Raw genomic sequence first — 46,079 nt, 5'->3', positions numbered from 1 at the left:
GCGAGGCGGATGGCGAGGTTGTTGAGTGCCATGGCGAGGTCGGGGAGGTGGGCGGCGGGGTTGGTGTGGGCGAGTTGGGTGTAGTGGCGCACGGCTTGGTGGGCGGGTTCGAGGGCGCCTTGGCGGTCTCCGGTCTCGGCGAGTGTTGCGGCGAGGTTGTTGAGTGATCCGGCGAGGTCGGGGAGGTAGGCGGCGGGGTTGGTGTGGGCGAGTTGGCGTCGGATGCGTACGGCTTGGTGGGCGGGTTCGAGGGCGCCTTGGCGGTCTCCGGTCTCGGCCAGGTGGTTGGCGAGGTTGTTGAGTGATGTGGCGAGGTCGGGGAGGTAGGCGGCGGGGTTGGTGTGGGCGAGTTGGCGTCGGATGCGTACGGCTTGGTGGGCGTGTTCGAGGGCGCCTTGGCGGTCTCCGGTCTCGGCCAGGTGGTTGGCGAGGTTGTTGAGTGCCATGGCGAGGTCGGGGAGGTGGGCGGCGGGGTTGGTGTGGGCGAGTTGGGTGTAGTGGCGTACGGCTTGGTGGGCGGGTTCGAGGGCGCCTTGGCGGTCTCCGGTCTCGGCCAGGCGGTTGGCGAGGTTGTTGAGTGATCCGGCGAGGTTGGGGAGGTAGGCGGCGGGGTTGGTGTGGGCGAGTTGGCGTCGGATGCGTACGGCTTGGTGGGCGTGTTCGAGGGCGCCTTGGCGGTCTCCGGTGTCGGCCAGGCGGTTGGCGAGGTTGTTGAGTGATCCGGCGAGGTCGGGGAGGCAACCCGAGTCTCTGTCAGCCAGGTCCCTGTAGATGTCGTTTGCCTCGCGAGCGAATTCCACGGCAGCCCTGTGATCCGCGTTTCCCGACAAGACGACGGAGATCTCAAGCAGAGCCTCCGCCAGATGCGGCAGGGCGTTCTCCCGGTCCCACACCACAAGGTCACGCAGCACGTCGATGCCCGGCCCCGGGACGCTGGCCCACGCCGCGTGGCGGGCCAACCAGGTCCGTACATATGGATCGACCCGCTCCCAGCTGCCGACCTCGGCCTGCCGCTTGAGGAGGTCCACCACTGCCCGCAGCACGACCACCTCGGCGGACGCCCCCTCGGGCGCCTCGCGTCTCCTCAGATGTGAGACGAACTCCCGGTGATACAGCCGGTACACGGCCTGTGCGCCCGCGCCGTCCTCGACGATGTAGCGGCCGTAGGCGGACAGGACCCAGTCGAGGTCCCCCTCGGTGTACACAACACCCTGACCACCGAGCGCCGAGGCCACCGCCTCCCAGACTCCGCCCGCGGGCATACCCCGGCCTGCGGCCCACGCGAGCGCCGTGAGGAGGTCCCGCGCCGCCGAGGGGAGTTCGGTGCCGTCGTCGCGTACCCGCCGTTGGCCGGAGCGCAGGTCCTCCTCGAACGCGGCCTCCACGGAGTCGGGCAGCCCGGCGAGCAGGTCCTCGGTGTCCCGGCGGCTCTCGGGCTCTCGAAGCCGTGCGACAAGGAAGCCGGTGATCAGCCGGGCGAAGAGGAACCCCCCGTCCTGCGCCGTAGCGCGGTCCGCCACGGCCTCGGCGACCTCGGCCCCGTCGACCTCGGCGGCCTCGCAACGCCGCCGTACGTACTCGGCGATGTCCTGCCGGGTGTCCGGCTCGGCCTCCAGATCCACCGTCGTGACGCTGTCGCCGATGTGGCGAACCAGGGCGTCCGGAAGCGTCTCGCCCTCCTTCAGCCTGCCCCGGAAGGGCCGCTCCCGGGAGCCGACCAGCACCGGCAGCATCCGGCTCAGCGGAAAGACCAGCTCCTCGATCACGCCCTGGGTGTGCTCGGGCGGCACCTCGTCGAGACCGTCGAGGACCAGGACGGGAAGCGTCGGAAGCTCGCGCAGCTCGGCTCTCAGGGCGTCCGCGTTCCTCGGCTCGCGCAACCCCAGCCGGGCGGCGAGTTCCGCCGCTGCCTGGGTCGCGTCCAGGCCCCGCAGATGCACGGCCGCGAAGGTCCGGGCGTCCCGCACACCCGGGTCCGGGTCACCCTCCCGGAGCGCGCCCTGCCGCTCGGCCTCCCGGCGCTGCTCGGGGTCCGCGAGCGTCGCGATACGCCCGAGCACCGCCGACTTGCCGCACCCGGCGGGCCCGGTGACCAGGAAGAGACCGGGAGCCTCGGTCTCCATCCAACCGATGATCTTCCGGAGCACCTGCCGCCGTCCGCTGAAGAACCAGCCCTCCTCCCGGTGCCCCACGCCACGCGCGGCGAGCACCAGGTGCTCCACGAGGGTCGGCGCGGTCCCCGGCCGGGCGAGGGGGTTGGGAAACGCCGGGCGTTCGTCGCCCACGGCGGCGCGCGCGGGCCGCTGGCCCTCCGCCTCCCATCTGGTCGGCAGTGCTCCCAGCAGCTCGACCCCACTGACCAGCTCGTTATGCGCGCTCCACGCACTCAGGTACTCGTCCGTCCGTGGCCCTTCCCGCAGCACCGCAGCCAGTGCCCGCAGCAGCGGGCCGTCGCCGTCCGAGGTCTCGTTGCGCTGGCAGCTCGCCATGCTGCCGAGCCACTTGGTCCGGCCGGGCGGAAGGGAGATCTCGGACCAGTGCTTCAGGGCGGTCCGAACGCCGTCCCCGACGCCGTCGCCCGCATAGCAGGTGTCGACGAGCACCAGGATCTGATCGGCCTCCGAAGCGACCGCGTATCCGATCAGCTCTTCGGTGGAGACACCCTGCTTGCGTATCCGGACCTTTCGCGTCCCCACATGGTCGCCGGGCTTCAGATCGCTGAGGACGAGCCGGAGTTCGTCGTCGGCGAGGACACCGTGCCCTGACCAGAGGATCAACGCGGGCCTGCGGCCCCCCGAGCGCCGCCAGCCCTCGCTCCACTCCTCGACCTCCCGGTCGAAGGCAGCCCGGTCCGGGTCGCCCCCGCCTACCAGCCGCACATCGAAGCCCAGCCCTTCGAGGAGGCCGGCGATCTCCTCCATCTGGGCCCTGGCACCCACCAGTTGGGGGAAGGTCCGAGAGTCGTCGTACGACTCGCACACCACGCACAGCGCGGTGGCCCTGAACTCCGGAGCCTCACTCATCCTCGGTGCCCTCTTCCCCCTCGTGCTCCATCACCAGCGTCAACGCCGTCACCGAGGCCTCCGGGGCGTGCCGTGCGCCGACCCTCAGCCGGTGCGCTCCGGGTGCGAGACCGGTGAGCGGAGCGGTGTAGCGCCCGTCGCCCCGGTTCCGCAGCGTGCGTCCGGGGCCGTCGTCCACGCTCAGGGCGAGCGCCAGCTCGTCGTGCCCGGGGACGTCGCTGGGGACCGACACCTCGACCTCCGCCGCCTCGCCTGCCGCCAGCACCTCCGGCGCCCGCACCCCGAGCGGCCTCGCCGTCGCCGCCTCCTCCGGACCCCGGTGCACCGGCAGCTCAGGCGTGAGCCACTCCCACAGCGCCCAGCGGACGGCGGTGTTGTTCTGCAGCGAACCGTGCTGTTCCCACGGGGTGTACGCGGGTCGCCGTACGCCCGTGAGGTGGGCGCTGGACAGACGGGGAACCCGCCCGTCGCCGCCCTCGTCCGCGCCGCCGATGGTGAGCAGCGGCGAGAGCCGGCCGTCGTCCCCCGCCCGGGCCGTGGTCGGAGTGGGCTGCAGAACCCCGCTCACCGGCAGGTACTCCACCCCGTACGCGGCTCCCGTCCGGGACTCGCGCACCGCCTCATGGAACAGCGCGGCGTCCTTGAGCAGGGCTTCGTCGACCCCCGGCAGCCCGGTCACGTCACGCGCGTACCGGAGGTCTGCCGCGTCCGTGCCGCCACCCAGTAGACACGCGTAGTCCGGGGCCAGCTGGTGCAGGGACGGCAGGCTGCGCGCGAACCGCGCCAGATTCAGCCGAAGCGGGCCGACCCCCGGCCGCAGCCCGTTCACCAGGTACAGCAGGGCGTCCAACGAGCCCCGGTACGGCGTCCCGAGCGTGATCACTCGCCGGGCGACCTCCGCGCCGCCGCCCAGCTCGACGTACTGCCGGGTCACCAGCCCGCCCATCGAGTGGCACACGAACACGACCCTGGCCTCGGCCCGCCCGGAGGCGGAGGCCCGCCAGCGGCCGAGTTCCTCCTCTACCCGTTCGCGGAGCCGTTCGGCGTTGTACCGGCAGGAGAGGCGCCAGTCGTACGAGAAGTCCACCAGGTTCACCGGTGTGCCAGGGGCGTCGCCCGGCTGCCGCCGTCGCAGGGTGAAGTGCTGCTCCAGCCAGTCCAGTAGTCCGCTGTAACCGTCGACGAGCGGCCCGACCCCAGGAAGGGCGTGCAGATCGGACATCGGTCCGGCGGGCCGCACGCCGTCACCGGGGTGGCCGTCTCCCAGGTCGGACGGGAGGACCAGCCGGGTCACGGACCTTCCGAAGGTCCTGATCCCTCGTAACAGGGCCTTTCCCGAGAGCCCCCACAACTCGTTCCCGTCCGCGTCCGTCAGCCGGCTGCCCATGATTCCCGGAACCACGACCACGAGATCGTCGACCCGGGCGCGCTGCGTCGTCATGCCGCCCCCGTATGTGCACGTCGTGCTGTGAGGGGTCAGCGTAATGACGGCGGAGTCGGCCGGACACGAGGAATGCGGAACTGTCCGCACGAAACATGAAATGCGCTCTGGCCTGCGTCCTGCGTGGAGAAGGGGGACGCCGGCCACAGCCGACGCCCCCCTTCATACCCCGCTACGGGCTACGGCAGCGCCAGCATCCGCTCCAGCGCCAGCTTCGCGAACGCCTCCGTCTCCTTGTCCACCTCGATGCGGTTGACGAGGTTGCCCTCGGCCAGGGACTCCAGGGCCCAGACCAGGTGGGGGAGGTCGATGCGGTTCATCGTCGAGCAGAAGCAGACCGTCTTGTCGAGGAAGACGATCTCCTTGCCCTCCGGTGCGAAACGGTTCGCCAGGCGGCGGACCAGGTTCAGCTCCGTGCCGATGGCCCACTTGGAGCCGGACGGGGCGGCCTCCAGGGCCTTGATGATGTACTCCGTCGAGCCGACGTAGTCCGCCGCGGCGACGACCTCGTGCTTGCACTCGGGGTGCACCAGGACGTTCACGCCGGGGATGCGCTCGCGCACGTCGTTCACCGAGTCGAGGCTGAAGCGGCCGTGCACCGAGCAGTGGCCGCGCCACAGGATCATCTTCGCGGCGCGCAGTTCCTCGGTCGTCAGCCCGCCGTTCGGCTTGTGCGGGTTGTAGAGGACGCAGTCCTCGAGGGACATGCCCATGTCCCGCACCGCGGTGTTGCGGCCCAGGTGCTGGTCCGGCAGGAAGAGGACCTTCTCGCCCTGCTCGAAGGCCCAGTCCAGGGCGCGCTTGGCGTTGGACGAAGTGCAGATCGTGCCGCCGTGCTTGCCCGTGAACGCCTTGATGTCGGCGGACGAGTTCATGTACGAGACGGGCACGACCTGCTCGGCTATGCCGGCCTCGGTCAGCACGTCCCAGCACTCGGCGACCTGCTCGGCCGTCGCCATGTCGGCCATCGAGCAGCCGGCGGCCAGGTCGGGGAGGACCACCTTCTGGTCGTCGGACGTCAGGATGTCCGCCGACTCCGCCATGAAGTGCACGCCGCAGAACACGATGTACTCGGCCTCCGGGCGGGCGGCCGCGTCCCGGGCCAGCTTGAACGAGTCACCGGTCACGTCGGCGAACTGGATGACCTCGTCGCGCTGGTAGTGGTGGCCGAGCACGAAGACCTTGTCCCCGAGCTTCTCCTTCGCCTTGCGGGCGCGCTCCACCAGGTCCGGGTCGGACGGCGAGGGCAGGTCGCCGGGACACTCCACGCCGCGCTCGCTCCTGGGGTCGGCCTCGCGGCCGAGGAGCAGCAGGGCGAGGGGCGTCGGCTGTACGTCGAGCTCCTGGGTCTGGGCGGTGGTCACGACACGCACCCTTTCTGTTTCTGCGACTTTTCGTCGATTTGACGCTATCTATCATAACCGCTTCACGTCACTTTGACGATGGCCATAGCGTCTGTGTGACGTGAATCCCGGTGAGCCGCCGTTCATTCCCGGGAACACCGGGAAAGAGACGTTTTCCGGTTCCCGGCGCGTGTGCGAGCATGAAACGGAGCCGTAAATCGAGCGCCCGGCCCGGAATGAATCCGCGGCCCCGCCGGTTGGACCCGTCGGCAAGCAGTCTCCGTACAACCCGGGAGAGATGTAGATGTCCGTATCGGACGAGACCACCACCGTCAGCGACGGCATCATCCTGACCGACGCCGCCGCGGACAAGGTCAAGACCCTGCTCGACCAGGAAGGCCGCGACGACCTCGCGCTGCGCGTCGCCGTCCAGCCCGGCGGCTGCTCCGGCCTGCGCTACCAGCTGTTCTTCGACGAGCGTTCCCTCGACGGTGACGTCGAGAAGGACTTCGGCGGTGTGAAGGTCGTCACCGACCGCATGAGCGCCCCGTACCTGGGCGGTGCCACGATCGACTTCGTGGACACGATCGAGAAGCAGGGCTTCACGATCGACAACCCGAACGCGACCGGCTCCTGCGCCTGCGGCGACTCCTTCAGCTGAGCCTGCCGGGCCGCTACGGGCGGCAGCGGACATGACGAAGGCGGCGGCCCCCTCCGACGGGGCCGCCGCCTTCGCGCTCGCTACCGCCCGGTGCCTACCGCTCCCGCGTCGGGGGAGCCGGCAGCCGCGCGCCCTCCCTGGCCAGCGGGACGCCCTTGCCGTCCGAGCCCACGACCGCACGGTCGCCGAGCGGCTCGTCCAGCCGCACGGTCTTCTGGAACTGCTTCGCGATCATGATGCAGACCTTGTCCGGCCAGGCGGTCGAGGTCACCGTGACCGTCACCTCGTCGCCCTGCTCGCTCGCCTTCACGTCGTAGTCGGCGCACACCCCGCCCGTGAAGGTCACGGTCAGCTCCGACCCCTCGGCCCGGTAGCCGTCCACCTCGACGTTGCTCGGCTCGGGCGCCGACGTCGGCTTGTCACTCGGCTCGCTCGGCGTGGCGGAAGTCAGGTACTTCGGGTCGACGGCCGGGTACGTCACCGTGAACGGGTCCTTCGCACCCGGCGCCGTCACCTCGAACAGCCAGGACGGCACCAGCGCCTGCCGCCCGTCCACGAAGTGCGAGGCCAGTCCGAACACCGCGTTCTCGACCGTGACCGAGTCCTGCTGCTCCTGCCCGGGAGAGCCGCTCGCCGCCGATCCGCAGGGCTGCTCCAGCCGGTCCTTCAACGGCACGGGGCTCGCGCAGCCGCCGATGCCCATCCGGTGGTCGCCCGTCGGCCGCTTCTCCATCAGCTCCAGCGCCTTCTTGGCACTGACCACGGGGTAGGTGTCCCCCTCGACCGGCGCCTTCAGCTGACCGCTGCCGCCGACGACCACGCCCTCGGAGCCGACCGTGACCCCGGTGTTCCAGCCGTGCGTCGGCAGCCCGCCGATCTCGGGAGTGGCGTTCACCACCCGCTGGGCGCCCATGACCTGGCTCGCGTCGAGCTTCGCTTCGTCCTGACCCAGCGCCTTCAGCACGGGCGCCGCGGCCTTCTCGGCCTCCGCCTCACTCACCGGGGTGCCGCCGGACTGCGGAGCCGTGCACGTGTCGGTGCCCTTGCAGTCGTCGGTGCCCGGGGCGTAGCGGTTGAACGTCCAGGCTCCCGGCGCCTGCTTGTTCACCTGGAGGTTCGGTCCCGAACCGTCCTGGCCGGCCCCGACCTTCCAGGCCTCGCCCTGTGCCACCGGCGTCCCCTCGACCCCGAGGGCCTTGGCCAGCCGGGCCACGTCCTCCTCGGTGACCTCGCCCCGAGCCCGGTACACCGGCGCCTCGCCGGGGCCGTCCGGCAGCGTGCCGCCGAGCTTGTAGGTGGCGCCGTAGGGGTTGGGCTCACCGGGTGCGATGCCGTTGCCCTCGCCGGAGGTCGATTCCGAGTACCCGTCGAGCGGGAGCGGCGGGGGAGTGTCGTCCCCGCCGGGGGCGCCTGACGTCTGTCCGCCGCCCGACCCGTCGGCCACGTTGGTGGCGAGCCAGGCCCCGCCCCCGCCGATCAGCAGCACGGCGGCGGCGACGGAGGCGATGATCGCGGGCGTCCGGGGGCGCCCGTCGCCCGGGTGGACCAGTTCCTCCTCGTTGCGGGGCAGGTCGCTGGCCGGTGCGCCGGAGTCACGGGGCAGGTCGCTGTCCGGCGTCGCGGCGGCTTCTGCTGCGGCTTCCGCGGTGGTGTCCGTTGCTGTTTCTTCCCCTTCCCCTTCCCCTTCCCCTTCCGCTTCCCCTTCCGCGGCCGGGTCCGGGGCCGAGCCGGCGTCCGCCGTGTCGTCCTCTCGCGCCTCGGAGCCCTCGGACCCCTCCGGGCCCTCGGACTCCTCGGATACCTCAGGTGCCTCGGATGCTTGATCGGCGTCGCGGCCCTGCTCCGTCTCAGCGACCCCGGGCGTGTCGACCTCACGGGACTCGGCGGCCTCGGTCACGTCCTCGGCGTCCGCCGAACCCCGTTCACCGTCGGAGACGCCCCCGATGTCCCGGGCAGGGTCGGCGGCGGCTCCGGCGCCGCCCGCTTCCCTGGCGTCGTCGTTGTCGGGTCGCTCGGTGTTCACCGCATCGCTCCTTCGGCTGCACAGCTGTCCCATGGGACCCGGACCGGTCACACACGGGGCGCTGGTGGGTCGTATCCCGCATCCCCTTTACGGGGGACAGCGATGGGACGCAGCGGGGGAGCACACGGTTCCCGCAGGGGCCCGCTCAGTCCCCGTAGTCCGACATGGCGTCGAGCAGCCGGGCCGACGCCGGGGGTACGGTCACACCGTGGATCAGGGCCGGGGAGACGGGCCGGGAGGCGATCCGGTCGGGTGTCGCCCAGTGGGGGGCCATCCGCGCCCCGTCACCCGGCAAGTACGCCAGATCGCCTTCGAGGTCGACCGGAACGGGTGCCTGGACCTTGAGGTTCGTCATAGCGGCACCGTAGGCACGCTCGAGCTCGCGGAGAAAGATCTACTATCGGGTAGTTTCGATGCCTTCAGAGCTGCCCCGCACACCCGATAGCGTGAAGTGTCAAGGTCCGCCTCCCTCAGGAGAGTCCACGCCGTGCGCATCGCAGTCACCGGCTCCATCGCCACCGACCACCTCATGACCTTCCCCGGCCGCTTCGCCGACCAGTTCGTAGCGGACCAGCTGCACACGGTCTCGCTGTCGTTCCTGGTCGACAAGCTCGACGTCCGCCGCGGCGGCGTCGCCGCGAACATCGCGTTCGGCATGGGACAGCTCGGCACTCGTCCGATCCTGGTCGGCGCCGCGGGCGCGGACTTCGACGAGTACCGCGCCTGGCTCGAGCGGCACGGCGTCGACACCGAGTCCGTCCGCATCTCCGACACGCTGCACACCGCCCGCTTCGTGTGCACGACCGACGCCGACCACAACCAGATCGGCTCCTTCTATACGGGCGCCATGAGCGAGGCCCGCCTCATCGAGCTGAAGACCGTAGCCGACCGGGTCGGCGGACTCGATCTGGTCTCCATCGGCGCGGACGACCCGGAGGCGATGCTCCGCCACACCGAGGAGTGCCGCTCCCGGTCCATTCCGTTCGCCGCCGACTTCTCCCAGCAGATCGCCCGGATGGACGGCGAGGAGATCCGCATCCTGCTGGACGGGGCGACGTACCTCTTCTCCAACGAGTACGAGAAGGGCCTGATCGAGACCAAGACCGGCTGGAGCGACGCGGAGATCCTGTCCCGGGTGGGGCACCGTGTGACCACCCTCGGCGCGCGCGGCGTCCGCATCGAGCGGGTCGGCGAGGACCCGATCGAGGTCGGCACGCCGGACGAGGAGCGCAAGGCCGACCCCACGGGCGTCGGCGACGCGTTCCGCGCGGGCTTCATGTCGGGCCTCGCCTGGGGCGTCTCCCTGGAGCGGGCCGCGCAGGTCGGCTGCATGCTGGCGACTCTCGTCATCGAGACGGTGGGTACGCAGGAGTACCAGCTGCGCCGTGGGCACTTCATGGAGCGGTTCACCAAGGCGTACGGGGATGAGGCGGCGACCGAGGTGCAGGGGCATCTGGCCTGACCGCTGCCGTCTGCGGGTGCGTGGGGGCTGGTCGCGCAGTTCCCCGCGCCCCCAGGGGTGTCAGCTCACCCGGCGGACAGAGTACGCCGTTCCTCTGTCCGCCGGTTCTTCCCCCACGTACTCCTGGTTCCTCATCTCGCACCAGGCCGGGATGTCCAGGCGGGCCGCCTCGTCGTCCGACAGCACCCGGACCAGGCCGCCCACCGGCACGTCATCGATGACCTTGGCGAGCTCGATGACCGGGATCGGGCACCTCTTGCCCAAGGAGTCCACGACGAGCACGTCCTCCCGCACCACCGTCTCCAAAACCGGCGCCCCCAGCTTCTCCCGCACCGCCGCCACAGCCCGGGGAAGCACCTCCAGGAACCGCTCCACATCCTCCTCCGCCACCCCCAGCGGCAGCGACACCCGCACATTCCCCTCGCTCAGCACACCCATCGCCCGCAGCACATGGCTCGGCGTCAGCGTGCTGCTCGTGCAGGACGATCCGGACGAGACCGAGAAGCCCTCCCGGTCCAGCTCGTGCAGCAGCGCCTCTCCGTCGACATAGAGACAGGAGAAGGTGACGACCCCCGGCAGCCGGCGCACCGGATCCCCGACCACCTCGACGTCGGGCACCAGCCCCGGCACCCGGGCCCGGATCCGCTCTGTCAGCTCCCGCAGCCGCGCGGCCTCCCCGGCCGCCTCCGCCCGTACGGCCCGCAGCGAAGCCGCAGCGGCCACGATCGCCGGGATGTTCTCGAAACCGGGCGCCCGCCCCGACTCCCGCTCGTCCACCGGCCCTTGCGTCGAGAAGCGCACGCCCTTGCGCACCACGAGCAGCCCGACCCCCGACGGCCCGCCCCACTTGTGCGCACTGGCCGCGAGCAACGACCAGTCACCTTCCACCGGCCCCCACCCGAGCGACTGAGCGGCGTCCACCAGCAACGGCACCCCGGCCTCCCGGCACCGCTCGGCCACTGCCGCGACGGGCTGCTCCGTCCCCACCTCGTGATTGGCCGACTGGAGACAGGCCAGCGCCGTGTCCCCGCGCAGGGCAGCGCCGTACTCCGCCGGATCCACCGCCCCGCCCCGGTCGACCGGCACCTGGGTGACGGAACCGCCGTCCGCCTCGTGCACCTCGGCCGAATGGAGTACCGAAGAATGTTCGACCGCCGACACGATCAGGTGGCGCCCGGCCCGCCGCCGCCCGGCCAGCGCCCCCGCGATCCCCGTATGCACGGCACGCGTTCCGGACGAGGTGAACACCAGCTCGTCCGCCCGGCACCCCACCGCCTCGGCAGCGGCCTCCCGAGCGGCGTCCACCAGCATCCGGGCCCGCCGCCCTTCCCTGTACAGCCGCGCGGGATCCGCCCACCCCTCATCGAGGGAGGCCAGCAGAGCCTGCCGGGCGATCGGATGAAGCGGAGCAGCGGAAGCAGCATCGAAGTAACCCACGCAGCAACGCTAGAACGTCCAGCACAGCAACGCCCCAAAAGGGGCGCGGGGAACTGCGCGACAAGCCACAGCCAACGCCGCACCCGCCAATCAAGCGAACACCCCACCCCACTAGGCACCCCTCCTAGAGAACCCCCGGAAGGCGTCGGCTAGGGTTTGGTCCGCATAAACATCCAAACCCCTGCCCGACGCAGGGCGGCGACCGACCAGCGAGAAGGCCAGGCCGCAGCCGATCCGCGCGGGCGAGACTCTCGGGAAGGCGCTACGTGAGTCCCAACGGCTCCGACCGCTCGCCGCGGCGCCCGATGCGGCGGAAGCTGCTGCAGGCACTGACCGCGGGCCTGGTCTTGGCGACAGCCACCGGTTGCTCGTACAACTGGGAAGACTTCCCCCGCCTTGGTATGCCCACCCCGACCACGGAAGAGGCTCCGCGGATCCTCTCCCTGTGGCAGGGGTCCTGGGCGGCTGCGCTCGCCGTTGGCGTGCTGGTGTGGGGTCTGATCCTGTGGAGTGCTTTCTTCCACCGGCGCAGCCGCACCAAGGTCGAAGTTCCCCCACAGACCCGGTACAACATGCCCATCGAGGCGCTGTACACCGTGGTCCCGCTCATCATCGTCTCGGTGCTGTTCTACTTCACCGCCCGTGACGAGTCCGAGCTGCTCAGCCTCAAGAAGAAGCCGGACGTCACGGTCAACGTGGTCGGCTTCCAGTGGAGCTGGTGCTTCAACTACATCGAGCCCGTCGCGGGTTCCACCGGTGACGCCAAGACCTCCAAGGACCTGGACGCGATCCCGGACCGGTTCAAGGAAGACTTCCCGGCCAACGCCGGCGGCGCCTACGACTGCGGTACCCCCGGTACGCGGAACCCGCAGACCAACAACCCCGGTCCGACGCTCTGGCTGCCCAAGGGCAAGACGGTCCGCTTCGTGCTGACCTCGCGTGACGTCATCCACTCCTTCTGGGTGGTGCCGTTCCTGATGAAGCAGGACGTCATCCCGGGCCACACCAACGCCTTCGAGGTGACCCCCAACAAGGAGGGCACCTTCCTGGGCAAGTGCGCCGAGCTCTGCGGCGTCGACCACTCTCGGATGCTGTTCAACGTGAAGGTCGTCTCCCCCGAGCGCTACGAGCAGCACCTCAAGGACCTCGTGGACAAGCAGCAGAACGGTTACGTTCCTGCCGGCATCGCGCAGACGAGCCACGAGAAGAACCGGGAGACGAACAACCTGTGAGCATCCTCAACGAACCCCAGGGTGCCGCGGCAGCAGGGTCCCACTACCAGGACGAGCTGCCGGTCAGGCGCCAGAACCGCGGCAGTGTCGTGGTCAAGTGGCTGACGACGACGGACCACAAGACGATCGGCACGCTGTACCTGGCGACGTCGTTCGCGTTCTTCGTCATCGGTGGCGTGATGGCGCTGTTCATGCGCGCCGAGCTGGCCCGTCCGGGTCTGCAGATCATGTCGAACGAGCAGTTCAACCAGGCGTTCACGATGCACGGCACGATCATGCTGCTGATGTTCGCGACGCCGCTGTTCGCCGGTTTCGCGAACTGGATCATGCCGCTGCAGATCGGCGCGCCCGACGTGGCGTTCCCGCGGCTGAACATGTTCGCCTACTGGCTGTACCTGTTCGGCTCGCTCATCGCGGTGGGCGGCTTCCTCACCCCGCAGGGCGCGGCCGACTTCGGCTGGTTCGCCTACAGCCCGCTCTCGGACGCCGTCCGCAGCCCGGGCATCGGCGCCGACATGTGGATCATGGGTCTGGCCTTCTCCGGCTTCGGCACCATCCTCGGCTCGGTCAACTTCATCACCACGATCATCTGCATGCGCGCCCCCGGCATGACGATGTTCCGCATGCCGATCTTCACCTGGAACGTGCTGCTGACCGGTGTGCTGGTCCTGCTCGCCTTCCCGGTCCTCGCGGCCGCGCTGTTCGCCCTGGAGGCGGACCGCAAGTTCGGCGCCCACATCTTCGACTCCGCCAACGGCGGCGCGTTGCTGTGGCAACACCTCTTCTGGTTCTTCGGCCATCCAGAGGTGTACATCATCGCCCTGCCGTTCTTCGGCATCATCTCCGAGGTCATCCCGGTCTTCTCCCGTAAGCCGATGTTCGGTTACACGGGTCTGATCGGCGCGACGATCGCGATCGCGGGTCTGTCCGTGACGGTGTGGGCCCACCACATGTACGTCACCGGCGGTGTGCTGCTGCCGTTCTTCTCCTTCATGACCTTCCTGATCGCGGTCCCGACCGGTGTGAAGTTCTTCAACTGGATCGGCACCATGTGGAAGGGCTCGTTGTCCTTCGAGACACCGATGCTCTGGGCGACGGGCTTCCTGATCACCTTCACCTTCGGTGGTCTGACCGGTGTCATCCTGGCCTCGCCGCCGATGGACTTCCACGTCTCGGACTCGTACTTCGTGGTGGCCCACTTCCACTACGTCGTCTTCGGCACCGTGGTGTTCGCGATGTTCTCCGGCTTCCACTTCTGGTGGCCGAAGTGGACCGGCAAGATGCTGGACGAGCGCCTCGGCAAGATCACCTTCTGGACGCTGTTCATCGGCTTCCACGGCACGTTCCTGGTCCAGCACTGGCTGGGCGCCGAGGGCATGCCGCGCCGGTACGCCGACTACCTGGCGGCCGACGGCTTCACCGCGCTGAACACGATCTCGACGATCAGCTCGTTCCTGCTCGGCATGTCGATCCTGCCGTTCTTCTACAACGTGTGGAAGACGGCCAAGTACGGCAAGCCGGTCGAGGTCGACGACCCGTGGGGCTACGGCCGTTCCCTGGAGTGGGCGACCTCCTGCCCGCCGCCGCGGCACAACTTCATCACCATGCCGCGGATCCGCAGCGAATCCCCGGCGTTCGACCTGCACCACCCGGAGATCGCCGCTCTCGACCAGCTCGAGAACGTCGGTCACGGCGAGAAGTCCCTCGCTGGCGGCAAGGAGGCCGGCAAGTGAAGATCCAGGGCAAGATGTTCATGTGGCTGAGCGTCTTCGTGCTCGTCATGGCGGTCGTCTATGGCGTGTGGTCGAAGGAGCCGGCCGGCACCACGGCCCTCTTCCTGGCCTTCGGCCTGTGCATCATGATCGGCTTCTACCTCGGCTTCACGGCCAAGCGGGTCGACGTGGGCGCACAGGACAACAAGGAGGCGGACGTCGCCGACGACGCCGGCGAGGTCGGGTTCTTCAGCCCGCACAGCTGGCAGCCGCTCTCCCTCGGCATCGGTGGCGCCCTCGCCTTCCTGTCGGTCGCCATCGGCTGGTGGCTGATGTACTTCTCGCTGCCGATCATCCTGATCGGCGTCTGGGGCTGGGTCTTCGAGTACTACCGCGGTGAGAACCGCACCCAGTAACACGCGCCGAGCGCCTCAGGGGCCCGGACACTCCGAGAGGAGCGTCCGGGCCCCTGCTTCTTGCCGCACTATGTGTCACTCGTACGAGTCTCTCGGCGTGCCGGTGTTGACGGGGCTTCCTAGCGTGAGGTCATGAGCCACACAGCGATAGTCAGGCCCCGCACCGTCGTCAGTTGCACGCTGCTGGTGATAGCCCTCAGCGCGGGCGTCATCACCGCCTGCGGCTCGGACGGCAACCCGCTCTCCCACCGCCCCTACGACGCGGCGGACCAGATCTCCTTCAACGGCCCCCCAGAGGGCCGTGAGAAGGCCGACCCGGACAAGCCCCTGGAAGTGGTCGCCGAGGACTCCGACGGGCGCATCACGGACGTCACGGCCTACGACACCGCCGGACGCTATCTTGCGGGCGAACTCGCCGCCGACGGCAGCCGCTGGCACAGCACCGCGCCGCTCGCCGCCAACGCCGGCTACACGGTCCGTGTGAGCACCGAGGACGAGGACGGGGCGCCCGGCCGCAAGGTCGTCACCTTCGACACCGGCAAACCCACCACCAAGAAGCGCCTGGACGTCACCTTCGGCCCCAAGGCGGGCACCTACGGCGTCGGCCAGCCCGTCACCGCCGAGCTGAGCCGGCCCGTCAAGGACAGGGCCCAGCGGGCCGTCGTCGAACGCGCGCTCAAGGTCTCCTCCATACCCGCGGTGGACGGCGCCTGGCACTGGGTGGACGACAAGAAGCTCCACTACCGCCCGAAGGACTACTGGCCCGCGCAGGCCACCGTCCAGGTCCGCAGCAACCTGGAGGGCATCAAGATCGGCGACCGCCTGTGGGGCGGCGGCAAGGCCAAGCCGCTGACGTTCAGCACCGCCGACAAGCTCATAGCCGTCACGGACGCGTCGGCCCACCAGATGACGGTCTACAAGAACGACGAGATCGTCCGCCAGATACCGGTGACGACGGGTATGCCCGGTTATGACACCCGCAACGGCGTCAAGGTCGTCCTGGCCAAGGAAGGCACCGTCCGCATGACCAGCGCCAGCATCGGCGCCTCGGACTTCTACGACCTGATCGTCCACCACTCCGTCCGGGTCACCAACAGCGGCGAGTACGTCCACGCCGCCCCCTGGTCGGTCGGCTCCCAGGGAGCCGCCAACGTCAGCCACGGCTGCACCGGCATGAGCACCGAGAACGCCGCGTGGTTCTACGACACCGTCCGCGAGGGCGACATCGTCAAGGTCATCAACTCCGGAGGCGACACGATGGCCCCCTTCGGCAACGGCTTCGGCGACTGGAACCTCGACTGGCAGAAGTGGCGCACAGGCAGCGCCCTCCTGGGCGGCACCCCGGACGGCCCCACAGCGGCCGACAGAGCCCGCCTGCGCCCACAGAGCGTCTAGACGCCCTCAGGGGCTCATGCCTCAGGGGCGCGGGGCTGTGTCCATATGCGGCTCCGCCGCGTGGGCGCGAACAACCCCCACGCACCCGCACTCGCCACACAACCGGTCGAACCGAGCTCCTAGGCGTTCAGAGCCTTCTTCTCCCGCAGCAAAGAGGCCAGGGCGGCCGCGAACTCCACCGGCTCCACCGGCAACGTCACAGCCGACTCGGCGCGACTCCAGGTCGCCAGCCACGCGTCCTGCGGCCGCCCGATCAGCAGCAGTACCGGCGGGCAGTCGAACACCTCGTCCTTGATCTGCCGGCAGACCCCCATGCCCCCCATCGGCACGGCCTCACCGTCCAGCACGCAGACGTCGATCCCACCCCGGTCCAGCTCCTTGAGCACCGCGTCCGGAGTCGCACACTCCAGGAACTCCACCACAGGGACGTCCGGAGCCGGCCGCCGCCCCGTGGCGAGCCGCACCTGTTCGCGGGTGTTGGAGTCGTCGCTGTAGACCAGCACCGTGGCGGTCGGCTGCATTGTTCCTCCGTGACGTCAGCGTCGTAAGGACAGGCCCGATGGGCGGGATGCTACTCCCTTGAACACCACGTCAACACCGGTACGACCGGCTTAGACACTCCGAACGGCACCCCCCGGAGTGAGGGCGGGATAAGCGACCGACATAATGTCGGTCGTGGCGACAGCAACGACAGCAGAAACCGGGCACGCGCACCCGTCGGTCAACCGGCCGAACCTCACCAGCGTCGGAACCATCATCTGGTTGAGTTCCGAGCTGATGTTCTTCGCGGCCCTCTTCGCGATGTACTTCACCCTGCGATCGGTGACGGGTCCCGATCACTGGAAGGAGATGGCTGCCCATCTCAACTTCCCGTTCTCGGCGACGAACACCACCATCCTGGTGCTCTCCTCACTCACCTGCCAGCTCGGCGTCTTCGCCGCCGAGCGCGGTGATGTGAAGAAGCTCCGGATGTGGTTCATCGTCACCTTCGTGATGGGTGCGATCTTCATCGGCGGTCAGGTCTTCGAGTACACGGAGCTGGTCAAGGACGCGGGCCTGTCCCTGTCCTCCGACCCCTACGGCTCGGTGTTCTACCTGACCACCGGCTTCCACGGCCTGCACGTGACAGGCGGTCTCATCGCCTTCCTGCTGGTCCTCGGCCGGACCTACGCGGCCAGCAGGTTCACCCATGAGCAGGCGACCGCCGCGATCGTCGTGTCCTACTACTGGCACTTCGTCGATGTCGTCTGGATCGGCCTCTTCGCCACGATCTACATGATCAAGTAGCAGGGCCCGCATCCACGCGTGCTCCCTGAAGCGCGCATCCCAGAAGCATCGACGCAGAAGATCCTGACACCGGGGTAATCCGTGAAAAAGCTCTCCGCACGACGACGCCACCCGATGGCGGCGCTCGTCGTCCTACTCCTCGCGCTGGCATGCACCGGGGGGCTGTATGCCGTGTTCGCACCGACGAGCCCGGCGAAGGCCGACGAAACCGCCCAGTCCCTCACCATCGAGGAGGGCAAGAAGCTCTACTCGGTCGGCTGCGCCAGTTGCCACGGCACCGGCGGTCAGGGCACCTCCGACGGGCCGAGCCTGGTGGGTGTGGGCGCCGCGGCCGTCGACTTCCAGGTGGGCACGGGCCGCATGCCGGCCGCCACCTCGCAGGGCCCGCAGGTCCCGAAGAAGAAGAACATCTACTCGCAGGCCGAGATCGACCAGCTCGCGGCGTACATCGCCTCGCTGGGTGCCGGTCCGTCCATCCCGACGGAGCAGCAGTACGGCCCCGAGGGCGCCGACATCGCCGAGGGCGGCGAGCTGTTCCGCACCAACTGCGCGCAGTGCCACAACTTCACCGGCAAGGGCGGCGCGCTGACGCACGGCAAGTACGCGCCGACCCTCGAGGGCGTCTCCTCGAAGCACATCTACGAGGCCATGCAGACCGGCCCGCAGAACATGCCGTCCTTCCCCGACACCACGCTGTCGGAGGAGAACAAGAAGGACATCATCGCGTACCTGGACGCGGTCAACAGCAGCAAGTCCGAGAGCCCCGGCGGTCTCGAGCTCGGCGGCCTCGGGCCGGTCAGCGAGGGCCTGTTCGGCTGGATCTTCGGTCTCGGCGGGCTGATCGCCGTCGCCGTGTGGGTCGCCGCCCGGACCGCAAAGGCCAAGAAGTCATGAGTAGCCAAGACATTCCAGAAGAGAACCTGCCCGCCGAGCGCGCGGGACGTGACGAGCACGGGCACGACGCGGTGAGCGTCCCGGACGACAAGCACCCGTTCGCCGACCCGGGCCTGCCTCCCCACGAGCACCGGGTCCAGGACGTCGACGAGCGGGCCGCCAAGCGGTCCGAGCGTTCGGTCGCCCTGATGTTCACGGTGTCGATGCTGGCCACCGTCGCCTTCATCGCCGCGTTCGTGGCGATCCCGGTCGACAAGTCGGTTTACATCTTCCCGCTGGGTCACATCAGCGCGCTGAACTTCGCGCTGGGCATGACGCTCGGCATCGCGCTGTTCTGCATCGGCGCGGGCGCCGTCCACTGGGCGCGCACCCTGATGTCCGACGTGGAGGTCGCCGACGAGCGGCACCCGATCGAGGCGTCGCCCGAGGTCCGCGAGAAGGTCTTCGCGGACTTCAAGCAGGGCGCCAAGGAGTCCGCGCTCGGCCGCCGCAAGCTGATCCGCAACACCATGCTCGGCGCGCTCACGCTGGTGCCGCTCTCCGGTGTCGTGCTGCTGCGCGACCTCGGCCCGCTGCCCGGCACCAAGCTCCGCCACACGCTGTGGTCCAAGGGCAAGCTGCTCGTCAACATGAACACGGACGAGCCGCTGCGTCCCTCGGACGTCGCGGTCGGTTCGCTGACCTTCGCCAAGCCCGAGGGCCTGGAGGAGCACGACCACGAGTTCCAGAACGAGATCGCCAAGGCCGCCCTGATGATCGTCCGGATCCAGCCGGAGGACATCAAGGACAAGCGCGAGCTCGAGTGGTCGCACGAGGGCATCGTCGCGTACTCGAAGATCTGCACCCACGTCGGTTGCCCGATCTCCCTGTACGAGCAGCAGACGCACCACGTGCTCTGCCCCTGCCACCAGTCCACCTTCGACCTCTCCGACGGTGCCCGAGTGATCTTCGGTCCCGCTGGTCACGCCCTGCCGCAGCTCCGCATCGGCGTGAACGACGAGGGCTATCTTGAGGCGCTCGGCGACTTCGACGAGCCCGTCGGCCCTGCTTTCTGGGAGCGCGGATGAGCACTGCACAAGAACGCCGCAAGGCACCCGCGGGTGAGCGGGTCGCCGACTGGGCCGACGGCCGCCTGGGGATCTACTCCCTGGCCAAGGCCAACATGCGCAAGATCTTCCCGGACCACTGGTCCTTCATGCTGGGTGAGATCTGCCTCTACAGCTTCATCATCATCATCCTCACGGGTGTGTATCTGACGCTGTTCTTCCACCCGTCGATGAACGAGGTGGAGTACCACGGCAGTTACGTCCCGCTCCAGGGGCAGCTGATGTCGGAGGCGTTCGCCTCCACCCTGGACATCAGCTTCGACGTCCGCGGCGGCCTGCTGATCCGGCAGATCCACCACTGGGCGGCGATCATCTTCCTCGCCGGCATGTTCGTGCACATGATGCGCGTCTTCTTCACCGGCGCGTTCCGCAAGCCGCGCGAGATCAACTGGATGTTCGGCTTCCTGCTGTTCGTCCTGGGCATGTTCACCGGTTTCACCGGCTACTCGCTCCCGGACGACCTGCTCTCCGGCACCGGTGTCCGCTTCACGCAGGGCGCGATCCTGTCCGTGCCGATCGTGGGCACGTACATCTCGATGTTCCTGTTCGGCGGGGAGTTCCCGGGCACCGACTTCGTCGCCCGGTTCTACTCGATCCACATCCTGCTGCTGCCGGGCATCATGCTCGGGCTCGTGGTCGGCCACCTGATCCTGGTCTTCTACCACAAGCACACCCAGTTCGCGGGTCCCGGACGGACCAACAAGAACGTCGTCGGCATGCCGCTGCTGCCGGTCTACATGGCCAAGGCCGGAGGCTTCTTCTTCCTGGTCTTCGGTGTCATCTCGGCCCTCGCCGGCATCGCGACGATCAACCCGATCTGGGTCCTGGGCCCCTACCGTCCCGACCAGGTGTCGACCGGTGCCCAGCCCGACTGGTACATGGGCTTCGCCGAGGGTCTGATCCGCGCGATGCCGGGCTGGGAGGTCAACTTCTGGGGCCACACGCTGGTCCTGGGTGTGTTCATCCCGCTGGTGCTGTTCGGTGTCTTCCTCGGGATCATCGCCCTCTACCCGTTCATCGAGTCGTGGGTCACCGGGGACAAGCGCGAGCACCACATCCTGGACCGGCCGCGCAACGCCCCGACCCGCACCGGTGTCGGTGTCGCCTGGGTCACCGGCTACATCATCATGCTGATCGGCGGTGGCAACGACATCGTCGCCACGCACTTCCATCTGTCGATCAACGCGGTCACCTGGTTCGTCCGGATCGGGTTCTTCCTCGGACCGGTCCTGGCGTTCATCGTCACCAAGCGCATCTGCCTCGGCCTGCAGCGCCGGGACAAGGAGAAGGTGCTGCACGGCCGCGAGTCGGGCATCATCAAGCGCCTGCCGCACGGTGAGTTCATCGAGGTGCACGAGCCGCTCAGCCAGGAGCAGATGTACACGCTCACCGCGCACGAGCAGTACCAGCCGGCCGAGATCGGTCCGACGACCGACGAGAACGGTGTCGAGCGCAAGGTGAAGGGCTCCGAGAAGCTGCGCGCCAAGCTCAGCGAGTCCTACTACGGCGAGGGGGCCCAGATCCCGAAGCCCACCGCCGAGGAGTACCGGGAGATCACGAGCGGCCACGGCCACCACTGATCACTGCTTCGCCACGCCACGCAGAGGGCCCCGTCCGGTGTTCGGACGGGGCCCTTCGCGGTGCCCGGGGCTGGATAGGGTGGGACCACTGCTTTTACGTGACGTACGACGACCCAGGAGCGGCTTATGAGCGCTGTGACCCCCGCTGGAGGCGACACCGCGGCGGGCCGCTCCTGGCCCGCCCTGCTGAACGGCCTGCTGGACCGCCGGGACCTGACCGCCGACGACACCGCCTGGGCGATGGACCTGATCATGCGCGGTGAGGCGACGGACGCGCAGATCGCCGGGTTCGTGGTGGCGCTGCGCGCCAAGGGCGAGACCGTCGAGGAGATCGGCGGATTCGTCCGGGCGATGTACGAGCACGCGAACGTGATCGAGGTGCCGGGCCCGGCCGTCGACATCGTCGGCACGGGCGGCGACGGGGCGAAGACCGTCAACATCTCCACGATGTCGGCCATCGTCATCGCCGGTACCGGTGCGAAGGTCGTCAAGCACGGCAACCGCGCCGCGTCGTCGGCGTCCGGGGCGTCGGACGTCCTGGAGAAGCTCGGCGTCAACCTGGAGCTGCCCACGCACCGGGTGGCCGGGGTCGCCGAGGAGGCCGGGATCACCTTCTGCTTCGCGGCGAAGTTCCACCCCGCGATGCGGTATGTGGGAGCGGCCCGTGGCCAGTTGGGGATCCGGACGATCTTCAACGTCCTCGGTCCGCTGACCAACCCCGCGAAGGTGCGGTCCCAGGCCGTCGGTGTGGCGGACCCGCGCATGGCACCGATCGTCGCGGGCGTCTTCGCCGAGCGCGGCAACTCGTCCCTGGTCTTCCGCGGCGACGACGGCCTGGACGAACTGACCACCACGGCCACGTCCCGGGTGTGGATCGTCCGGGACGGCAAGGTGACCGAGGAGGCCTTCGACCCGCGTGACGTCGGCCTCGAGCTGGTCCCCGTGGAGGCCCTGCGCGGCGCGGACGCCTCCTACAACGCCGAGGTCGCCCGCCGCCTGCTGGAGGGCGAGACCGGGCCGGTCCGCGACGCGGTCCTGCTGAACTCGGCGGCCGCGCTGGTGGCTCTGGAGCCGACGCAAGCGCCGCTGGCCGACCAGGTCCGAGCCGGAATGGCGAAGGCAGCGGAGTCGATCGACTCGGGTGCGGCGAAGCGGACCCTGGAGCGCTGGGTGGCTGCCAGCAACGCGTAACCGAGGTGAGCGCGGTCCCGCGATGCGGACACGAGTTGCGGGACCGCGATCACTTCACGTACTTTCCTGATCAGGTCATGAGTGACAGTCATGAGGCCCCGGCCGACTGTCCGGCAACCCTCCGTCCGTGGCGGGGTGCCCCGGGTGAAGACCAGGCCGCAGGCAGCGAGGTCTGTGGCAAGCGCGTGACGAGGAGTTTCTCGTGAACCAGCGAATGCGATAGGGCCGCAGAGCCCCGCCTCAGCACCCCTTTCTTCCTTCACCCCCGCTTGAGCCGTACGTGCTCGCGGGCGGATTCAGCCTGCCTTCACGGGAGTTCCGCCATGTCTGTCTCCACCGCTGTCGCCGACCAGTCCGTTTGTGCCTCGCTGCCCGTTCTCGGCCGGGATGTCACCGTGCCGCTCGTGACCGGCGGCGAGGTCACCTACGCCGCGCTCGACTACGCCGCCAGCGCCCCGGCGCTCCAGCGCGTCTGGGACGACGTCGCCGCATACGCGCCGTACTACGGCAGCGTCCACCGTGGTGCCGGGTACCTGTCCCAGCTGTCGACCGACCTCTTCGAGAACGCCCGCCGCACGGTCGCGGAGTTCCTCGGCTGCCGGGACGGTGACCAGGTGGTGTTCACCCGGTCCACCACCGACTCCCTGAACCTCCTGGCCGCCGCGCTCCCGGCCGACTGCGAGGTCTTCGTCTTCGAGACCGAGCACCACGCCTCCCTGCTGCCCTGGCGGAACGCGCGCGTCACCTACCTCGACGCCCCGAGCAGCCCACGCCAGGCCGTCGAGACCCTGGAGCGCGCCCTCGCCGACCGGGAGCCCTGTGGACCGGCCCTCGTCTGCGTCACCGGCGCCTCGAACGTCACCGGGGAGCTGTGGCCCGTACGGGAGCTCGCGGCGGCCGCGCACGCCCACGGCGCCCGGATCGTTCTGGACGCCGCCCAGCTTGCCCCGCACCACCCGGTGTCCGTCGCGGACCTCGACGTCGACTGGGTCGCCTTCTCCGGGCACAAGCTGTACGCGCCCTTCGGCTCCGGTGTCCTGGCCGGCCGGGCCGACTGGCTGCGTGCGGCGGACCCCTACCTCGCCGGCGGCGGTGCCTCCCGGAAGGTGGCTCGGCGTACGGACGGCGGCGTCGACGTGGAGTGGCACGAGAGCGCCGCCCGTCACGAGGCCGGGTCCCCGAACGTCATCGGCGCCTACTCCATCGCCTCCGCCTGCACGGCGCTCACCGAGGCCGGGTTCGACAACCTGGTCGCACGCGAGCAGTACCTGATCGAGAAGGTGCGTACGGGCCTCGCCGAGGTGCCGGAGGTCCGGATCCTCTCCCTCTTCGGTGACGACGCCCCGCGTGTCGGCGTCATCTCCTTCGTCGTCGAGGGCTGGAACAGCTCCCATTTCGCCGCCGCCCTCTCCGCCGAGTACGGCATCGGGGTGCGGGACGGGCTGTTCTGCGCCCACCCCCTCCTGCGGACCCTGCTGGGCAGCGACCCGCAGACCCAGGGCGAGTGCGGCGCACCGGAGGCGGCTCCCGGCGAGAAGTCCCTCAACGCCATCCGCGTGAGCTTCGGCGCGGGCACGCCCGACGAGCACGTCGAGCGGTTCGTCAGCGCCGTCAAGGAGCTGGTCCAGGACGGGGCGCGGTGGAACTACCGTACGGAGGACGGCCGTTGCGTCCCGGACACCTCCGCGTGAGCCGGTAGCCGGGCGCCCAGCAGGATCATCCGCAGGGCGCGTTCGGTCGCGTCCGTGAGCAGTTCGGAGGCCCGCACCAGGGCCTCCGCCAGGGCCATCGGCGCCGGCAGGATCCCGCTGAACGCGTCCACGCCCGGCACCTCGTGCGCGCCCTCGCCGAGCGTGCCCGCGAGGGCCAGGACCGGGCGGCCGTGGAGCTTGGCCCGGCGGGCCACCTCGGCCGGGACCTTGCCGCGCGGCGTCTGGTGGTCCAGGGCGCCCTCGGCGGTGACGACCAGGTCGGCGCGGGCCAGCCGGGCGTCCAGGTCGAGATGGTCCAGCAGCACGTCGAAGCGGGGCAGGAGCCGGGCGCCGAGGGCGGCGAGACCGGCTCCCAGGCCGCCGGAGGCCCCGGTTCCGGGATCACTGCGGAGGTTCGTGTCCGGGACGGCGACGTCGCGGGTGAGGACGAAGGCCCAGTTCTCCAGGCCGGCCGACAGTTCCTCGACCTGGATCGGGGTCGCGCCCTTCTGCGGGCCGAAGACCCGGGCGACGCCCCGCTCGCCGCACAGCACGTTGTAGGGGTTGCAGGCGACCAGGAGCTCCACGTCCGCGAGGCGGCTGTCCAGGCCGGTCGGGTCGATGCGGTGCAGACGCGTCAGCTCCCGGCCTCCGGCGGGGAGTTCCTCGCCCCGGTCGTCCAGGAGCCAGGCCCCGAGCGCCTGGAGCGCGCCCGCGCCGCCGTCCGAGGTGCCCGAGTCGCCGCAGCCGACCAGGATCCGCCGGACGCCCAGGTCGAGCGCCGAGCGGATCAGTTCCCCGACTCCGTACGTGGTGGTGGCGCCCGGGTCGCGCAGGTCGCGCGGGACGAGGGAGAGGCCCGCGACCGCCGCCATCTCCACCACCGCCGTGTCCCCTGAGCCCAGCAGGGCGAAATGGGCGCCGATGGTCTCCCCGACGGGGCCGGTGGCGGGCACGGTGACGAGCCGGCCCCCGGTCGCGGCGGCCAGGGCGACGGCCGTGCCCTCGCCGCCGTCCACCAGCGGAACCAGGTCGATCTCGGCGTCGGGCAGGACACGGCGGACACCAGCGGCGATGGCATCGGCCGCCGCCTCCGCGGACAGGGACTCCTTGAAGCCACTGGGGGCTACGACGACACGGGTCAGCATGAGGACTCCTCAACGGGTGACGGACACGCCGAGCAGCGGCCACACCGCGACGGCGAACAGCAGGACGAGCGCGGCGGTCAGCGGCGCCAGGAACGCGGACAGCCGCAGCAGGTCGCGCGGGGTGTAGGTGGGCGTGCCGGGGATCTGCGCGAAGAGCGTGACCGGCTTGGCCGAGGCGGGCAGGGTGTGGCAGAAGCCCGCGGCGGCGGTGGAGGCGAGCGCGGCGGCGACGGGGTTGACCCCGACGCCCACGGCGGCGGCCACGACCAGCGGGACCAGGACCGACGAGCGGGCCGAGCGGGACTGCAGGACCAGGTGGGCCGCCGTACTGACGGCGATCACGATCGCCAGGAACACCACCGGCGGCTCGCCCGCCGGTAGCCCGGCAACCAGCCACTTCGCCGCTCCCGAGTCGGCGAGCGCGACGCCCATCGCCATCGTCGCCGCCATGAACAGCAGCAGCGACCAGGGGACGGTCTTCAGCGCGTCCTTCAGACGGATGGTGCCGAGGGCGGGGGAGGAGGCGATGACGGCGCCGATCAGCGCGACCAGCGCGGGCGGCACCCGGTGCAGCGGCTCACTGCACCACAGCAGCACCACCGTGGCGAGGAGCAGGGCGCAGCGCTTCTCGGCCTGGCTCCAGGGGCCGGTCACCGGCTGCTCGCTGTGCTCCTGGATCTGCTCCGGGGTGATGCTGACGGGGCCGCGGCGGTCCGCCCGCCGGGTCGTCGTCAGCATCACCAGCTCGGCCGCCAGATGGGACGAGGCCACGGCCAGCGGCAGGCCGAGCAGCAGCCACTCCGTGAAGCCGATGTGCTGCCCGGTCGTCTCCCACAGCACCGACACGGTGATCAGATGCGCGCCCGCGCCGATCAAGGTCGCCACCGCCGAAAGAAGGATCACGGTCGGAAACAGCAACGCCAGCATCACGACCAGTCGCCTCCGGTCGGCGAGGACCTTGGCGAGGGCGAGGAACACCGGCAGCGCGAGCGCGGCCCGGCCCGAGGTGGCGGGCACGGCGAACGCCGTGACGACCAGGGCGGCGGTGGTGAGATGCACCAGCTGCCGCACCGTCCGCGCCCCGCTGACCAGGAACACCGCGGCCCGGCCCGCCAGCCCGGTCCGGCTCACCGCGGCCGCCAGCACGAACGCGCAGATCAACAGCCACACCGTGGCATCGCCGAGCGTGCCGAACAGGGTGTCGCTGCTGATCACCCCGGTCACCGTGAGCGCGAGCCCGGCGCCCAACGCGATGTAGGTGTCGTCGATCGACGTCCCGATCCATGCGCAGGTCGCCAGCACGAACACGCAGAGCGTGACCCGGGCGTCGGCACCGAGCCCCGGAAAGTTCCCGGGAACAGCCAGCAAGGCACACAACGACAGCGCCACGCACAGGGCGATGGTGGTTCGGAGATTCAGCGTCACACCATCGAGGATTCGCCCGGGCGGTGAGTCGACGATGAGTTCCGGATGAAGGAACTTTCACCACGGGCCCTCAGGGGCGCGGGGAACTGCGCGAACAACCACGACGTACCCGCACCCGGCCACGGCGCCCACGCGGCACTACGCCAACCGGTACCCCATCCCCCGCACCGTCTCCACCCGCTCCGCCCCCAGCTTCTTCCGCAGCGTCCGCACATACACGTCCACGATGTTGGACCCCGGATCGAAGTCGTACCCCCACACATGGGACAGGATCTGCTCCCGGGACAGCACCTGCCCCGGATGCCGCAGGAACAGTTCCAGCAGCACGAACTCACGCGCCGTCAGATCGACCGTCCGCTCCCCGGCCCGCGCACGCCTGGTGCGGAGATCGAGGCTCAGGGAGCCCGACCTGAGCACCGTCACCTCCGGCGCCCGCGCCGCCGTCCGCAGCCGCAGCCGCACCCGCGCGAGCAGCTCCTCGAACCGGAACGGTTTGGTCATCCAGTCGTCGGCGCCGCCCTCCAGGCCGGCCACCGTGTCCCGTACGGAGTCCCGCGCGGTCAGTACGATCACCGGCACCGACACCCGGGCCTCGCGCAGCTCGCGCAGGATGGTGAAGCCGTCCCGGCCGGGCAGCCCGATGTCCAGGACGACGAGGTCGAAGCCGCCGGTCAGGGCGTACTCGTAGCCCGCGTCGCCGTCGGTGACGACGGTCGTGGTGAAGCCGTTGGAGCGCAGGCCCTTCTCCACGAAGGAGGCGATGCGCTCCTCGTCCTCGACGATGAGGATGCGGTTCACGAGGGGTCCCCTTCCGGTGCCCGGGGTGCGTGCAGAACGAGGGCGAAGCCGGCGCCGCCGCCGGGCGGGCCGTAGAGCCGTACCCGGCCCCGGTGGCCCTCGGCGATCGCCTTGACGATGGACAGCCCGAGTCCGGCGCCGGAACCCCGGGTGCCGCGGCGTGCCGTGCCGCGCCGGAAGCGCTCGAAGATCACCTCGGCGTCCTGGGGCTGCACACCGGGCCCGGAGTCGGCGACGTACAGCTCCAGGTCCGGGCCGTCGGTGCGGGAGCCGATGCGGATGGTCTGGCCGGTCGTGGTGTGCTGCACGGCGTTCTGCGCGAGCTGCACCATGGCCTGGGTGATCCGCTGCGGATCCAGCTCGGCCTCCAGGTCGGCGACCCCGTCGAGCCGCCAGTCGCGTTCGCCCAGGGTGCGTGCCTTGACGTAGACGTCGGCGGTGAGTTCGGCGACCTGGACCGGTTCGGGCGTGACGAAGTCAGGGCGTTCCGCCTTGGCGAGCAGCAGCAGGTCCTCGACGATGCGGCTCATCCGGTCCAGCTCGTCGGTGACCAGCCGGACCGTCTCCTCGCGTTCGGCGGGATCGTCGCCCATGAGTTCCAGGTGGCCGCGCACGATGGTGATGGGGGTGCGCAGTTCGTGTCCCGCGTCGTCGACGAACTCGCGCTGTGCGGCGAAGGCCCGCTCCAGCCGGTCGAGCATGCCGTTGAACGTCTCGGCGAGGGCGGCTATGTCGTCGTTGCCGTGCACCGGGATCCGCCGGGTGAGGCCCTGCTCGGTGAGCTGTGCCGCCGCGGTGCGCACCACCCGCACCGGTTTGAGGATCCGCCCGGCGACCGCCCAGGCGATGCCGACGGTCAGCAGCAGGGCGACCCCGGAGATCACGAGCAGCGTGCGGAACATGTCGTTCACCCGCGCCCGCTCGCGTTCCGGGTGGAAGGCGACGACGAACGCGGCGTCCGGCGCCCGGCCCTCCAGGGCCACGGTGACCTTGGCCCAGCGGATCTCGCCCTGGGGCCGCCGCAGCACCCCGGAGGACTCGGGTGACTCGAAGACGGCGCGCTTGGCCCGGGGGTCCCGGTGCAGGGGCAGCGCGACGGGCAGGTCGTGCTGCTGGCGGATCTGCCGGGGCCCGCTGCCCGCCCGGCCGACCAGGCCGATCAGCTCCTCGTCCGCGTCGGGGTACTGCCGTTCCAGGAACACCGTCAGCAGCCGGCTGGCGTCGGTGAAGGGGCGGCCCGTCTGCGGATCCCCGCCCCGTTCCTCGAAGTTGGCGAACTCACCGGTCTCCTGGGTGAGCAGGCGGTTGATCCGGTTGTCGACGTCCCGCAGCAGGAAGGAACGGGTGGTCATGGCGACCGAGGCGAGCGCGACCGCCATCACCAGCAGCAGCCAGAGCAGGATGCGGACCCGGGCGGAGACGCGCCGCCGGCCGGGGTCAGTTGTCGGAGCCGGGTCCGTCGTCGCCCGGCCCGTCGTCTCCGTTGCCCTGGCCACGGTCGTCGTCATCATCGTCACCAGCCGAGCTGTCGGTCACCGGAGGCCGCGAGACCACCTCGTCGTCCGGCGTGGCGGCGGGCGGCGTGGGCTTCGGGGCGGGCGTGAGCGTGGAGGTGGGCGTGGGCGAGCGGTTGTCCAGCTCCACCTGCTGCGAGGGGACCCTGGGCGACTCGGGACTGTCCGCGAGGGCGTAGCTGGTCGCGGCGATGCCCAGCGGGATCAGCACGACGGCGGACAGGGCCGCCATCCGGCGAGAGAAAACCATGCGCCCGATCCTGCGGACGGAACCCGGGGAGCGGGATGAAGGGCGGATGAAGAACTCTTCATCCGGAGCCCCGGGTCCGGCCTGCCGTGCCCGGAACCGGTCCTCAGTTGTCCAGCCCGATGGAGAACGCCGCCTCCAGGTCGTGCTGCGAGTACGTACGGAACGCCACGTGCGTGTCCGTGCCCTCGACGCCGGGGATCTTGCTGATCCGGCCGGGGATGACCTCGGCGAGGTCCTCGTGCTCCTTCACCCGGACCATCGCGATGAGGTCGTAGGTGCCGGTGACCGAGAAGACCTCGCTGACGCTGTCCAGCGCCGCGATCGACTCCGCGATCTCTGGGATCCGGTCCACGCTGGTCTTGATGAGGACGATCGCGGTGATCACGGCTGGTTCTCTCCCTCGGGGGCCGGAGCAGGGGCGGTCTTCACTCTAGTGCCGGGGGGACGGCCGTAGCGGACCGAGGCGTAGCAGAAGCCCAGACCGAATCCGACCAGGTGGGCGAGGTAGGCCACCCCGGGCCCGTCCGAGGCCCGCCCCGCCGCCAGCCACTGCAGCCCCGCCCAGAACGGCAGCACGACCCAGGCGGGGAAGCGCACCGGCAGGAAGAAGAGGAACGGCAGGAGACTGGTCACCCGGGCACGGGGGAACAGGTACAGGAACGCGCCGAGGACCGCCGAGATCGCCCCGGAGGCACCGACCAGGGACTGCTCGGAATCCGCGTTGGCGACGGCGTACCCGAGCAGGGCCAGGTATCCGCAGCCGACGTAGAACAGGGTGAACTGCACCCGCCCCATCCGTTCCTCGGCCATCGCCCCGAAGACGTAGAGGAAGAGCATGTTGCCGAGCAGGTGCACCCAGGTGCCGTGGACGAAGAGCGCCGTCACCGGGGTGAGGACCGACCCGGGGGATCCCTCGAACAGTTCTGCGGGGATCACGCCCCAGTGCCGGAAGTAGGCCCGCTGCGCGGCGAGCAGATCGTCGCCCGAGCCGTACGCCGGGCCGAGGCCCGAGGCGGGCCCGGCCAGGAAGACCGTGCAGCACAGGGCGATCAGTGAGTACGTCACCGGCGCCGACGACCCCCTGATCGATCCGCTCGCCCGCGTGATCGACGCACTCCACTTGCTGATCATGGCTACAGAGCATGACGTAACCGGACGCAACCGCCCAGACCGCCTCGCCGCCGTGGACACGCAGGCGACGAGGACCCGGCAGGCCGTAGGGTTACGAGCCACACGCACCGGGGAAGCCGGTGGCGTCGCGGACACTAGAAGGAAAGAGAACAGGCCACGATGACGGTTCCCCTGCCGACCGCCGAGACGCGGTGGCGCTGCACCCTCTGCGGCAACCTCACGCGCTTCGACGTGACCCGCTCGTCGAAGGTCGTCGAGTACGTCCACCTGGACCTGGCCGGAGAGGCCAAGGTCGAGGAGCGCGAGGTGCTCAGTGAGACCATCGAGTCGGTGCGCTGCCGCTGGTGCAACGCGGTGGACCAGGTGGAACTCGTGGACAGGCCGGGCGCCGGCTCCTGAGGGGAGCAGGGCCCCCGCACAGGCATTGGGGTGTGACGGATGGTGGAGACCACAGGCGGGGGGCCGGGCGACGGCGCCGCCGAGGTGCTCGACCGTCCGCTGCCCGACGGCGTGCGCCGCAAGGTCGTGCAGATCGTCTCCGACGGCTTCGGATCGCTGACGGTCGGCGAGCTGCCCGCACAGCTCAGGCAGTACGCCCGGTTCGCCCCGAACCGCAGGGCCAAGTTCGCCGGCAACGCCATGGCCGCCGCGCTGGAGACCGACCCGCTGTTCCGGCAGCGCATCGGGGAGAAGCTCAGAGAGGCCCAGCCGGAACTGGCCGGCGCTCTCGACTCAGGCTCCCCGCCCCCGGCCGCGGACCCGCTCGACGTGGCGGCCGCGGCCTACGTACTGCGGCCCACCGACTGGGTGAAGCTGGTGACCGCCGCCGGCGAGGAGGCCCTGCGGGCCGACGCCGAGCGGGCCGACGAGGAGAGCCGGGCCGAGCTGGAGCGGCTGCGCGCCGAGCTGGCCCGGGCCCGTGACCACACCAGGGCCGAGACCGAGCGGCTGCGCACGGAGCTGGAATCGGCCAAGCGGGAATCCGAGTCGCTGCACCGCAAGCTCCGCGCCGCCCTCAGCGACGTCAAGCGCGGCGAGGCCGCCCTGCGCAAGGCGCACGGCGAGATGGAGGCCGTCCGCGCCGAGGGGCACGCCCAGGTGTCCGCCGCCGAGAGCGAATCCCGGCGGCTCAAGGCCAGGCTGGGGGAGACCGAGGCGGCTCTGGAGGCCACCCGCCGGGCGGCCCGCGAAGGCCGCAGCGTCGAGGACATGCGGGTCCGGCTGCTGCTGGACACCCTGCTGGACGCCACCCAAGGGCTCCGGCGCGAACTCGCCCTGCCGCCGGTGTCGGTACGGCCCGCCGAGACCGTGGACGCCGTCGAGCCGGGCCGGATGAGCCCGAAGGACATCGCCGCCCGCGCGCTCTCCGAGAACGACCCGCAGGTCCTCGACCAGCTGCTGGCGCTGCCGCAGGCCCATCTCGTCGTCGACGGCTACAACGTCACCAAGACCGGCTATCCGCAGATGCCGCTGGAGAAGCAGCGCCTCAGGCTGCTGGGGCAGCTCTCCCAACTGGCGGCGCAGAGCGGCGCCGAGGTGACCTGCGTCTTCGACGGCGCCGAACTGGCCGCGCCGGTCCTGCTGGCGCCGCCGCGCGGGGTACGGGTGCTGTTCTCGAAGCCGGGTGTCACCGCCGACGAGCTCATCCGTCAACTCGTGCGCGCCGAACCACCCGGAAGGCCGGTCATCGTGGCGTCCACCGACCGGGAAGTCGCCGACGGCGTGGCCCGGGCCGGCGCCCGCCCGGTGGCCTCGGCGATGCTCCTCAAGCGTCTTTCGCGGCCCTAGGCGCCCTACGGGCGATGCGTAACCTCCGGGCGTGATGCCCGAATTGGTGAGACCTGTGGGCCACGTTAAGTCAAGGGAGTCTCACCGCCTGTGAGTCCAGGGGAAAAGTTGGCCCACTGTGACGCATTTTTTCATCTGAGGATTTGAACTGATCACAGGAACGTCACTAGGGTCAGGCTCCGAAACCTCCGCTCGGGTGATCACTCATCGGGAGAGACGGCGGAGGGGGCAGAAGGAGCTTTCACCCGTGGCGTCCCACCGTCGTCCGAAGCAGCCGAGCCGCGCACGTGTGACCGTGCTGACCACCGCCGCCGCCGCTGCCGTCGCCTTCAGCGCGCAGGCCGCCAACGCGGCCCCCAGCGAGAAGCCGAGCAAGGACGAGGTCAAGGCGAAGGTCGACAAGCTCTACGAAGAGGCGGAGCAGGCCACCGAGAAGTACAACGGGGCCAAGGAGAAGCAGGAGAAGCTCCAGAAGGAGATCTCCACCATCCAGGACAACGTCGCCCGCGGCCAGGAGGAACTCAACGAGCTGCGCGACAGCCTGGGCATCGCGGCCGCGTCGCAGTACCGCACCGGCTCCATCGACCCCTCGGTCCAGCTCTTCCTCTCCTCGGACCCGGACGACTACCTCGACAAGGCCTCCACGCTCGACCAGTTGAGCAGCCAGCAGGTCGAGGCGCTGAAGAAGGTCCAGGAGAAGCAGCGCGAACTCGCGCAGGAGCGCGCCGAGGCCTCCGAGAAGCTCAAGGACCTCGCCTCCACCCGCACCGAACTCGGCAAGAAGAAGAAGGAAGTCCAGGGCAAGCTCGGCTCCGCGCAGAAGCTGCTCAACAGCCTCACCGCCGCCGAGAAGCAGGCGCTCGCCGCCGAGCAGGACCGCGCCAGCCGGGACAGCCAGCGCGACGCCCTCACCGGCAACGTCCCGTCCGGCTCGGGCCGGGCCGCCGCGGCCTTCGCCTTCGCCCAGAGCCAGCTCGGCAAGCCCTACGTCTACGGCGCCACCGGCACGAGCTCCTACGACTGCTCCGGCCTCACCTCCCGGGCCTACGCGGCGGCCGGCATGCAGATCCCGCGCACCTCCGAGGCGCAGTCCCAGATCGGCACCAGGATCTCCTCGGTCAGCCAGCTCAAGGTCGGCGACCTGGTCTTCTTCTTCAACGACCTGCACCACGTGGGCCTCTACGCCGGCAACGGACAGATCATCCACGCCCCGCGCACCGGCACGGTCGTCCGCTACGAGTCGATGGACACCATCGGCGGCCCGTTCATGTTCGGCGTCCGCGTCTGACGAACGGCACCCCCCCCGAGGACACCGTGTCCGCCATTCGGGGGAATCACCACATCCTCGAGTAAGCCCACGCCCCGCCGGTGACCTGCGTCAGCGGCGGGGCGTCGTGCCGCGTACCCACGGATGGTCGTTGGCTCCCCCCGGTCGCGGGGCTACTGTCTGCCGCGTTTCCAAGTCCGTCAGCGGAAGGAGAGCGGCTTCCCGTGGGGTCCCATCGCCGACTTGCACCGTCCGGGTTCGACCGGGGCGCCGGTGCCGCGGTCGGTTTCCTGTCCGTCGCGGCCACCGCCCTGTGCGCGCTACCGGCCGCGTCCGCACCGTACGACGACACCCGGGCCGAGGTGGACCGCCTCTACGAGCAGGCCGAGAAGGCCACCGAGGCCTACAACAAGGCCGACGAGCGAGCCGACGAGCTGCGCGAGGAGGCCGGTACCGCCCGGGACCGGATCGCCCGGCAGCAGCAGCGCATCAACTCCATGCGGGAGTCGCTCGGTTCGCTCGCCGGCGCCCAATACCGCTCGGGCGGTCTCGACCCGTCCCTCGCCCTGCTGTTCTCCGACGACCCGGAGGACTACCTCGACAGGGCCGCCCGGCTGGACCGCGTCACCGCCCACCAGGCCGGTGCGCTGAAGGACCTCCAGGACGCCATGCGCGAACTCGCCCAGGACCGTGAGCAGGCCGCCGGGAAGCTCCGCGAACTGGAGAAGAGCCGCAAGACGGTCGCCGTCCACAAGAAGTCCGTCGAGAAGAAGCTCGCCGCGGCCCGGCGGCTGCTCAACTCCCTGCCGGAGTCCGAGCGCGCCGCCTACGACCGGGCCTCCCGCTCCGGCCGCGGTGACCTGCCCTACCTCGGGAACGCCACCGCCGCCTCGGGACGCGGGGCCGCCGCCGTCGCCGCCGCCCGCAGCGTGGTCGGCAGGCCCTACGTCTGGGGCGCCAACGGCCCCTCCGGCTTCGACTGTTCAGGCCTGACGCAGTGGTCGTACGCGCAGGCCGGGGTGTCCCTGCCGCGCACCTCGCAGGCCCAGCGGTACGCCGGCCGGCAGGTCCCGCTGTCCGAGGCGCGCCCCGGTGACCTGGTCGTCTACCGGGACGACGCCAGCCATGTCGGGATGTACATGGGCAACGGCCAGGTCATCCACGCGCCCTACCCCGGCGCACCCGTGCGCTACGACCCGGTCGGGATGATGCCCGTCTCCTCGGTCACCAGGGTCTGACCCGCGCGGCCCGGCGCCCGTACGATCGGGAACGTGGCTGGTCGAAGGTCGGGGTCCGCGGTGGTGGCGCTCGTCGTGCTGCTCGTCGCCCTGGTCGGGTGCGGTGGGCGGCCCGCCGCCGACAGCGCCACGGCCGACGTCCAGCAGCTCCTGGACCGGCGTGCCGCCGCGGTCCTCGACCGTGACGAGGGGGCCTACGAACGGACGGGCACGGGGGTGGATTTCGCCCGGCTGCGCGCGATGCCCCTGGCCGACTGGTCGTACCGGGTCACCGGAATGCGCCGCACCGGTGATACCGCCACCGCCGACGCCGAACTGCGCTACCGCGTCGACGGGTACGACCGGGCGCCGGTGATCGCAGGCCGTACCCTGCGGCTGAGCCGGGACACGGACGGGCGGTGGTCCGTCGAAGCCGACCGGCCCGCGAAGAAGTCCGCGCAGCAACTGTGGGACCAGGGGGCGGTACAGGCCGTCCAGGGCGCCCGCAGCCTCGTCCTCGGCGTCGGGCAGTCCGGCCGGTCGCTGCGCGACTTCGCTGAACTGGCCGACCGGGCGGTGCCCGCCGTGTCCGAGGTGTGGGGCACGGACTGGTCCCGGCGCGTGGTCGTGCTCGTGCCGAAGTCCCTGGAGGGGATGGCGGGGCTGCTCGGCTCGCCCGCCTCCTCCTACCGTGGGATCGCGGCGGTGACGACCGGCGAGACAGGCGCTCCGGCCCGGTCCCCGGCGGACCGGATCATCGTCAACCCGGATGCCTTCGCGCTTCTCGGCGGCCTCGGCGAGCAGGTCGTCGTCACCCACGAGACCACCCATGTCGCCACCCGCGCCCACACCAGCGCGGCCACCCCCCTCTGGCTGTCCGAGGGCTACGCCGACTGGGTCGGCTACCGCGCCACCGGCCGCATCCCCTCCGAGGCCGCGCCCGAGCTGTCCCGGGCGGTGAGCCAGGGTCAGGTTCCGGCCGCGCTGCCGAAGGACGAGGACTTCGGCTTCACCGGCGACGCGAACCGCCTGGCCCGGGCCTACGAGAGCGGCTGGACGGCATGCCGGCTGATCGCCGACCGCTGGGGCGAGTCCCGGCTGGGCGAGTTCTACCGGGCCGTCGGGGACCACCGGAAGCGGGCCGGGGCGGTGGCGGAGGCGATGCGGGAGGTGCTGGGGACGACGCCGGAGGAGTTCACGGGGCTGTGGCAGGAGTATCTGGGGGAGCAACTCGGCTGACCTTGCGGTCGGAGTGACTCACTCCGGCTGGTCGAGCAGCTCGATGGTCTCCCGCAGCCAGGCCCGTTCCGCCTCGCCCGTCGCCCGCGCGACCCGGAGCATGCCCTGGCGGAACAGGTCGTCCGCCTCCTCGGCGCGGACCGGCTTGCCGGACGCGTAGAAGAAGCTCGCCGGGGTCTCCAGAAAGTCCAGCCGGCGGCGCAGCACCGCGGCCTGCTCGTGCCGGTCGGGCAGGTGGCGCAGGAACGCCAGGACCGTGTTGAAGCGGACGTGGTCGGTGATCTCGGTCTGCTTCGGCCGGCGCAGCCGCTCCAGCAGTTCCTCGCGGCCCCGGTCGGTGAGGGCGAGGATCCGGCGCGGGGCCGCGCTCGCGCCCGGCTCGGTGTGCTGGTCGAGCAGGCCCGCCCCGGCCAGGCGCGTGATCGCCGGGTAGAGCGCGCCGTCGCTCACCGGCCGGACATGGCCGGTCAGCGCTTTGATGCGCTCCTTGAGCTCATAGCCGTGCAGGGGCTCCTCGGCCAGGAAGCCCAGGATCGACAGCTCCAGCATGGTCCTCCTTGCGGGTGTTGTCCGACGCATGCTACCTCTTAACGAGCTACCTCTAATCGATGTAGCTCGTTTCGATGGTCTCGATGACCAGACTGGGGGGCAGTCACCGTGAACGCCCATCGCAAGCACCTCCTCCTGCTCGCGGGACCCGTCTACCTCTCGCTGCTCGCCTCCGTCGCCGCGGGGATCATCAACACCGTCTGGGTGGCGCGGCTGGGCGGTCCGGCCGTGGCCGCCGTGGCCGTGGCGACCAACACGGAGAACGTGCTGCTCGGCATCGCCCTGGTCTTCGGCTCCGGTACGACCGTGCTGGTCGCGCACGCCCGGGGCGCCCGCGACCCCGTGGCCGTACGGGCGGCCGTGCGCGGCGGATGGGCGCTGTGGGCGCTGGTGACGCCGCTGGTGGTGGCGGGCGGTCTGCTGGGGCGCGAACCGCTGGCCCGGCTCGTGCTGGGCGGGGCCGACAGCGCCGCCCTCCCGCTCGCCGTCGCCTACTTCACGCTCTCCTTGCCGGGCATGGCGGTCTTCTTCGCCCAGCAACTCGTCGACGGCATCCTCAAGGGCACCGGCGACACGAGAACCCCGCTGCGGCTCGCCCTGCTCTCCAACGGCCTGATCCTGGCCCTCGACCCGCTCTTCATCAACCTCTACGGCGTCCGGGGCGCCGCCGCCTCCACGGTGCTGTCCCGGTCCGTGGCGCTCGCGGCGGGTCTCGTCGCGGTGCGGCGCAACGCGCTGCTGCGCAAGGCACGCGAGGCACAGGCGGGCGAGTCCCTGGCTGTCTCCCTGCGCCGGACGCTGTCGACCGGTCTGCCCATGTCCGCCGACTTCACCGTCCGGCAGACGGGCGCGCTGGTCCTGGTCGCGATCGTGGCGCGGCTCGGGGTGACGGCGGTGGCCGGGTACGCGATCGCCTACAAGGTCATGTACGTGGCGACCATGGCCTTCTACGCCGTCCGCCAGGCCGCCGCCATCCACACCGCGCACACGCGCGGCGCCGGAGAGGACGAGCGGCGGGCGATCGGGCGGCAGGCGGTGCTCCTCTCCGGCTCCCTCGGTCTCACGGCGGCGGTGCTGTCGGCCGTCACCGCCCCGTGGCTCATGGCCGCCCTCGGTGCCGGGCCCGGGGTCGCGCACGAGGGTGTGCTGTTCCTGCGCTGCGTCGGGCCCTATCTGTTGCTGATGGCCTGTCTCATCGCGCTCGGCGGGGTCTTCGAGGGCAGCGGGGGCGCCTCGGTGCTGCTGAGGGTGACCGTGCTCGGGACCGCGGTCCAGCTGGCCCTCGCGTGCAGCCTGACGGGGCTCGGGCTGCCGGGGGTGTGTCTCGCGCTGGCGCTCGCGACGGCGGTGCAGTGCGGGCTGGCGGGCGTGCTGTTCCGGCGGGCCCCGGCTCAGGAGGAGACGGGAGCCTCCCCGGCACGGGCGGCCGGCTGAGACGGCAGGGGCGCGGGGACCGTGCCCGGCACCGTCGCCTTCCACAGGGCGCGGGCCGCGAGAAGGGTGGCGACGACCAGGAGGCCGTTGCGCAGGAACAGCAGGGTGAGGCCCAGGCCGTCGCTGGCCACCACGTTGGCGAAGTAGAGCGGGAACTCCAGCACCGTCACGAAGCACGCCACCAGGACGAGGCCGACCGGCAGCCGCATCCGGCTCCCGGGGAAGCAGAGGCACACCGCGGCCAGCCCGACCAGCCACACCATGTACTGCGGGCTGATCACCCGGCTGGTGGTCGTGAACATCAGCACCGCCACGAAGGCCGCGTCGGCGAGCGTGTGCTCCTCGAAGCGCCGCGCCAGCAGCCGCCACAGCACCAGCCAGCCGAAGGCCGCACCCGTCAGGAACAGCGCGCCCGTGCTCACCTCGCTCACGTACGGCCCGAGGAACTCGATCGAGCCGTAGTTCAGCCGCACCTCGCCCTGCCAGCCGAAGTGCCGGGCGACATGGAAGACGAGCGCGCCGAGCGACTCCACCTCGGTGCCCCGGTCGCGCTGGAAGGTCAGGAAGGCGAAGCCGCCGGGCATGGCCAGGGCGAAAACGCCCGTCACCGCGATGCCGGTGACCAGGGCCGACACCCAGGCGCTCCGCCGGCGGGCGGCCAGCAGGAGCATCGCCGGCCAGACCTTCAGCAGCGCGCCGAACGCCGCCAGCGCCCCCATCGCCTTCGGGTGCCGGGCCCCGGCGAGCAGCGCGGCCACCGCCACGGCCGTGACCATCACGTCGTAGCGCGTGTACACCGTCGGACCCAGCAGCGGCACGCCCGCCACCCAGACCCAGGCGCCGCGCAGGGTCCGGCCGGGCCGCCGTCCGGCGTACGCCAGCAGGGCCAGGACGGCCAGGTCGGTGACACAGACCAGGACGAAGAACGCGGTCGCGTAGTGCAGGAAGGGCAGCAGCGCGGGGGAGAGGATCGCCAGGGCGGCGGCGGGCGGGTACTGCCAGGTGACGTCGTTCTGAGGGAACGTTCCGGTGCGCAGGATCTCGTACCAGCCCTGGTAGATCACATGCACGTCGCTCGTCACGTCCGGGCCCGGGAAGACGTACACCTTCATCACGAACAGCAGCAGTGCCACCCTGGTGAGACACCAGATCACCGGCAGCCATGCCAGGGACCGCCTCGTGCCCGTCGTCTTCACCTGATCCCTGCCCGTCCGCGCGCTCTGTCGATGGGGTCATGATGTCCCGCAGAGCTGTGAGCGTGCCATAAGTGCTGCCCCGCACGGCTGTGAGGGTCGGGTTCGGTAGGGTCGGCGGCGTGCGCAAGACCCTGATCGTGACCAACGACTTCCCGCCCCGGCCCGGCGGCATCCAGGCGTTTCTGCACAACATGGCGCTGCGGCTGGACCCGCGGGAGCTGGTCGTCTACGCCTCGACGTGGAAGCGCGGCCGGGAGGGTGCCGAAGCGACCGCCGCCTTCGACGCCGAACAGCCCTTCACCGTCGTACGGGACCGTACGACCATGCTGCTGCCGACGCCCGCCGTCACCCGGCGCGCCGTCGGGCTGCTGCGGGAGCACGACTGCGCGTCGGTGTGGTTCGGGGCGGCGGCGCCGCTCGGTCTGATGGCACCGGCGCTGCGAGACGCGGGCGCCGAGCGGCTGGTGGCCACCACGCACGGGCACGAGGCCGGCTGGGCCCAGCTGCCCGCGGCCCGGCAGCTGCTGCGCCGGATCGGTGACTCCACGGACACGATCACCTACCTGGGCGAGTACACGCGCTCGCGGATCGCCGGCGCACTGAGCCCGCGGGCGGCCGCGCGGATGGCGCAGCTGCCGCCCGGGGTCGACGAGAAGACCTTCCACCCGGACTCGGGCGGCGACGAGATCCGGGCGCGGCTCGGGCTGACGGACCGGCCGGTGGTCGTGTGCGTGTCCCGGCTGGTGCGGCGCAAGGGGCAGGACACGCTGATCCAGGCCATGCCCAGGATTCTGTCCGCCGAGCCGGACGCCGTACTGCTGATCGTCGGGGGCGGACCGTACGAGAAGGACCTCCGCAGGCTGGCCCAGGACACGGGCGTCGCCGGCTCGGTCCGCTTCACGGGCCCGGTGCCCTGGTCCGAGCTGCCCGCCCACTACGGCGCCGGGGACGTCTTCGCCATGCCGTGCCGGACCCGGCGCGGCGGCCTCGACGTCGAGGGCCTCGGGATCGTCTATCTGGAGGCCTCGGCGACCGGGCTGCCCGTCGTCGCCGGCGACTCCGGCGGCGCTCCGGACGCGGTCCTCGACGGCGAGACGGGCTGGGTGGTCCGGGGCGGCTCGGCGGAGCAGACCGCCGAGCGGGTCGTCACGCTCCTCGGTGACGCCGAGCTGCGCCGGAGGATGGGGGAGCGGGGCCGGGAGTGGGTCGAGGAGAAGTGGCGCTGGGACCTGCTGGCGGAGAAGCTCAAAGCTTTGCTCTGAGCGGGGCTCCGGGACCCTAGGCGGAACGTAAAAATCCGCACATGCTGCGCGCATGGCAGCAAAACTGATACAGCATCAGCTGACGAGACGTCAAATCTTGGGCATGGTGGCCCTCCAGACGGCCGCCGCGTCCGGTCTCACCCGCATCGGTCTCTCATCGGCGTCGGCCGCCGAACCCGCCGCCGTCGACAACGCCCCGGCGATCGTGATCGGTTCCGGCTACGGCGGCGCCGTGGCCGCCCTCCGCCTCGGTCAGGCCGGCATCCGCACCCTCGTCCTGGAAATGGGCCGGCTCTGGAACACCCCCGGCCCCGACGGCAAGATCTTCTGCTCCACCCGCACCCCGGACCGGCGCTCCATGTGGTTCCGTACCCGCACGGAGGCCCCGCTGGCCACCTTCCTGTGGCTGGACCTGGTCAACAGGGACATCAGCGCCTACCCGGGTGTCCTGGACCGCGTGCACTACGACCACATGTCCGTGTACGTCGGCCGGGGCGTCGGCGGCGGTTCCCTGGTCAACGGCGGCATGGCGGTGACCCCGCTCCGGTCCTACTTCGCCGAGCAGTTCCCGACCGTGGACACCGCGGAGATGTACGGCACGTACTTCCCGCGCGCCCGCTCCATGCTCGGCGTCAACACCATCGACCCGGCCTGGTTCGAATCCACCGAGTGGTACCGCTTCACCCGGATCTCCCGCCAACACGCCGACAACGCCGGGCTGAAGACCACCTTCGTGCCCAACGTCTACGACTTCGGCCACATGGAGCGCGAGGCGGCCGGCACGGCGACCAAGTCCGCTCTCGGGGGCGAGGTCATCTACGGCAACAACCACGGCAAGCGCAGCCTCGACAAGACCTACCTCGCCTCCGCGCTCGGCACCGGGAACGTCACCCTCCACACCATGGAGCGGGTGACGTCGATCAGCAGGGCCGCCGACGGGACGTACGTCCTGAGCGCCGAGCGGATCGACGACACCGGCACCGTCGTCGCGACCAAGGAGTACGCCTGCACGTACCTCTTCCTCGGCGGCGGCAGCATCGGCACGACGGAACTCCTCGTCCGCGCCCGGGAGTCCGGCACCCTGCCCGCCCTGGACGCCAGCGTCGGCACCGGCTGGGGCACCAACGGCAACGTGATGCTCGGCCGGGCCAACCACCTGTGGGACACGGTGGGCGCGAACCAGTCGACCATGCCGGTCATGGGCATCGACGACTGGGCCAACACCGCCAACCCCGTCTTCGCCGAGATCGCGCCCCTGCCCATGGGGCTCGAACACTGGGTCAGCCTCTACCTGGCGATCACCAAGAACCCGGAGCGGGCGTCCTTCACGTACGACTCGGCGAGCGGCGCCGTGCGGCTCGGGTGGAGCGCGGCGCAGAGTGCCGTGTCGGTGGGCATGGCGAAGAAACTGTTCGACCGGATCAACAGGGCGAACGCCACGATCTACCGCTACGACCTGTTCGGCTCGTCGAACAAGGTCTTCGCCGACGACTTCACCTACCACCCGCTGGGCGGCTGCGTCCTGGGCCGGGCGACGGACGACTACGGGCGGCTCAAGGGCTACCGCAGGCTCTACGCCATCGACGGCTCACTGGTGCCCGGCTCGATCGGCGTCAATCCCTTCGTGACCATCACGGCCCTAGCCGAACGCACGATGGCGCGGGTCCTCGCCGAGGACACCACGCCATGACGCCGCACGCGCACTACTTGGCGTAGATCGCCTCGACCTCGTGCGCGTAGTCCTTCGCCACCACGTTCCGCTTCAGCTTCAGTGAGGGGGTCAGGTGGCCCGACTCCTCCGTGAACTGGGAGGACAGAATGCGGAACTTCCGCACCGATTCCGCCTTCGACACCGCGGCGTTGCCGTCGTCGATCGCCGCCTGGATCGCGGCCAGCAGGTCCGGGTCCTCGCACAGCGACGCCGCGGTGGAACCCGCCGGCTTGCCGTGGTCCGCGCACCAGCGGCCCAGGAACTCCTCGTCGATGGTGACCAGCGCGCCCACGAACGGCCGCCCGTCGCCCACCACCATGCACTCCGCGACCAGGGCGTGCGCCCGGATGCGGTCCTCGATCACGGCCGGGGCGACGTTCTTGCCGCCCGCGGTGACGATGATCTCCTTCTTGCGGCCGGTGATCCTGAGGTAGCCGTCCTCGTCGAGGGTGCCGATGTCACCGGTGTGGAACCAGCCGTCGGCCAGCGCCTCCCCGGTCGCGCCGGGGTTGTTCCAGTACTCCTTGAACAGGTGCTCGCCGTGCAGCAGCACCTCGCCGTCGTCGGCGATCCGGACCACCGAGCCGGGCAGCGGCTGACCCACCGTGCCGATCTTCTGCCGGTCCCAGGGGTTGAACGCGGTGGCCGCGCAGGACTCGGTCAGGCCGTAGCCCTCCAGGACCGTGAAGCCGATGCCGCGGAAGAAGTGGCCCAGGCGCTCGCCCAGCGGGGCACCGCCGGAGATGGCGTACTCGCCCCGGCCGCCGAGGACCGCGCGGAGCTTGCTGTAGACGAGCTTGTCGAACGTCTTGTGCTTGATCTTCAGGCCGAAGGACGGGCCCGAGGGGGTGTCCAGCGCCTTGCTGTACGCGATCGCGGTGTCGGCGGCCTTGTCGAAGATCTTGCCCTTGCCGTCGGCCTGCGCCTTGGCCCGTGCCGAGTTGTAGACCTTCTCGAAGACGCGCGGCACCCCGAGGATCAGTGTCGGGCGGAACGAGGCCAGCTCGTCGGTGAGGTTCTTGATGTCCGGGACGCAGCCGAGCTTGATCGGCGCCATCATCGGCGCGATCTGCACCAGCCGCCCGAAGACGTGCGCGAGCGGCAGGAAGAGGAGCACCGAGCACTCGCCCGTGCGGAAGAGCGGACGCAGTCGCTCCACGATGTTGCCGCACTCGGCGAAGAAGCTGCGGTGGGTGAGCACACAGCCCTTGGGGCGGCCGGTGGTGCCCGAGGTGTAGACGATGGTCGCCGGGTCGTCGGCCTTGGCGATGGAGCCGCGCTCCTCGACCGTCCGGTCGGTGACGTCCTGCCCGAGCCGGCCCAGTTCGTCGAGGCCGCCACCCTCGATCTGCCACACGTGCTTCAGCGCCGGCAGCCGGTCGCGTACCGACTCGACGGCGGCCGTGTGCGCGTCCGACTCCACGATGCACGCGGTGGCGCCCGAGTCACCGAGGATCCACTGCACCTGCTCCGCCGAACTGGTCTCGTACACCGGCACGGTCACCGCGCCCGCACTCCAGATCGCGAAGTCCAGCAGCGTCCACTCGTAGCGCGTGCGGGACATCAGGCCGACCCGGTCGCCCGGCTGGACACCGGCGGCGATCAGCCCCTTCGCGGCCGTGTGCACCTCGGCGAGGAAGACGGTGGCCGTGACGTCCTGCCAGCTACCGCCGATCTTGCGGGCGATGACGGCGACGTCCGGGTGCTGCGCGGCGTTTCTGCGGACGATGTCGGTGAGATTTCCGTCCGCAGGGACCTCGTACAAAGCCGGAAGGCTGAACTCGCGCAAGACTGCTGCTCCTCATAGGGCGCCGGCGCCACGACGTTGTGTGCTGCGACGGTGCGGTCCAAGGCTCGGGCAGGTGCTCAGGCATTCACTTGTTGAAATGCAGAGCACGACTGGACGGCCCGGACGTTACCCGCCGGTATGGCTTCTGCGACAGGGGGTCCCATCGAGATGTTCGCTGCGTCACACACTTGGGTATTCCTTCGCGCACAGTAGTCCACGTACTAACTGACTGGCCAGTAACCGCAGGTAGGGCCGCCACTGTTCACAAGGACAGCGCTCGGCCTACTCTTGATCGCCATGGCACCCACACCAGCCGGAAACCACAGGACACGCGTGCACGTGGTGAGCGACGTGCACGGCAACGCCCGTGACCTGGCGAGGGCCGGCGAGGGCGCCGACGCCCTGATCTGCCTGGGCGACCTCGTCCTCTTCCTCGACTACGCCGACCACTCGCGCGGCATCTTCCCCGACCTGTTCGGCGTCGAGAACGCCGACCGCATCGTGGCGCTGCGCACCGCCCGCCGCTTCGAGGAGGCGCGGGAACTCGGTGCCCGGCTGTGGGCCGGGATCGGCGCGGACCGGGCCTCGGTGATCGAGAAGGCGGTGCGCAAGCAGTACGCCGAGATGTTCGCCGCGTTCCCCTCTCCTACGTACGCCACCTACGGCAACGTCGACATGCCGCCGCTGTGGCAGGAGTACGCCGGGCCCGGCACGACCGTCCTCGACGGCGAGCGCGTCGAGATCGGCGGCCGGGTCTTCGGCTTCGTGGGCGGCGGCCTGCGCACCCCGATGCGGACGCCGTACGAGATCAGCGACGAGGAGTACGCGGCGAAGATCGAGGCCGTGGGCGAGGTCGACGTGCTCTGCACGCACATCCCGCCCGAGGTTCCCGAGCTGGTCTACGACACCGTCGCCCGCCGCTTCGAGCGAGGCAGCCGCGCGCTGCTGGACGCCATCCACCGCACCCGGCCCCGATACGCCCTGTTCGGGCACGTGCATCAGCCGCTCACGCGACGGATGCGGATCGGGGCCACCGAGTGCGTGAACGTGGGGCACTTCGCGGCGACCGGGACCCCCTGGGCGCTGGAATGGTGAGGACGTCCCAGGTCGGGTGAGATCGGCGGGGCCCGTGCGCGGTAGCCTTCACGCTGCACACACGTGCGCACGACGACGTCTTACCGGCCCGTATCTGGAGGAGCCACGGCGATGGCGGAACACACCAGCTCGAGCATCACCATCGAGGCCGCCCCGGCCGACGTCATGGCGGTCATCTCCGACTTCGCCCGCTACCCGGACTGGACCGGCGAGGTGAAGGAGGCGGAGGTCCTCAAGACCGACGAGCAGGGCCGCGCCGAACAGGTGCGCCTCGTCATGGACGCGGGCGCGATCAAGGACGACCAGGTGCTCGGATACACCTGGACCGGTGAGAACGAGGTGTCCTGGACGCTGGTGAAGTCCCAGATGCTGCGGTCTCTGGACGGCTCGTACATCCTCAAGCCCGCCGGGGCGGGGGGTACGGAGGTCACGTACGCGCTGACCGTGGACGTCAAGATCCCGATGCTGGGGATGATCAAGCGGAAGGCCGAGAAGGTCATCATCGACCGTGCGTTGGCGGGGTTGAAGAAGCGGGTCGAATCTGCCTGATCGCGGTCGTCGGCCGGGTGCGGGCCGGTGGGGGTTGTTCGCACAGTTCCCCGCGCCCCTTCAGGGGTTACCGTTCATTCTCATGCGCACCATCCTGATCACCGGCCCCGGCGGCAGCGGTCGTACCACCCTCGCGGCCGCGACCGCCCTGGCCGCGGCGGCCGAGGGCAACCGCACCCTCGTCCTCGGCACCGACCGCACGGACAGCCTTGGTGCCGCCCTGGGAGTGGCGACCGGCCCGGCCCCGGTCCAGGCCGCCCCGCACCTCACCGCCTGGCGCCCCGACGCCGCGCAGGACTTCCGCAGGGACCTCATCGCCCTCCAGGACCGGGCCTCCTCCGCCCTGGACCTGCTCGGTGCCTCCCGCCTCGACCCCGAGGAACTGACCCCCCTGCCCGGCGCCGAGGAACTCGCCCTGCTGCGCGCCCTCCGGGACGCCGCGCTGTCCGAGAAGTACGACACCCTCGTCGTCGACCTCCCCCCGTCCCCGCAGGCCCTCGCCCTTCTCGCCCTGCCCGAGGAACTGCGCCGCTATCTGCGCCGTCTGCTGCCGCCCGAACGGCAGGCCGCCCGCGCCCTGCGGCCGGTCCTGGGACGGCTCGCCGGCGTGCCCATGCCCGCCGAGTGGCTGTACGAGACGGCCGGCCGCTGGGATCTGGAGCTGGCCGCCGTGGAGGCGGTCGTCGCCGACCGCGACACCGTCGTACGGCTGGTCGCCGAGCCCGGCCCGGCCGGTGCCGACGCCGTCCGTACCACCGGCCTCGGTCTCGCCCTGTGCGGCCTGCGCACCGACCTCGTGGTCGCCAACCGCGTCCTGCCCGAG

Annotated in this window: 40 protein-coding genes and 1 riboswitch (1 of these 41 cut by a window edge); of the genes, 23 read left to right on the top strand and 17 right to left on the bottom strand. The window is 70.5% G+C overall.

Going from position 1 to position 46,079, the window contains the following annotated elements; translation table 11 throughout:
* From AC07DF_RS22425 to nadA, 3 genes are all read right to left on the bottom strand, one after another.
* On the bottom strand, positions 1 to 3,023 hold a 3,023-nt coding region (locus tag AC07DF_RS22425; protein ID WP_478973978.1), incomplete at its 3' end, for a tetratricopeptide repeat protein.
* A complete protein-coding gene (locus AC07DF_RS22420) occupies positions 3,016 to 4,464 on the bottom strand; it encodes an alpha/beta hydrolase (protein ID WP_478973975.1) in 1,449 nt (482 codons plus the stop codon). The genes AC07DF_RS22420 and AC07DF_RS22425, both read right to left, overlap by 8 nt.
* 179 nt (positions 4,465 to 4,643) lie before the next feature.
* A complete protein-coding gene (nadA, locus tag AC07DF_RS22415; protein ID WP_478973972.1) occupies positions 4,644 to 5,828 on the bottom strand; it encodes a quinolinate synthase NadA in 1,185 nt (394 codons plus the stop codon).
* 283 nt (positions 5,829 to 6,111) lie between these two features.
* On the opposite strand from nadA, the gene AC07DF_RS22410 reads away from it, so the two are divergent.
* Complete coding sequence (locus AC07DF_RS22410; protein WP_003989692.1) at positions 6,112 to 6,468, top strand: HesB/IscA family protein; 357 nt, start codon at positions 6,112 to 6,114, stop codon at positions 6,466 to 6,468.
* 94 nt (positions 6,469 to 6,562) lie between these two features.
* Here AC07DF_RS22410 and AC07DF_RS22405 read toward each other — a convergent pair whose 3' ends face one another.
* Together AC07DF_RS22405 and AC07DF_RS22400 are read right to left on the bottom strand one after the other, a co-directional pair.
* Positions 6,563 to 8,491: a hypothetical protein gene (locus tag AC07DF_RS22405; RefSeq protein WP_478973968.1), complete on the bottom strand. Its 1,929-nt coding sequence runs from the start codon at positions 8,489 to 8,491 to the stop codon at positions 6,563 to 6,565.
* Between the two features lie 145 nt (positions 8,492 to 8,636).
* Positions 8,637 to 8,846 carry a hypothetical protein gene (locus tag AC07DF_RS22400; RefSeq protein WP_478973965.1) on the bottom strand — a complete coding sequence of 70 codons (210 nt, stop codon included), beginning with the start codon at positions 8,844 to 8,846 and terminating at the stop codon, positions 8,637 to 8,639.
* Between the two features lie 132 nt (positions 8,847 to 8,978).
* Between AC07DF_RS22400 and AC07DF_RS22395 the strand changes: the two genes are divergently transcribed.
* Positions 8,979 to 9,953, top strand: a complete 975-nt coding sequence (locus AC07DF_RS22395; RefSeq protein WP_478973962.1) for a carbohydrate kinase family protein — start codon at positions 8,979 to 8,981, stop codon at positions 9,951 to 9,953.
* A 60-nt stretch (positions 9,954 to 10,013) separates the two neighbouring features.
* Here the strand turns inward: AC07DF_RS22395 and AC07DF_RS22390 are convergent, their stop codons facing one another.
* On the bottom strand, positions 10,014 to 11,390 hold the full coding sequence (locus AC07DF_RS22390) for an aminotransferase class V-fold PLP-dependent enzyme (protein WP_478973959.1): 1,377 nt from the start codon (positions 11,388 to 11,390) through the stop codon (positions 10,014 to 10,016).
* Positions 11,391 to 11,656: 266 nt separating this feature from the next.
* Between AC07DF_RS22390 and ctaC the strand changes: the two genes are divergently transcribed.
* The 4 genes from ctaC (at position 11,657) to AC07DF_RS22370 (ending at position 16,145) form a co-directional block, all read left to right on the top strand.
* Entirely contained in the window at positions 11,657 to 12,622 is a 966-nt protein-coding gene (gene ctaC / locus AC07DF_RS22385) for an aa3-type cytochrome oxidase subunit II (RefSeq protein WP_328338044.1), read from the top strand.
* Positions 12,619 to 14,355, top strand: a complete 1,737-nt coding sequence (gene ctaD / locus AC07DF_RS22380) for an aa3-type cytochrome oxidase subunit I (RefSeq protein WP_478973955.1) — start codon at positions 12,619 to 12,621, stop codon at positions 14,353 to 14,355. Before ctaC ends, ctaD begins: the two co-directional genes overlap by 4 nt.
* Positions 14,352 to 14,750, top strand: coding sequence for a cytochrome c oxidase subunit 4 (locus tag AC07DF_RS22375; RefSeq protein WP_467431682.1), 399 nt, complete (start codon positions 14,352 to 14,354; stop codon positions 14,748 to 14,750). The genes ctaD and AC07DF_RS22375 overlap by 4 nt, the downstream gene beginning before the upstream one ends.
* Before the next feature lie 132 nt (positions 14,751 to 14,882).
* Positions 14,883 to 16,145, top strand: a complete 1,263-nt coding sequence (locus AC07DF_RS22370; protein WP_478973950.1) for a L,D-transpeptidase — start codon at positions 14,883 to 14,885, stop codon at positions 16,143 to 16,145.
* Positions 16,146 to 16,264: 119 nt separating this feature from the next.
* Here the strand turns inward: AC07DF_RS22370 and AC07DF_RS22365 are convergent, their stop codons facing one another.
* Positions 16,265 to 16,666, bottom strand: a complete 402-nt coding sequence (locus tag AC07DF_RS22365; RefSeq protein WP_478973947.1) for a response regulator — start codon at positions 16,664 to 16,666, stop codon at positions 16,265 to 16,267.
* A 145-nt stretch (positions 16,667 to 16,811) separates the two neighbouring features.
* Between AC07DF_RS22365 and ctaE the strand changes: the two genes are divergently transcribed.
* The 6 genes from ctaE to AC07DF_RS22335 all read left to right on the top strand — a co-directional run bounded on the left by ctaE (position 16,812) and on the right by AC07DF_RS22335 (position 23,894).
* The gene (gene ctaE / locus AC07DF_RS22360; RefSeq protein WP_184596414.1) at positions 16,812 to 17,432 is read left to right on the top strand and encodes an aa3-type cytochrome oxidase subunit III; all 621 of its coding nucleotides are present in this window, start codon (positions 16,812 to 16,814) and stop codon (positions 17,430 to 17,432) included.
* Between the two features lie 81 nt (positions 17,433 to 17,513).
* On the top strand, positions 17,514 to 18,326 hold the full coding sequence (gene qcrC, locus AC07DF_RS22355) for a cytochrome bc1 complex diheme cytochrome c subunit (RefSeq protein ID WP_478973942.1): 813 nt from the start codon (positions 17,514 to 17,516) through the stop codon (positions 18,324 to 18,326).
* On the top strand, positions 18,323 to 19,393 hold the full coding sequence (qcrA, locus tag AC07DF_RS22350) for a cytochrome bc1 complex Rieske iron-sulfur subunit (RefSeq protein ID WP_478973939.1): 1,071 nt from the start codon (positions 18,323 to 18,325) through the stop codon (positions 19,391 to 19,393). The genes qcrC and qcrA overlap by 4 nt, the downstream gene beginning before the upstream one ends.
* Entirely contained in the window at positions 19,390 to 21,012 is a 1,623-nt protein-coding gene (gene qcrB, locus AC07DF_RS22345) for a cytochrome bc1 complex cytochrome b subunit (RefSeq protein ID WP_478973936.1), read from the top strand. Before qcrA ends, qcrB begins: the two co-directional genes overlap by 4 nt.
* A 126-nt stretch (positions 21,013 to 21,138) precedes the next feature.
* On the top strand, positions 21,139 to 22,203 hold the full coding sequence (trpD, locus tag AC07DF_RS22340) for an anthranilate phosphoribosyltransferase (protein ID WP_478973933.1): 1,065 nt from the start codon (positions 21,139 to 21,141) through the stop codon (positions 22,201 to 22,203).
* Between the two features lie 73 nt (positions 22,204 to 22,276).
* A riboswitch (SAM riboswitch) is annotated at positions 22,277 to 22,393 on the top strand.
* Positions 22,394 to 22,526: 133 nt separating this feature from the next.
* The gene (locus AC07DF_RS22335) at positions 22,527 to 23,894 is read left to right on the top strand and encodes an aminotransferase class V-fold PLP-dependent enzyme (protein ID WP_478973930.1); all 1,368 of its coding nucleotides are present in this window, start codon (positions 22,527 to 22,529) and stop codon (positions 23,892 to 23,894) included.
* Here AC07DF_RS22335 and AC07DF_RS22330 read toward each other — a convergent pair.
* The 7 genes from AC07DF_RS22330 to AC07DF_RS22300 all read right to left on the bottom strand — a co-directional run bounded on the left by AC07DF_RS22330 (position 23,849) and on the right by AC07DF_RS22300 (position 30,160).
* Entirely contained in the window at positions 23,849 to 25,042 is a 1,194-nt protein-coding gene (locus tag AC07DF_RS22330; protein ID WP_478973927.1) for a glycerate kinase, read from the bottom strand. The two genes, AC07DF_RS22335 and AC07DF_RS22330, sit on opposite strands and share 46 nt — an antisense overlap.
* Positions 25,043 to 25,051: 9 nt before the next feature.
* Positions 25,052 to 26,467, bottom strand: coding sequence for an SLC13 family permease (locus AC07DF_RS22325; RefSeq protein WP_478973923.1), 1,416 nt, complete (start codon positions 26,465 to 26,467; stop codon positions 25,052 to 25,054).
* Between the two features lie 138 nt (positions 26,468 to 26,605).
* A complete protein-coding gene (locus tag AC07DF_RS22320; protein ID WP_478973920.1) occupies positions 26,606 to 27,265 on the bottom strand; it encodes a response regulator transcription factor in 660 nt (219 codons plus the stop codon).
* On the bottom strand, positions 27,262 to 28,644 hold the full coding sequence (locus AC07DF_RS22315; protein ID WP_478974645.1) for a sensor histidine kinase: 1,383 nt from the start codon (positions 28,642 to 28,644) through the stop codon (positions 27,262 to 27,264). The genes AC07DF_RS22320 and AC07DF_RS22315 overlap by 4 nt, the downstream gene beginning before the upstream one ends.
* 58 nt (positions 28,645 to 28,702) lie before the next feature.
* On the bottom strand, positions 28,703 to 29,029 hold the full coding sequence (locus AC07DF_RS22310) for a small secreted hydrophilic protein (protein WP_478973917.1): 327 nt from the start codon (positions 29,027 to 29,029) through the stop codon (positions 28,703 to 28,705).
* Between the two features lie 103 nt (positions 29,030 to 29,132).
* Positions 29,133 to 29,414 carry an Lrp/AsnC family transcriptional regulator gene (locus tag AC07DF_RS22305; RefSeq protein WP_030848030.1) on the bottom strand — a complete coding sequence of 94 codons (282 nt, stop codon included), beginning with the start codon at positions 29,412 to 29,414 and terminating at the stop codon, positions 29,133 to 29,135.
* Positions 29,411 to 30,160, bottom strand: coding sequence for a rhomboid family intramembrane serine protease (locus AC07DF_RS22300; protein WP_478973915.1), 750 nt, complete (start codon positions 30,158 to 30,160; stop codon positions 29,411 to 29,413). The genes AC07DF_RS22305 and AC07DF_RS22300 overlap by 4 nt, the downstream gene beginning before the upstream one ends.
* 159 nt (positions 30,161 to 30,319) lie before the next feature.
* Between AC07DF_RS22300 and AC07DF_RS22295 the strand changes: the two genes are divergently transcribed.
* The 5 genes from AC07DF_RS22295 to AC07DF_RS22275 all read left to right on the top strand — a co-directional run bounded on the left by AC07DF_RS22295 (position 30,320) and on the right by AC07DF_RS22275 (position 35,671).
* Positions 30,320 to 30,559 carry a hypothetical protein gene (locus AC07DF_RS22295; protein ID WP_184596435.1) on the top strand — a complete coding sequence of 80 codons (240 nt, stop codon included), beginning with the start codon at positions 30,320 to 30,322 and terminating at the stop codon, positions 30,557 to 30,559.
* 39 nt (positions 30,560 to 30,598) lie between these two features.
* Positions 30,599 to 31,948 carry an NYN domain-containing protein gene (locus tag AC07DF_RS22290; protein WP_478973911.1) on the top strand — a complete coding sequence of 450 codons (1,350 nt, stop codon included), beginning with the start codon at positions 30,599 to 30,601 and terminating at the stop codon, positions 31,946 to 31,948.
* A 247-nt stretch (positions 31,949 to 32,195) separates the two neighbouring features.
* The gene (locus AC07DF_RS22285; protein WP_478973908.1) at positions 32,196 to 33,236 is read left to right on the top strand and encodes a C40 family peptidase; all 1,041 of its coding nucleotides are present in this window, start codon (positions 32,196 to 32,198) and stop codon (positions 33,234 to 33,236) included.
* Positions 33,237 to 33,439: 203 nt separating this feature from the next.
* Complete coding sequence (locus tag AC07DF_RS22280) at positions 33,440 to 34,453, top strand: C40 family peptidase (protein WP_478973905.1); 1,014 nt, start codon at positions 33,440 to 33,442, stop codon at positions 34,451 to 34,453.
* A 33-nt stretch (positions 34,454 to 34,486) separates the two neighbouring features.
* Positions 34,487 to 35,671: a hypothetical protein gene (locus AC07DF_RS22275; protein WP_478973902.1), complete on the top strand. Its 1,185-nt coding sequence runs from the start codon at positions 34,487 to 34,489 to the stop codon at positions 35,669 to 35,671.
* Positions 35,672 to 35,689: 18 nt separating this feature from the next.
* On the opposite strand, the gene AC07DF_RS22270 is transcribed toward AC07DF_RS22275, so the two are convergent.
* Positions 35,690 to 36,220, bottom strand: coding sequence for a PadR family transcriptional regulator (locus AC07DF_RS22270; RefSeq protein WP_478973898.1), 531 nt, complete (start codon positions 36,218 to 36,220; stop codon positions 35,690 to 35,692).
* 108 nt (positions 36,221 to 36,328) lie between these two features.
* Between AC07DF_RS22270 and AC07DF_RS22265 the strand changes: the two genes are divergently transcribed.
* Entirely contained in the window at positions 36,329 to 37,654 is a 1,326-nt protein-coding gene (locus AC07DF_RS22265; protein ID WP_478973895.1) for an MATE family efflux transporter, read from the top strand.
* On the opposite strand, the gene AC07DF_RS22260 is transcribed toward AC07DF_RS22265, so the two are convergent.
* Positions 37,612 to 38,850 carry a glycosyltransferase 87 family protein gene (locus AC07DF_RS22260; RefSeq protein ID WP_478973892.1) on the bottom strand — a complete coding sequence of 413 codons (1,239 nt, stop codon included), beginning with the start codon at positions 38,848 to 38,850 and terminating at the stop codon, positions 37,612 to 37,614. The genes AC07DF_RS22265 and AC07DF_RS22260 overlap by 43 nt on opposite strands.
* A gap of 119 nt (positions 38,851 to 38,969) precedes the next feature.
* On the opposite strand from AC07DF_RS22260, the gene AC07DF_RS22255 reads away from it, so the two are divergent.
* On the top strand, positions 38,970 to 40,112 hold the full coding sequence (locus tag AC07DF_RS22255) for a glycosyltransferase family 4 protein (protein WP_478973889.1): 1,143 nt from the start codon (positions 38,970 to 38,972) through the stop codon (positions 40,110 to 40,112).
* 52 nt (positions 40,113 to 40,164) lie between these two features.
* Complete coding sequence (locus tag AC07DF_RS22250; RefSeq protein ID WP_478973886.1) at positions 40,165 to 41,802, top strand: GMC oxidoreductase; 1,638 nt, start codon at positions 40,165 to 40,167, stop codon at positions 41,800 to 41,802.
* Positions 41,803 to 41,815: 13 nt separating this feature from the next.
* On the opposite strand, the gene AC07DF_RS22245 is transcribed toward AC07DF_RS22250, so the two are convergent.
* Positions 41,816 to 43,612, bottom strand: coding sequence for an AMP-dependent synthetase/ligase (locus AC07DF_RS22245; protein ID WP_478973883.1), 1,797 nt, complete (start codon positions 43,610 to 43,612; stop codon positions 41,816 to 41,818).
* 339 nt (positions 43,613 to 43,951) lie between these two features.
* Between AC07DF_RS22245 and AC07DF_RS22240 the strand changes: the two genes are divergently transcribed.
* From AC07DF_RS22240 to AC07DF_RS22230, 3 genes are all read left to right on the top strand, one after another.
* A complete protein-coding gene (locus AC07DF_RS22240) occupies positions 43,952 to 44,707 on the top strand; it encodes a metallophosphoesterase family protein (RefSeq protein WP_478974642.1) in 756 nt (251 codons plus the stop codon).
* Between the two features lie 111 nt (positions 44,708 to 44,818).
* The gene (locus AC07DF_RS22235) at positions 44,819 to 45,256 is read left to right on the top strand and encodes an SRPBCC family protein (protein WP_454640520.1); all 438 of its coding nucleotides are present in this window, start codon (positions 44,819 to 44,821) and stop codon (positions 45,254 to 45,256) included.
* Between the two features lie 82 nt (positions 45,257 to 45,338).
* Positions 45,339 to 46,079: the 5' portion of an ArsA family ATPase gene (locus AC07DF_RS22230; protein WP_478973879.1), read on the top strand. The gene runs 429 nt beyond the window's last position; 741 of the gene's 1,170 nt are visible here — the first part of the coding sequence; the start codon lies at positions 45,339 to 45,341; its stop codon lies off the right edge, out of view.

Source organism: Streptomyces sp. NPDC044719 (assembly GCF_056433405.1).
This window is presented reverse-complemented; position numbering and strand designations above follow the sequence as displayed.

Excerpts from the sequence above, each read along its gene's own strand:
- AC07DF_RS22420 (WP_478973975.1), bottom strand. The coding sequence starts at position 4,464 with ATGACGACGCAGCGCGCCCGGGTCGACGATCTCGTGGTCGTGGTTCCG.
- AC07DF_RS22410 (WP_003989692.1), top strand. The coding sequence starts at position 6,112 with ATGTCCGTATCGGACGAGACCACCACCGTCAGCGACGGCATCATCCTG.
- AC07DF_RS22400 (WP_478973965.1), bottom strand. The coding sequence starts at position 8,846 with ATGACGAACCTCAAGGTCCAGGCACCCGTTCCGGTCGACCTCGAAGGC.
- AC07DF_RS22370 (WP_478973950.1), top strand. The coding sequence starts at position 14,883 with ATGAGCCACACAGCGATAGTCAGGCCCCGCACCGTCGTCAGTTGCACG.
- AC07DF_RS22365 (WP_478973947.1), bottom strand. The coding sequence starts at position 16,666 with ATGCAGCCGACCGCCACGGTGCTGGTCTACAGCGACGACTCCAACACC.
- ctaE (WP_184596414.1), top strand. The coding sequence starts at position 16,812 with ATGTCGGTCGTGGCGACAGCAACGACAGCAGAAACCGGGCACGCGCAC.
- qcrA (WP_478973939.1), top strand. The coding sequence starts at position 18,323 with ATGAGTAGCCAAGACATTCCAGAAGAGAACCTGCCCGCCGAGCGCGCG.
- qcrB (WP_478973936.1), top strand. The coding sequence starts at position 19,390 with ATGAGCACTGCACAAGAACGCCGCAAGGCACCCGCGGGTGAGCGGGTC.
- trpD (WP_478973933.1), top strand. The coding sequence starts at position 21,139 with ATGAGCGCTGTGACCCCCGCTGGAGGCGACACCGCGGCGGGCCGCTCC.
- AC07DF_RS22335 (WP_478973930.1), top strand. The coding sequence starts at position 22,527 with ATGTCTGTCTCCACCGCTGTCGCCGACCAGTCCGTTTGTGCCTCGCTG.
- AC07DF_RS22330 (WP_478973927.1), bottom strand. The coding sequence starts at position 25,042 with ATGCTGACCCGTGTCGTCGTAGCCCCCAGTGGCTTCAAGGAGTCCCTG.
- AC07DF_RS22315 (WP_478974645.1), bottom strand. The coding sequence starts at position 28,644 with ATGGCGGTCGCGCTCGCCTCGGTCGCCATGACCACCCGTTCCTTCCTG.
- AC07DF_RS22310 (WP_478973917.1), bottom strand. The coding sequence starts at position 29,029 with ATGGTTTTCTCTCGCCGGATGGCGGCCCTGTCCGCCGTCGTGCTGATC.
- AC07DF_RS22300 (WP_478973915.1), bottom strand. The coding sequence starts at position 30,160 with ATGATCAGCAAGTGGAGTGCGTCGATCACGCGGGCGAGCGGATCGATC.
- AC07DF_RS22295 (WP_184596435.1), top strand. The coding sequence starts at position 30,320 with ATGACGGTTCCCCTGCCGACCGCCGAGACGCGGTGGCGCTGCACCCTC.
- AC07DF_RS22290 (WP_478973911.1), top strand. The coding sequence starts at position 30,599 with ATGGTGGAGACCACAGGCGGGGGGCCGGGCGACGGCGCCGCCGAGGTG.
- AC07DF_RS22270 (WP_478973898.1), bottom strand. The coding sequence starts at position 36,220 with ATGCTGGAGCTGTCGATCCTGGGCTTCCTGGCCGAGGAGCCCCTGCAC.
- AC07DF_RS22250 (WP_478973886.1), top strand. The coding sequence starts at position 40,165 with ATGGCAGCAAAACTGATACAGCATCAGCTGACGAGACGTCAAATCTTG.
- AC07DF_RS22235 (WP_454640520.1), top strand. The coding sequence starts at position 44,819 with ATGGCGGAACACACCAGCTCGAGCATCACCATCGAGGCCGCCCCGGCC.